We start from the raw sequence: 57,671 nt of genomic DNA, 5'->3' as shown, positions 1-57,671 counted from the left end.
GGTGAAGGTGCGTTCCTTGCCGAGGATCACGTCGGTCAGCCAGCGACTGTCGGAATGCTGCAGCTCGCGAGCCTTTTGCGCGAGCATGGCTTCGTTGGGATGGCCAATGGAGGCCTTGCGCACAGCGTCGTCCTGAAACAGGCCTTCGATAACCTGCATACCCATTTCCCGGTCCAGGCTGTAGACGGCCTGGGTCGAGGGGTCGCGGAACATGTCGAGGATGCGTTGGGCATCGCTGGCCACGGCCTGGCGTGTTTTATAGGCATCGAAAACGATCTGCGCGCAGCTCAAGACCACGCCGACGATCAATGCCGACAGGAGCACGACCCGAAGCAACTTCACCGACAAGCTGTTCTTGAGTTCCAGCTTCAAAGAGTCATTCCTTGTTCCGTGCGGGTAGCGTCAAGTTGCCATGAGTATTGGCAATCCGGTGATGGCAGTCAAAGGGACAATCAATCACATGGGGTTTTGCCTGTAGCTTGGCTGAAATGCTGGTCGTTTGGAGTATTTGCGCTATTTGTACTGTGTCGGTTGTTGGGGCCTTCAACTTGAGGGGGATTTGGACATATTTTCCGTTTGGTTGATGTTAGACGGCTGTGGCGTTGGGGCAAGGGGCTGAAGGCTGGTTTCATCGTGGGAAATCGCCCCTGGTTTCTGCGGATGCATCCTGTGTACATATCCGTTTCTGCGGTAACGGCCGCTATTGGTTTCGCCCTTACGGCGAGTCACTTGGAAAAGCCCCAAGTAACCAAGGGCTCTTGCCCCTTTCGTTCGGTGCCTCGCCCAGGCTCGGCATGCCCTCGCTCCGGTCCTGCTCCGTGGGCCCGCCGCCATCGGCCATCCATGGCCGGGGGCGGCTAACCCGGCATCCATGCCGGGTTGCCCACTGCGCAGAACCTCCACTCGGCCTCTCGAGGCGGCGGTGCATCAAGATCAAAAGCGGCAGGCGAGCTAACGCTCGGCCTGTTGAGTGGTGAGAAGCCTCGCGTGTACACCGTCCCACTGTGGGAGCGAGCTTGCTCGCGATGACGGCAGCACATTCAACATCTTTGTGACAGACAAACCGCTATCGCGAGCAAGCTCGCTCCCACAGGTACAGTGGTGTCCTTGTCGGAGCGAGCCGGCTCGAGGCAGCGATCCGACGAAGGCGGTCCAACTGCCGCCCCAAGACTTTCCCTAGTGCATAAAAAAACCCGGCAAAAGCCGGGTTTTTTTGACTGGCGTCGATCTTAAGCGGTGAAGGTTTTGCCTTCGAACTGCTCAGCCACGAATTTCCAGTTGACCAGGTTCCAGAACGCTTCGACGTATTTTGGACGAAGGTTGCGGTAGTCGATGTAGTAAGCGTGTTCCCAGACGTCGCAGGTCAGCAGCGGGGTGTCGCCGTTGGTCAGCGGGTTGCCGGCGCCGATGGTGCTGGCCAGGCCCAGGGAACCGTCAGCCTTTTTCACCAGCCAGCCCCAACCGGAACCGAAGGTGCCGATGGAAGTCTTGCTGAATTCTTCCTTGAACTTGTCGAACGAACCGAAGGCTGCGTTGATCGCCTCAGCCAGTGCGCCGGTTGGTTGACCGCCGGCGTTTGGCGCCAGGCAGTTCCAGTAGAAAGTGTGGTTCCAGACCTGAGCGGCGTTGTTGAAGATACCGCCGGAGGAAGATTTGACGATTTCTTCCAGAGTCTTGCCTTCGAACTCGGTGCCTGGCACCAGGTTGTTCAGGTTCACGACATAGGTGTTGTGGTGCTTGTCGTGGTGGTATTCCAGAGTTTCCTTGGAAATGTGCGGCTGCAGGGCATCGTGTGCGTAAGGCAGCGGCGGCAATTCGAAAGCCATGATGATTCTCCTAATCAGGTCAGTTGCGGTGAGCGCAAGGCCGATCACGGGCGGCCAGACAAGCGCCGGGGAGTTTGTACTCTTTGCGGCGCATCGGATCGGATCATAGCACCGGGGGTGCGGCATAACCACGCAACAACTGTGTGGAATAGAGGTTCCAGAGCCTTTTGGAATAATCAGCCTGCGGCGATTAATTGAAAGGCCACGGTAAACATCATCGCCGCCACCAGCATATCGAGAATTCTCCAGGTGCTCGGCCGGGCCAGCCACGGCGCTAACCATGCGGCGCCCAACGCCAGGGTGAAAAACCACAGCAACGACGCACTGGCCGCGCCCACGACATAAGCGCCGGGCTCTGTTTGTTGGGCACCGAGGGAGCCAATCAGCAACACGGTATCCAGATAAACGTGCGGGTTAAGCAGCGTGACGGCCAAAGCACTGAGCATTACCGCGCGCAGCGAGCGCACGGTCTGGTTTTCACCTTGTTGCAGGCTCTGTTTCGAGCAGGCTCGACGCAACGCCAGGCTGCCATACCAAATCAGAAACACCGCGCCACCCCAGCGGGCGACTGCCAGCAACGTCGGGTTTTGCGCCAGCACCGTCGCCAGGCCGAATACGCCGGCGGCCACCAGCAAGGCATCGCAGGTCACGCAAAGTGCCGCCACGGGGAGGTGATGTTCACGCCGAAGGCTCTGGGCCAACACAAACGCATTCTGAGTACCGATCGCCATGATCAGCCCCGCGGCCACCAACAGGCCGTTCACATAGCTTTGCCACATAAGATGTTTACTCCGCGTTGGCCGCCAGATCCCGCAGCACGTGCAGGGCGCGTTCGGCATCGGCCTGGCCGACGAATAAATGGTCGTGGTAATAGCCGGCGATCACGTTGCAGCTGATGCCCGCCTGGCCTAATGCCGTGGCGAACGCGGCGGTCAGGCCGACGGCTTCGAGGGCCGAGTGCACGTTCAAGGTGATCCAGGCCGCGACGTAATCGAAACTGAAACCCGCCTTCTCGGCGTGGGAACGTTCCAGAATCACCGTCAGACCTTCCTGCTCGCGAAAGCTGCCGACAATTTCAAGGCCTGCCGGCAACTTGCCGTCGCGCAGGGTGCAGAACACGTATTCGCCGACGTTGAGTTGCGGGCTCATGCTGCGCAGCAGGGTTGCCAATGAAGTTTCGCCAGCCATGTCGATGATCCTTGTTGAAGAGTTCTTGCTGGCCATTCTCCGGTGTCAGGCTGTATAAGAAAAACCAATCATGCTGATCGCTCATTAGGAAAACTGATGTTCGACTATAAATTGCTTTCTGCCTTGGCCGCGGTGGTCGAGCAGGCCGGGTTCGAACGTGCGGCTCAGGTGCTTGGCTTGTCGCAATCGGCAATCTCCCAGCGCATCAAATTGCTGGAGGCGCGCGTCGGCCAACCGGTGCTGGTGCGGGTGACACCGCCGGCCCCGACCGAAATCGGCCGACGGCTGCTCAACCATGTGCAGCAGGTGCGTCTGCTTGAACGGGACTTGCAAACACTGGTGCCGGCACTCGACGAAGAAGGCCTGCCGGAACGTCTGCGCATCGCCTTGAATGCCGACAGCCTCGCCACGTGGTGGGCCGTGGCGGTCGGGGATTTTTGCGCGGAACAACATTTGCTGCTCGATCTGGTGGTCGAAGACCAGACCGTCGGCCTCAAACGCATGCGCGCCGGTGAAGTCGCGGCGTGCGTCTGCGCCAGTGAGCGCCCGGTGGCCGGCGCGCGCAGCGTTTTGCTGGGGGCCATGCGCTACCGTGCGCTGGCCAGCCCGGCATTTATTGCCCGGCATTTTCCTGAAGGTGTGCGCGCCGATCTGTTGTCGAAAACCCCCGCGTTGGTGTTTGGACCGGACGATTTCCTACAGCATCGCTACCTCGCGTCCCTCGGCGTCGATGGCGGATTCGAACACCATTTATGCCCCTCGTCCGAAGGCTTCATCCGCCTCACGGAAGCGGGACTCGGTTGGGGGCTGGTGCCTGAACTGCAGGTGCGCGAGCAACTGGAGCGCGGTGTATTGGTGGAACTTTTGCCCGATAAGCCGATTGATGTGCCGCTGTACTGGCATCATTGGCGCAATGGCGGTCAGTTGCTGGGGTTACTCACCGATCAGTTGGTGCGTTCGTCGAAGCAATGGCTGGTGCCGTTGGACTGACGGGCAGCGTCAAGACCTCACGCAATACGCAAAACGAAATATTCGGAGCAATTCATGAAGATTCTGGTTACCGGCGCAAGCGGCTTCATCGGCGGGCGCTTTGCGCGTTTCGCCCTGGAGCAGGGCCTGGACGTGCGGGTCAACGGTCGCCGGGCCGAAAGTGTGGAGCATCTGGTGCGCCGTGGCGCCGAGTTTATCCAGGGTGATTTGAGCGACCCGGAACTGGCACGCGACCTGTGCTCAGACGTTGAAGCCGTGGTGCATTGCGCCGGTGCGGTTGGTTTGTGGGGGCGTTATCAGGACTTCCATCAAGGCAACGTGCAGGTCACCGAAAACGTGGTCGAGGCCTGTCTGAAACAGCGGGTTCGGCGACTGGTGCACTTGTCGTCGCCGTCGATCTACTTCGATGGCCGCGATCACTTGGGACTGACCGAAGAACAGGTGCCCAAGCGCTTCAAGCATCCCTACGCCGCGACCAAATACCTGGCGGAGCAAAAGGTTTTCGGCGCTCAGGAGTTCGGCCTCGAAACCCTGGCCCTGCGCCCGCGTTTCGTGACGGGGGCTGGCGACATGAGCATCTTCCCGCGGCTGCTGAACATGCAGCGTAAAGGACGGCTCGCGATCATCGGCAACGGCCTGAACAAGGTTGATTTCACCAGCGTGCAAAACCTCAATGAAGCGTTGCTCAGCAGTCTGCTGGCCAGCGGTTCGGCGTTGGGCAAGGCCTACAACATCAGCAACGGCGCGCCGGTTCCGCTGTGGGACGTGGTCAATTACGTGATGCGCAAGATGGAAGTCCCACAGGTCACGCGCTACCGTTCCTACGGCTTGGCCTACACCGTAGCGGCGCTCAACGAGGGGGTGTGCAAGTTGTGGCCGGGTCGTCCCGAACCGACCCTGTCGCGCCTGGGCATGCAGGTGATGAACAAAAACTTCACCCTGGACATCAGTCGCGCCCGGCATTATCTGGACTACGATCCAAAAGTCAGTCTCTGGACCGCCCTCGATGAATTCTGCGGCTGGTGGAAGGCCCAGGACATTCGCTGACGCATGGGTTAGTGCCGCATCACTGAACCGAGTTCGGGGTTGAGGGTCAATCGATGCGGCAGGGGGGGTTATACTGCGCCGCATCAAGCCATCACCGCGTTCCACAAAGGTTGACTCAATGTCCATGCGTAACGATGCCAACGACGACTTCGATGTACCGAGCCTGCGTGCCGACAGCCTCGACGACGATGATTTTCCGACCACCGCTCGCACCTCCGTGCATTCGCGGCCCGCGCCAGTCGTCAAAGTCAAAAGCCCGAGCACCGGCCCACTGTGGGCGCTGGTCGGCGCCTTGTTCTTTGCGTTTGCAGGCCTTGCCTGGTGGAGCTTCCAGCAGCTTTCGCTGATGGAACAGCAATTGGTGGCGACCCAGGAAAGTTTCGCGCGTATCAGTGAAGAAGCGGCGGGGCGTTTGCAGGACATTTCCGGCAAGGTTGTCGCCAGTCAGACCAACGTCAGTAGCGACAGCGAAGCCTTGAAGCTGCAAATCAAACAGCTGGAAAGCAAGCTCCAGGATCAAAGCAAACAACAGCAAGGCGTTCTCGGCCAGACCACCGATCTGGACAAGCGTCTGGCGCAGATGACCGCCCAGACCACTGATCTGGACAAGCGTCTGGCGCAAATGACCGCTCAGACCACTGAGCAACAGACCGCCACCATTCAATTACAGGCTCAAGTCAAAGTCTTGAACAGCGATGTAGCCGTGCTGAAAAGCACCCCGGCGGACACAGAAAAATTCGACGCACAGCTAAAAAGCCTTGGCTCCGACATCGTTGCACTGAAGAAACAAGGCAACCCGAGCGCCGCCATCGAGCGTCTGGAGCAGGAAGTCATCATCCTCAAAAGCCAACAGGACAATCGCCCGGCCGCGACGGCAGGCGGGACCAATACCGCCGAGTTCGACGCCTTCCGTAGCCAGGTCACCCGCAACATCAACACCCTTCAGGCGCAGATCCAGAATTTGCAGCAGCAGCTGCGCGCCCGGGGACAATAGTCCGGATGCTGAACTCCTGTGGCGAGGTGTGCTCTTTGTGGCGAGGGAGCTTGCTCCCGCTGGGTGGCGAAGCCGCCCCAAATCCCTTCGCTGCGGTCCTTCAGATAATCCGCGGTGCCCGATTTGCGACTGCTTCGCAGCCGAGCGGGAGCAAGCTCCCTCGCCACAAAAGCTCCCTCGCCACAAAAGCTCGCCACCACAAAAGCCCTCCGCCACTGTTTCCTGAATATTCGTACATAACCCCAAGCCGTCTACGCTCTTGAAACACCAACAAGAACGAGGGATGCGCAATGGGGTTTTTGCATAGGTTGGCCTTGCTGGGCGTGATGCTTTTGCTGTGTCTTGGCCAGGTTCAAGCTGCCGGCACGGAAAAGGACGACAGCCAGGCTGCCAAAGCCTTGCTGGAAAAAGCCTTGGCGTACTACCACGACCATGGCGACAAGGCCTTCGCTGCTTTCAGTCGGCAGGGCGAGTTTGTCGACAAGGATCGTTACGTGTTCGTGGTCGACACCAAGGGCGTGATGCTCGCCAGCGGCGGGCCGTCTTCGGCGTTGATTGGTCGTGATGTGTCCGATGTGCTCGGGCCGGATGTGCAGAAAGCCTTCAAAGACGCCTTGAAAGTGCCGGAGGGCAATGGCATTCAGCAGGCCGAATACCGCTGGCAGAACTGGTCCGACGGCAAGGTCGAACGCAAGCATGTGTTCTACCAGCGCATCGGCCAACGGATCCTGGCGGTCGGTTACTACTTGCCACGGGCTTCAGCGGAACAGGCGATGGCGTTGCTGAACAAAGCGGCGGCCGATCTGGCCAAGGACGAAAAGGGCACGCTTACGGCCATCAACGCCCTCAAGGGCGGGTACTTGCAGGATGACCTGTACGTCTTCGTCGTCGACCTGAATAACCAGCGTTATGTCGCCCACGGCACCAACCTGCGGTTGATCAATACCGATTTCAGCAAGATCAAGGACCCGGAAGGCAAGCCGGTTGGGGAGCCGATCCTGGCGCTGATGGCCAAGCAGGACTACGGCGAATACGAATACCGTTGGAAAAACCCTGTGACCGGCAAGGTCGAGGACAAGCATGCCTACCTGAAAAAGGTCGGGCATTTTCTGGTGGCTGTCGGGTATTACAGCCCTTGAAGATCAAAAGATCGCAGCCTGCGGCAGCTCCTACAGTGGAATGTGTACACCCTTGTAGGAGCTGCCGCAGGCTGCGATCTTTTGCTTTTAGCGGACCTTATCCTCGCGCCCCCGCAACACCATATTCGGCATGGCTATCGCCGCCGCCAGCCCCAACAGCGACACCGCCGCGCTGACCATCAGCAAGTGCCGGAAAGTCAGCAGCAGTTCGGCGCGCAAGGCGTTTTGCGCGTCTCCCGGTGCGGCGCTCAAACCATCGAGCAAGACGTTCCCTGAACTGCCCTCGGCAATCACCGAAGAGCCGGCCAGGTGGGCAAAACTTGAGTCCTGCAACAATGCCAACAGCAGGGCTGACATCAACGCCACACCCACCGCGCCGCCCAGGGCGCGGAACAGGTTGGTGGTGCTGGTGGCGACGCCGATGTCCCGTTGTGCCACCGCGTTCTGCGTTCCGACCAGGGACGTCGGGAACTGCATGCCGCTAGCGATCCCGCTGAACAACATGAACAGACTACTGAGCACAAATGCCTGGGGAGGACTGAGCGCCATGCCGAGAATCGAGATCGGCATGAGCGCGGCGCCCATCAGGATCATGGGTTTGTAGCGCCCGGTCACCGAGGTCCGGCGCCCGGCGAAATACGCACCGATCGGCAAGCCCATCGCCAGCGGCAACAGGTGCAGTGCGGCGCTATCAGCCCCGGCGCCGGTAACGCTCTGGAAGCGCAGTGGCATCAACACAATCAGCGATATCGCCTGGAAACTGGTGAAGAAGATCGTGCACCAGCACAGGATCGCATTGCGATTGGCGAACAAATGCATCGGCAGCAGCGGCTCCCGCGCCCGGCGTTCATGCCAGACGAACAGCGCCAGAACCAACACCGCACAACCGAGCAGGCCCAGCACTTCGGCGCTGCGCCACGAATGGCCCTGACCGAACTGGGTGATGCCCAGCAACAAGGCGGTCAAGCCGATGATCATCAGCAACGTGCCGAGGTAATCGATGATCGGTTTGCGTTGTGGCACTGGCAAACCCACCAGCGTTCGATTGGCCACCAGCCAGGCTCCCAGGCCCAACGGAAGATTGATCAAGAACACCCAGCGCCACGACAGGTACTCGGTCATGTAACCGCCGAGTACCGGGCCGGCCACGCTGGCCACTGCGTACATGCTGCTGAAATAGCCTTGATAGCGGCCGCGCTCCCGGGGCGGCACGATGTCGCCAATGATCGCCTGGCTGACCGAAATCATCCCGCCGGCGCCGATGCCTTGAAGAATCCGCGCCAGCACCAACTGCTCCATGCTCTGGGCCATGCCGCAGAAAAACGAAGCGACCGTGAACAGCCCCATGCCAAACAGCATCAACTTGCGGCGACCGTACAGATCGCCCAGTTTGCCGTAGATCGGCACGGCCACCGTCATCGCCACCATGTAGCCGGAAATCACCCAGGCCAGCAGGCTGACGTCCTTGAATTGTGCGGAAATGGCCGGCATCGAAACGGCAACGATGGTCTGGTCCAGCGCGCCAAGAAAAATCGCCAGCATCAGGGCGATCAACACGCTGCGAATGGCCGGTTTTGGCGTTTCAGGCTGGTTGAGATTGGTCACGGGTTAGAACCTGCGGACAGTGATTGACCCGCAAGGGGCAAGGCGAGCGGGGATGCTCGCCAGTGTAAGTCGATAGCAGGCTATTCGATAGCCTCGTATGGGAGTCCGACGTAATTTTCAGCAATGGTTTTTCGACCGGCCTCGGAGTCGACGAAGTACTCCAGTTCCGACTCGGCAATCCGCTGGCTGAAGGCATCGTTATCGTCAAAGCGGTGCAGCATCGAGGTCATCCACCAGGAAAACCGTTCGGCTTTCCACACCCGGCGCAGACAGACTTCGGAGTACTTCTCCAGCAAATCCACACGGCCTTCCCGGTAAACCTTCAGCAGAATGTTGAACAGCGTACTGACGTCGCTGGCCGCCAGGTTCAGGCCCTTGGCGCCGGTGGGCGGGACGATGTGGGCGGCATCACCGACCAAAAACATCCGCCCGTACTGCATTGGTTCGACGACAAAACTGCGTAACGGCGCGATGCTTTTTTCGATGGAAGGCCCAGTGACCAACGACGCTGCCAACGCGCCAGGCAGACGGGATTTGAGTTCATCCCAGAAGCGCTGATCAGACCAGTTCTCGACGTGCTCGTCGGCGGGTACCTGAAGGTAATAGCGAGTGCGGGTGGCCGAACGCATGCTGCACAGGGCAAATCCGCGCTCATGCCGGGCGTAGACCAGTTCTTCGTGAACAGGCGGCGTGTCAGCGAGGATGCCGAGCCAGCCAAACGGATAGACCCGCTCGAACACGTTCAGGCACTCGGCAGGAATCGACTGCCGGGCCACACCATGGAAACCGTCGCACCCGGCGATGTAGTCGCAATCGAGTCGATACAGCTCGCCGTCCTTCTCAAAAGTCACGAACGGCTCTTCGGTTTTCATCCCGTGAGGAACGACGTTGCTTGCCTCGTAAATCGTCTGCGCACCGGCCTCCCGACGAGCGGCCATCAGGTCGCGGGTGACCTCGGTCTGACCGTAGATCATCACCGTTTTTCCACCGGTCAGGGCTTGCAGGTCGATGTGTACGCGGCGTGCGTCGAGGGCCAGTTCGAAGCCTGTGTGGACCAGCCCTTCGGCGTCCATGCGCTGACCTACCCCGGCCTGGCGCAACAGCTCTACCATGCCTTGTTCGAGGACGCCGGCCCGGATTCGTCCGAGCACATAGTCCGGGGTCTGGCGTTCGAGAATGAGGGTGTCGATGCCGGCGTTGTGCAGCAATTGGCCGAGCAATAAACCGGACGGACCGGCGCCGATGATGGCGATTTGGGTTTTCAGTATTTTCATTGTTTTTATGACTCGCAAGCTTCACGCGACCTGGGCCGGTGAATAATTTTTATGGATCGAGTGCTTGCATTTTTCTCTCGCGAGTCTGTCAATTGAAGGGGAAAACTGAGCCGATAGCTGTACATTCTGCCAATCGGTGCGATTATCGCCCGTCTACCCCCGAGGCCTGGATTGAAGTGATGAACAAGCCTGACCTACCTTCGATTCCAGTGTTCAAGCTCTACGGTGAAAGCCTGGATTGGCCGACCCCGGACTTGCTGCACTGTGAAACCATTTCCAAACGCAGCCGCGAACACCAGTGGGAAATCAAACCCCACCGCCACGCCGATTTGTGCCAGTTGCTCTTCGTATTCAAAGGTCAGGCAGAGCTTGAAATCGAAGGCAAACGTACGCAACTGACCGAGCCGGCGATCCAGATCCTGCCACCGCTGTCCGTTCACGGTTTCCGCTTTTCCGAGGACGTCGAAGGGTTTGTGGTGACGCTTGCCGCGCCGCTGGTCGCGCATCTTCAGGCGCAACTGGGCAACTCGGTGAACGCCCTGGCCCAGGCCGAAAGTTACCCGGCGGGCAAGGAAGGCGAATACCTCAACAGCCTGTTTTCAGCGCTGCAAGACGAATACACCGGCCACCAGCCTGCTCGCGAAATGCTCATGCATTCGCTGGTCAGCGTGATCATGGTGTGGGTCAGCCGCCAGGTGATTTCCCGTCGCAACGCCAGCCAGCGTCCGCAGCGTGCCCGGGAATATCTGAACGGTTTTATCCAACTGGTGGAAGAGACCTATCGCCAACACGTCAAGGTCGAAGACCTGGCCCATCGGCTGGGGATTTCCGTGTCCCACCTCAATGGCACTTGCCGTGAACTGGCGGGGCAACCGGCGTTGCAGATCATGCACGAGCGTCAATTGCTGGAGGCCAAGCGCTTGCTGACCTACACCAGCATGACCATTTATGAAATGTCCGACGTGTTGGGGTTCTCTGATCCGACCAACTTCACGCGCCTGTTCCGGCGTCGGGTGGGGATCTCGCCCAAGGCATTTCGCGACCGCTTGAAGGCCGATCAGGACAACGAGGCCTGATCCCCTTCGTTACTTGAGGGCGTTGAGGGTCGCGTTGTGGGGAATGCAGCGTTCGAAGTTGCAGCTCGCGTATTCACGGGGCAGTTGTCGCAACTGCTCGACGCGCCAGGCCGCGGTGCCATACAGCGCGAGCGTGGCCGCGCAGGTGATGAAAATCGCGAGGTATCTTCTTGTTTTGATGTTCATGGCGTTGACCTCTGAACGAATACCCTTCGGTATTACTTTGAGCATAGGTCAGTGCCGGTGAGTTGCCAGCAACGGTGCCGCTGCATCTACCCCGACATTCAGAACACTGATGAACCTCTGTGTGAGCGGGCTTGCTCGCGAAAGCGGTGGGTCAGTCGCCATCATTGTTGAATGATCGACCGCTTTCGCGAGCAAGCCCGCTCCCACATTGGTCCGCTTAAAGACCCACATCCCATTCCGGTTCTTCCGGAAATCTGAGCACCAGAAAATCCAGCATGCTGCGCAGTGTCGCCGGCATGTGTTTACGTGAGGTATACACCGCGTAAACGTTCATCTGCCGGGGCTCGGCGTGGGGCAGCAGGCGAATCAGTTCGCCGCTGTGGATATGCACGCCGGCCTGATAACTGGGGAGCATCGCCACCCCGGCGCCGGCCATCGCCGCGCGCAACAGCGTGCTGGCTTCGTTGGCGCTGATGTTGCCCTGCACTGGCACTGACACCTGCTCACCGTCTTCCTCGAAATGCCAGAGGCTTTTGCCGAAGTAGGAGTGGGTCAGGCAATTGTGCTGGCTCAGATCCTCGACCCGCAGCGGTGTCGGGTGTTCGAGCAGATAAGCTGGGGAGGCGCAGATCACCGAGCGGCAGACCGTCAGCCGTCGCGCGATCAGGTTCGGGTCCAGGTCGTTGCTGGTGCGGATCGCCAGATCGATGCGCTCATCCACCAGGTTCACCGTGCGGTCGAGCATCTGCATGTCGATGCTCACGCCAGGGTAACGTTTGACGTAAGCGGCCATGGCATCCGCCAGTTGTGCCTGGCCGAACGAAGTGCTGACGCTGATCCGCAGCAGGCCGCGCGGCGCGTCGTCCGGCTCGCTGACGGCGGCCTGCATGTCCGTGGACAGGTCGAGCATCTGCCGGCAGCGGGGCAGGATTTCACTGCCGGCGGCGGTCAGGCTCAGCTTGCGCGTGGTGCGGTGCATCAGGCGTGCGCCGACCCAATCCTCCAGCTCCGCCAGATAGCGTGAAACCACGGGCCGTGACAGGTCCAGGTGATCGGCGGCGGCCGACTGGCTGCCGAGGTCAACCACCGTGACGAACACCCGCATTGCTTGTAGACGATCCATCATTTGCTCACTTTCAGAAACAAACTATGTCCCAGCATCGCATTTTTTGTACTGAGTCATGCAACTAAGCTCTGTTCCCTGTAGCAGCTGTCGAGTGAAACGAGGCTGCGAGCTTGTAAAGGCAAGATCAAAAGATCGCAGCCTCGTTTCACTCGACAGCTGCTACAGAGCCATTGGCCAACCCTGGCCGTCGACAACGGAGCAACAGATGATCGGCTTCACCTCGCTTAAACGTATTTTGCTGGCCACCGCCACCCTCGGTTTCGCCGCCCATGCAGCGGCTGCATCGAGCCTGACCCTGGACGTCTACAACCCGGGCGAGAAGGCGATTTTCCCGGTGACCTCGGTGTTGGTCAGCGGCGAGAAAGACGCGATTTTGGTGGATGCCCAATTTGGCAAATCCCAGGCCGAGCAAGTGGTCGAGAAGATCCGCGCCAGCGGCAAGCAACTGACCACCATCTACATCAGCCACGGTGACCCGGATTACTACTTCGGCCTCGATACCCTGACCGCTGCATTCCCCAACGCCAAAGTGCTCGCCTCGCAGCCGACCGTGGATCACATCCAGAAAACCGTCGACGGCAAACTGGCGTTCTGGGGGCCGAAAATGGGCGCCGACGTGCCAGCCAAAACCATCGTGCCGGGTGTACTCAAAGGCGACAGCCTGATGCTAGAAGGGCAGAAGTTGCAGGTGGTGGGGTTGGACGGCAAGCAACCGGATCGCACCTTTGTCTGGATTCCGTCGATCAAGGCTGTGGTCGGTGGCGTTGTCGTCGCGCAAAACATCCACGTGTGGATGGCCGACACCCAGACGCCGCAGTCCCACGCCGATTGGCTGACCACATTGCACGCCATCGAAACCCTGAAACCGAAAACCATCGTGCCGGGTCACTACCTCGGTGAGAGCGCCCGTTCGCTGGCCGCTGTGCAGTTCACCGCCGATTACATCAAGGCGTTCGACGAAGAAACCGCCAAGGCAAAAGATGCTGCCGCGCTGATCGCCGCGATGAAAAAACGCTACCCGAAGCTGGGTGAAGAAAGCTCGCTTGAACTGAGCGCCAAAGTCGCCAAGGGTGAGATGAAGTGGTAACCCGCCGCACCTGAAGCTGAACCGCTTTTGTGGCGAGGGAGCTTGCTCCCGCTCGAGTGCGTAGCACTCGCAGGATTTTGGGGCCGCTACGCAGCCCAGCGTCGGAACGCCGCCCGGAGCAAGCTCGCTCGCCACAGGTAACACATAAAGCCACTCAAACAGCTGGAGAACGTCATGAGCAAAATCGCAATCATTGGTGCCACCGGTCGTGCCGGTAGCCAACTGCTGGAAGAAGCCCTGCGTCGTGGTCACAGCGTTACCGCGATCGCCCGCGACACCTCGAAGATCGGCCAGCGCGCCGGTGTGGTCGCCAAGAATGTCGATGCCCTCGATCCCGAAGCGTTGCAGGCGGCTGTTGCTGGCCATGACGTGGTGATCAGTGCTGCGCACTTCTCGACCCTTCCTGCTGATGCTGTGATCGGACCGGTGAAACAGGCCGGCGTAAAACGTCTGCTGGTGGTGGGCGGTGCCGGTTCGCTGTTGCTGCCGGACGGAACCCGCGTCATCGACAGCGAGGGTTTTCCGCAGGCGTACAAGGCTGAGGCCAGTGCCGGTGCGCTGTTTCTGGAAAACCTGCGGCAGGAAAAAGAGCTGGACTGGACGTTTGTGTCGCCGTCGGCAGAGTTTGTCGAAGGTGAGCGCACGGGGACGTTTCGGATCGGCAAGGATGATTTGCTGGTGAGCAGTGCAGGGCGTAGCTGGATTACGTTTGCCGATTATGCGATTGCGATGCTGGATGAAGTGGAAGCGCCGAAGCACTTCCGCCAGCGGTTCACCGTCGGTTATTGAGCTGAAAACCAGCCCTCACCCTAACCCTCTCCCGGAGGGAGAGGGGACTGACCGAGGTGTTCTTTTGAGTGTAGTGGTCTAATTTCCCCGGACACCTCGATAGGTGGAGAATGCATCTATCGAGGAGTTTTTCATGACTGGCAAACGCAGGGCATTCGACGACAGCTTCAAGCTGCAAGTCGTAAAGATGATCAAGGACCAAGGACTGGCCGTTCCACAGGTCTGTCGCGACCTGAATATTGGTGAGACCGCCGTCCGGCGCTGGGTGCAGCAGTACGAGGCTGAACAGCTGGGAGAGGCCGGAATCGGCAAACCGTTGACGGCTGAGCAACAGCGCATCCGGCAGCTGGAGCAGGAAAACCGCCAGCTCAAGATGGATAACGATGTATTAAAAAAAGCCACCGCCTTCTTTGCCCGCGAGCTGAAGTAACGTATCGCTTGGTTCGGCAGCTGCAACAGAAGGCTTATTCAGTGGCGTATGTCTGTCGGCTGCTGGGTATTAGCCGCTCCGGTTTCTACGAGGCCAACAAACGTGCTGGATCGCCAGCCTCGATTTGTCCCGTGACTGTGCAACTCAAGGCGTCGTTTGCTGCGAGTGGCGGCTGCTATGGCAGTCGTCCGTTGCGTAAAGCGTTGCGCGCCAAAGGCATGGAAATAGGCGTTTATAAAATTCGTCGCTTGATGCGCGCCAACGGTCTGCGTTCGGCCTGGAAGCGCAAGTTTGTGCACACCACCGATAGCAACCACGATCTGCCGATTGCTGAAAATGTGTTGAATCGCCAATTCGAACCCGAAGCGGTGAACAAGGCCTGGGTAGCGGACATTACCTATATCCGGACCCGTAGCGGCTGGCTGTACCTGGCCGTGGTACTGGACTTGTTCTCACGCAAGATCGTGGGTTGGTCCATGGCCCCGAACATGCCTGCCGAGCTGGTGTGTAGTGCAATGCAACTGGCAGTTGCTCAGCGTCAACCGCCACCTGGTCTGATCGCTCATTCGGATCGCGGTAGCCAGTACGCCAGCGCGAGCTACAGGGCGCTGCTGACAAGAAATAACATGCAGCAAAGCATGAGCCGTAAAGGTAACTGCTGGGACAACTCAGTGATGGAGCGCTTCTTCCTGAGTTTGAAAATGGAGCGGGTATGGCGGCGCGATTACGCCAATCACGCCGAAGCGATACGTGACATCACTGAATACATCGTTGGGTTTTACAACAACGAGCGTCTGCACTCAAAACTGGGATATCTGCCACCGACCGTTTACGAACGGGCAATGGCGTCTAAACCACCTATCGAGGTGTCCGGAATTAGTTGACCACTACAGAGTGACATCGACCTGAAATTCCGAGTCGAACTCAGATTTTGAAAAGCCCCGATCTGCTCCCTTTCCCCCTCTCCCCTCTGGGGCGGTCCGACGTTTCGGGAGGGTTAGGGTGAGGGGTGGATCTAACTGACACACCACACCACGCAAATCACCGCGCCTGAGCCTGCTCCACCAACCACCCCATCAACTCACGTAACTTCGGCGAAGGCCCGGGTTTCTCGGGGAAAACAAGGTAATACGCCAACCCGGTTTTCACCTTCAATCCAAACGGCATGACCAGCCGCCCGGCACTCAAATCATCGCCAATCAGCGACCAATCCCCGATCGCCACGCCTGTCCCTTGGGACGCCATCGACATCGCCAGGTCCAGCGTTTCGAAATGCTGACCCTTGCCGACATTGCTCAAACGAACATCCGCGGTGGCCAGCCAGGCCTTCCAGTCACGTTCATCCCGTGTCGGGTGCAGCAACATGTGCTGCTCCAGATCCTCCGGCGTCATCAGTGGCACTGGACCTTCCAGTAGAGGTTTGGAGCAGACCGGTGTCAGTTGCTCATCGAACAAATGAAAAGAGGCCAGCGCGCTGTCCGGCGGTGCGCCGTACATCACCGCTGCATCGAACTGCTCGCGATGAAAATCCACGCCGTGCTTGACCGTGGTGGTCAATTCCACCGGCACATCCGGGCGCTCCCGTTGCCACTGCAACAGCCGCGGCAACAGCCAGCGCATGACACACGTTGGGGCCTTGAGTTGCAGGGTTTCGCGCTTCTCGCCGATCTGCTCCACCGCCTCGTCGATCAAGCCGAAAATCTGCTGGACCCGTGGCAGCCATTCCCGTCCTTCGGCCGTCAGGTCAAGGCCTCGGGCCTGGCGAATGAACAGTTCATAACCCAGATGTTCTTCCAGCCCGGCGATCTGCCGACTCACCGCACCTTGGGTGATGTACAGCTGTTCGGCAGCACGGGTGAAGTTGCAGCACTGCGCGGTAATCAGAAAAGTGTGCAGCGCCGGCAGGGGAGGCAATCGTTTCATTGGGATCCAAGGTATGACGTGAGGACATGGCTAGTATGACTTTTTATCCATTGTTGCGGCTACGTGTCGCCCGTTCCAATGAGGCCATCCCTGGACCTGCCCACTCATCATAAACACTGCGCAGGTCCGGCGTCTCAAACGAACAAAAAGGGCAAAGACATGGCGACGTGCGGCGAAGTATTGGTCAAGTTACTCGAAGATTACGGAGTTGAGCAGGTGTTCGGCATTCCCGGGGTTCACACCGTGGAGCTGTATCGCGGGCTGGCCCGTTCGAGCATCAACCACGTCACTCCGCGTCACGAACAGGGCGCCGGTTTCATGGCCGACGGTTACGCTCGCACCAGCGGCAAACCGGGGGTGTGCTTCATCATCACCGGCCCTGGCATGACCAACATCACCACCGCCATGGGCCAGGCCTACGCCGACTCGATCCCGATGCTGGTGATCTCCAGCGTGCAATCGCGCAGCCAGTTGGGCGGCGGTCGCGGCAAGCTGCACGAGCTGCCGAACCAGAGCGCATTGGTCGGTGGCGTTGCGGCGTTCTCCCACACCTTGATGTCGGCGGCTGAATTGCCGGGCGTCCTGGCTCGCGCTTTTGCGCTGTTCCAGGCCGGCCGTCCGCGTCCGGTTCACATCGAAATTCCGTTGGACGTATTGGTCGAAGAGGCAGATGACTTGCTCGCCAGCGTACCGGTGAACATCGACCGCGCCGGGGCCTCGCCGAGCGCAATCAGCCGCATGACCGCGCTGCTGGCCGGTGCCAAGCGCCCACTGATTCTGGCCGGTGGCGGTGCCATCGATGCCGCCGCCGAGTTGACTGAACTGGCCGAACTGCTGGACGCCCCGGTGGCCCTGACCATCAATGCCAAAGGCATGCTCGAATCCAACCATCCGTTGCTGATCGGCTCGACCCAAAGCCTGGTCGCGACTCGCGCTTTGGTGGCTGAAGCAGACGTGGTGTTGGCGATCGGCACCGAACTGGCCGAGACCGATTACGACGTCACCTTCGCCGGCGGTTTCGAGATTCCTGGCGTGTTGCTGCGTGTGGACATCGACCCCGACCAGACCGTGCGTAACTACCCGCCGAAAGTCGCGTTGGTAGCCGACTCGCGCAACGCCGCCCAAGCCTTGCTGAGCGAACTGTCCCACCACTCGCTGGCCGAGCGCCGTAACGATTGGGGCCAGGTCCGTGCCGCACGCTTGCGCGACGAACTGGCTGCCACCTGGGACGCGCCGACCCTGGCCCAGACCCGTTTCCTGGAAACGGTTTTGCACGAATTGCCAGAGGCCGTTTTCGTCGGCGATTCGACCCAACCGGTGTACACCGGCAACCTGACGTTCAACCCGGAGCGCCCGCGTCGCTGGTTCAACTCGTCCACCGGTTACGGCACCCTCGGTTACGCCTTGCCGGCAGCCATCGGCGCCTGGCTCGGCGGCAGCGTTGAAAACGGCGCGCGTCCTCCGGTGGTGTGCCTGATCGGCGACGGCGGCCTGCAATTTACCCTGCCGGAACTGGCCAGCGCCGTTGAAGCGCGTACACCGGTGATCGTCCTGCTGTGGAATAACCAGGGCTACGAAGAGATCAAGAAATACATGGTCAACCGCGCCATCGAGCCGGTTGGCGTAGACATCTACACCCCAGACTTCATTGGTGTGGCCAAGGCGCTGGGCTGTGCAGCCGAAGCCGTCTGCGGTGTCGAGCAACTGCGCAGCGCACTGCGCGCCGCCGCCGATCGCCAGGGCCCGACCCTGATTGAAATCGATCAGACTGTGTGGATGAAGGCGGTGTCGAAATGAGTTTCCCAACTACTCTCGATGGCCTCTACATCAATGGCCAATGGTCTGCTGGCAACGAACACCTGCGCGTGATCAACCCAGCCACCGAAGCCTTGTTGACCACCGTGAACGGCGGCGATGAGCGCTCTGTCGAACAAGCTGTCACCGCTGCGACCACAGCCTTCGCCGACTGGTCGAAAACCACCGGCGCCGAGCGCGGTGCGATCCTGCGCAAAATTGCCGCGGGCGTGCAGGCCGGTCGTGAACAGTTGATGCATTTGCAGTCGAGCAACAACGGCAAGCCGCTGTTTGAAGCCGCCATCGATGTCGACGACGTGATCGCCACCTTCGAGTACTACGCCGGTCTGGCCGAAGGCCTCGATGCCAAGCAAGACAGCAATGTCGAGCTGCCAACCGACGACTTCAGCGCTCGTGTGCGCCGCGAGCCGTGTGGTGTGGTTGGCCTGATCGTGCCGTGGAATTTCCCGATGGTCACCACCGCCTGGAAACTCGCCCCGGCCCTGGCCGCCGGTTGCTGCGTGGTGCTCAAGCCGTCCGAAGTAACACCGCTGCCGGAGCTGGAACTGGCGAAGATCATCGCTCAGGCCGGTCTGCCCAAGGGCGTGTTCAACCTGGTCTGCGGCACGGGCCTGGCGGTCGGCGCGCCGTTGTCGGCCGACCCGCGCATCGCCAAGATTTCCTTCACCGGCAGCAACGCCGTCGGTGTGCAGGTCATGCAGCGCGCAGCAGAAACCGTCAAAGGCGTGAGCCTGGAACTGGGCGGCAAATCCTCGCTGCTGGTGCTCAAAGACGCAGACATCGACCTGGCCGTGGAAGTGGCCTGTGGCGGCGGTTTCTTCAACGCCGGGCAGATGTGTTCGGCCACCAGCCGCGTGCTGATCGCCGATGAACTGGCGGACGAATTCCTCATCCGTTTGAAGGCCCGTGCCGAAGCCATTCGTGTAGCCGACCCGTTCGACCCGAACGTGGAAATGGGCGCACTGGTTAACCAAGCACAATACCAACGCGTGCTCGGTCACATCGACCGTGGTTTGAGTGCTGGCGCCAAGCTGGTTTGCGGCGGCAATCGTCCGGCGGACCTGTCGCGCGGCTATTTTTTGCAGCCGACGATTTTCACCGAAGTGCCCCTCGACAGTGCGCTGTGGTGTGAAGAGATTTTCGGCCCGGTGATCTGCGTACGCAGTTTTGCCACCGAAGCCGAGGCGATTGCCTTGGCCAATGACAGCCAGTTCGGTCTGGTGGCCAGCGTGGTCACCCGTGACGCCGACGCGGCAGATCGGGTCGCCAACGCTTTGCAGGCGGGGCTTGTGTGGATTAACGCGCCGCAAGTGATCTTCCCGCAGACCGCTTGGGGTGGCTACAAGCAGAGCAGCATCGGTCGCGAATTGGGGCCGTGGGGTTTGCAGGCTTTCCAGGAAATCAAACACGTGATTCGAGCGGTCTGACGGCTCGAAAAGGGTCAGCGCATGCCTCGTGATGAGGCATGCGCTGGCGTCATGGCTTCAATGAGTTTTTATCGATAGTCAGGTGTTTTACACGACCTCAGGATGAACCCGTCGGCTCAGCGCAAACCCCGTGAATACGGGGGCTTGAAGCAGATCTGGCGGCGCAGATGCAACGGTTGCGACCAGCCTCATACCTACAAAAACAAAGGGAGTCCGTAATGGGCGAGCATGATCTGAACAGACGTCAATTCATCAAAACCGTAGGCGTAGCCTCGGTGGCAGCGGCCGCCATGAGCATGCCGTTCATCAAGGCTAACGCCAGCGACACACGCTTTGCGGGCAAGACCCTGCGTTTGCTGACCTGGTCCGATGACACCGGCTTGGCAGCCCTGCGCAACATCGCGGCAACCTTCGAAGACAAGTACGGCTGCAAGGTCATCGCTGACCGTACCGGCAGTACCTCGGAAATGGTCGCCAAACTCAAGGCCGGCGGTGATCGTCCGCAGTACGACATCATCACCCTGGCCGGCGTCGGCGCCGAAGGTCTGGCCGCCGCCAACCTGCTGGAAAAACCCGACCTCAACCGCATTCCGAACCTGGTCGACGTACCGGAAAAATACCGCACCGGCGCCAATGGCCACGGTATCGGTTACCTGCTCTGGTGCAACAGCCTGGTTTACAGCACCCGTACCCAGAAAGAAGCCCCAACCAGCTACGCCGCCCTCTGGGACCCGGAGCTGGCGCCGAACATCTTCCTGCCGCCGCCAAACTGGACCGAGGCCATGGACCTGATCATCATCGCCGCCAAACTGGCCGGTGGTGACGAACACAACATCGAGCCTGGCTTCAAGAAGCTCGCCGAGCTGAAGGACCGTGTGGTGACCCTGGGTGAAAACCCGAACCAGATCGCCGAGCTGTTCCGTACCGGCTCCCTGGACATGGGCGGCCTGTACGCACCGGCATTCTTCCCGAAACAGATCCGCGATCCGGCCTACGGCCTGGGCGCCACGTTCGGCATGAAGGAAGGCTTCTACACCGACCTGATGCTCTCGGTCATGCCGAAGAACCGTCCGGGCGACACCGACATGGCGTACGCCTTCATCAACCACTCTCTGGACCCGCTGGTGCAGGGCAAGATGGCTGAAGACATCTACAACGGTCCGGTCAACGCCAAGGCGATCATCTCCGCCGAAGCACGCAAGAGCCCGTACATCCTCACGCCTGAGCAGATTGCCGAGAAGGCGATCATGCACGACAACGCCTTCCTGGCCACCGTGCATGACCAATGGATTCGTCGTTACACGGAAATCTTTTCTTCCTGATCGAGTGACGAACACAGGATCTTCAACCACTGAAGATCCCTGTAGGAGTGAGCCTGCTCGCGATTGCGTCGGCACATCCAGCATAGATGTGACTGACACACCGCTTTCGCGAGCAGGCTCACTCCTACAAGGGACCGGGGTGTCCTGAGGACCTGTGTTTGTCAGCTGCTTTCCATTGACGAGACCCTTGCTATGGAACACCAACCTCTGACTCATCCGGTCGCCGTCGCTCCTGTGCGCGTCAATCGGGGTGTTTCGCCGACGACGCGTGCCTGGTTTTTCCTTTCGCCGTCGATGCTGTTTCTGGGCGTATTGATCGCTGCCAGCCTGCTGGTACTGCGCATGAGCGTGGGCACCAAAGGCGCGGAATGGACCGGGTTCAGCCTGGCCAGTTACGCCCAGCTGCTGGAACCGTATTACCTCAAATCCTTGCTGCTGACCCTGCGTCTGGCTTTGATCAGCGCAGTGATTGCAGTCGTGCTGGCGATCCCGGTGGCCTACACCATGTCGCGGCTGACCTCACCGTTTGTGCGACGGATCTTCCTCGCTGCGGTGCTGCTGCCATTGCTGGTCAACCTGCTGCTGCAAAGCTACGGCTGGCTGGTGATTCTCGGCCCGGGCGGGATGCTCAACCAGGCGCTAATGGGCCTGGGCTTGATCAAGCGCCCGATCATGTTGCTCTACAACCAGAACGGCGTACTGATGGGCCTGGTGCAAACCGCATTCCCGTTGGCCGTGCTGCCGATTGCCAGCGCCATGCGCGGCGTCGCTCGTACTTATGAAGAAGCTGCCGCAACGCTGGGTGCCAGCCGTTTGCAGGTGTTCCGTCAGGTGGTGCTGCCGATGAGCATGCCGGGGATCATCACGGGCGCGACGTTGGTGTTCGCCTACAACGCCAGCAGTTTCGTGGTGCCTTTGCTGCTCGGTGGCCGACGCGTGCCGATGCTGGCCGTGATGGTCCATGACCAGATCGCCCCGCTGATGAACTGGCCTGCCGCCTCCGCTGCCGGTGTGGTGTTGATTGTCACCACGCTCGCGATCATGACTTTGTCCGAATACATCACTGGCCGTCGTCGGCGCATGCTGGAGGCTTCCCAATGAGCACCCTGATCAAGAAACGTTATGGGCTGCTGCCTGGCGAGACCGGCAAGTTTGCCGGCATCCTGTCGGGCTTCATTCTGCTGTTGGCGGTGTTGCCGATCCTGACCATGATCGTGATGTCGTTCAGCGGTGCGTCGAACCTCGACTTCCCGCCGAGCAGCTACAGCCTGCAATGGTACAAGGCCGCCTGGCACACCTTCGTGTCGCCGGATGCCAGCGATGTGCTGAGCCTCGGCAAAGCCATGACCACCAGCCTGATGGTGGCGTGCCTGACCATGGTGTTCGCAACGATTGTCGCGGTGCCGGCCGCCTATGCCCTGACCCGTTGCGAGTTCCGCGGCAAAGCCGTGGCGCTGCAACTGATGTCGCTGCCGCTGGTGTTTCCGATGGTGGTATTAGGGCTGGCGTTATTGCTGGTGTTTGACAGCCTGCCCTTTCAAATCACTACGTCGCGGCTGGTGATTGCCCACGTGATCCTGGCGCTGCCGTTCGTGGTGAAAAACTGCACCGCGGCGATGCTCTCCATCGGCAGCGAAGTCGAAGAGGCCGCGCAGATGCTCGGTGCTTCGCCGACCCGAGCGATTATCGATGTGGTGGTGCCGTTGATGAAGTCGGGGATTCTGGCGGGGATGCTGCTGGCGTTCATCGTCTCGTTCAACGAATTCACCGTGACCTACTTCCTCTACACCATCGACGTCATGACCGTGCCGATCTGGATGTACAGCCGCACCGTGTCTTCGCTCGACCCAACCGTTTTCTCGTTTGCCGTGCTGATCGTGCTGATCGACTTCGTCCTGATCTGGGCGTTGGAGAAGCTGGTTGGTGAAGGTGGCGTTTCGTTCTGATTCTTGAGGTGCAACATGACTGGTCTGATTCTGGAAAACGTCGAGAAACATTACGGCTCGGCCTGCGCGGTAAAGGATGTAAACCTGCATTTGCCTGAGGGCAAACTGGTGTGTTTTCTCGGCCCGTCGGGCTGCGGTAAAACCACGTTGCTGCGAATGATTGCAGGTCTCGAAACCCTGAGCGGCGGTGAGATTCGCCTGGACGGTGAAGACATCGGCCACACGCCGGCGCATCAACGCAATTTCGGCATGGTGTTTCAATCGCTGGCGCTGTTCCCGCACATGACGGTGGGGGAGAACATCGCCTATCCGCTGAAACTGCGTGGCGTCAGCAAGGCTGATCAGCAGGCGCGGGTGGTGGAGTTGCTGGAACTGATCCAGCTGAGCGAGATGATTGATCGTCCCGTGGCGAAGCTGTCTGGTGGCCAACGTCAGCGCGTGGCGATTGCCCGTGCGATTGCTTCGCGACCAAAAATCCTGCTGCTGGATGAGCCGTTGTCGGCGCTGGACGCCAAGCTGCGTGAGTCGATGCAGGTGGAAATCCGTCAGCTGCAACAACGCTTGAACATCACCACCATCATGGTGACCCACGACCAGCGTGAAGCCATGACCATGGCGGATATCGTCGTGGTATTGGGTGAGCATCGGGTGCAGCAAGTGGGCACGCCGATTGAGATTTATCGTCACCCGGCCAATGAATTTGTCGCGGACTTTATCGGCTCGGGGAATATTTTCCCTGCCACCGCACTGGGCAACGGGAAGGTTGGTTTGCCGGGTGGCGATGCACTGGAAGTGCCGATCTGCAGCAGCATTGTGGTGGGTGAGAAGGTGAAGATGCTGATTCGCCCGGAAGACTTGCAACTGTCGCATCCACAGGCGACGGCGGGTAATCGGTTGCTCGGTAAGGTGACGTTCGTGCGTGACATTGGCGCGACGATTGAGACGACCGTGGAGTGTTCCGGGGTTTCGTTTACTGCGTTGAGCACGCCGTGTCAGGGGTTTGGGTTGAGCATTGGCAATCCGGTGTCGGTGACGTTGCCGGCTGAGGCTTGTCGCGTACTCGGCGCCTGAGTTCCTGCCGTTAGATCCACCCCTCACCCCAACCCTCTCCCCAAAGGGGCGAGGGGGAAAGGGAGCCGATCTCCACGCTTTTCAAAGCCTGAGTTCGACTCGATATTTCAGGTCGATGTCACTCGACAGAACAACGCCGTCGGCCCCCTCTCCCCTCTGGGGAGAGGGCTGGGGTGAGGGGTGGATTTTGACGGCAATACACAACCTCAAACCGTCAACCGCAACCGCGCCAAATCCCGCAACGGCGGAGCCCCAAACAATCGGCTGTATTCCCGGCTGAATTGCGAGGGGCTTTCATACCCCACCCGATACCCCGCTGCCGAAGCCTCCAAGCCTTCCGCCAGCATCAACCGCCGCGCTTCTTGCAGGCGCAGTTGCTTCTGATACTGCAACGGACTCATCGCCGTCATCGCCTTGAAGCGGTGATGCAACGTCGACACACTCAGGTTCACTTCCTTCGCCAGATCATCGATGCGCAGCGGCTGTTCATAGTTGCCGTTGAGCCATTTGATCGCCTGGCTGATGCGATGGCTCTGGCTGTTGGCGATTGCGATTTCGTACAGCCGATAACCCTGCTGGCTGCGCAACAACCGATAAAGAATCTCCCGGCGAATCAGCGGTGCGAGCATGGCGATGTCTTTCGGCGCATCCAGCAAACGCGCCAGGCGCAACACTGCGTCGAGCATCGCGGTGTCGATCCGTTCGACATACAAGCCGCGTCCCGTTGGCCGGGTCGGCACACCGAGAGGACCGGCATCGGCAATCAGCGCGGTGATTTCCGCCGGATCAATGTCCAGCCGCACCGCGAGGATCGGTTCTTCAGACGTGACATTCACCACACGTCCGCTCAATGGCATCGAGACCGACACCACCAGGTAATTCAGCGGATCGTAATTGAAGTATTCATCGGCCAGCCTGACCTCTTTACGGCCCTGCGCCATGATGCACAGCGCCGGTTGCGCCAGCACCGGGGCAAAGTCATGGGACTTGCTGTGTTTGGACATGAACAGGGAGCCGATGGCAGTCGCATAATTGCCATCCTCCGTGGTGTTACGACGGATGATGGCGGCCAGTTCCGCCCGCTGTTTCTCCATGTCGGCGTCCAGCGGGGCTTGAAAATGATCGAGCGACGACATGCTAGGCATCCTCGGCAAGGCGTTGGTAATGAGCTGAGCTTAAATTTGTGCAAGGCAAAGCGGTAGACACATCCTGCCTCAAGCTTGCCTGATTCTGCATAGCGTGAATTAACGGTGCCTCTATGACAGGCCAACCCAAGGAAAACTTGCTTGAAAGCCCTGTTTCATTGGCACGAAAGCTTTAACAGGTTGTTACAGGTTTTTCGAGAAGCTGCGCAGGATTGTGCAATAAGCCGGCAGGAATCGACTAACCGCGCTTCTACCGGCGCGCTTAACCTTGGATCCTGTCGCAGCCCGTCCCACGGCTGCCACTCGAGTACCTGGGAGGGTTGAACATGTCTACGCAGATCCCCGTCAGTCATATGGCCTTTGTCCGCGCCCGCGCCGGGCGTTCGGCGGAGCTCGGTGCACGCCTGAGCGCCTTGATCGAGCCGTCCCGCAACGCACCGGGTTGCCTGAATTTTGCCCTGCAACATTCGCAGTGCGATCCGGAGTTGTGGCTGGTGTCCGGTTTCTGGATGAACCAGCAGGCCATGACTGCTTATTTCAGCATCCCGGCCATGCAGATTTTTGCCGGGTTAGTGCAGGACCAGGTGGTCAACAGCCTGGATTTTCATACCTTCAAGGACGTATCGGCCGCCCAAGCGCAGGGGCAGTCCCAGTCGTGGGTACACAAAATGGCGGGTTGAGGGTTTAATGGCTCAATTCTCCATTCAGCCAGGATCCACGACATGGCACGCAAAGCCTTTGAAACCTTCGAAGCCGTATCTGCCGTAGTACCCCGCGAGGGCGGTTATAACGCCGCAATCGCCACCAAAGCCATCGGTGGTTCGGGTGCACCGCGCTTTCACAAGTTGCTCGAAGAACAGACCTTCAAAACAGCCCGCGAGGCCGATGAAGCCGCCGCGCTGCAGTTGACACACCTCAAAGACGTCAGCGAAGACGGCGACCTGATCTGGTAATTACTTGACCGCCCCCGGGCGATACATCTTGAACAATGCCTCAGGCCCCAGCTGGAAATAATCCGCTGGCCCGCCGCCGCGCAGAATCGGTTCTGCCGCGGCGGTGTCGTACACCCCATCCTTCAATAGCCACTTGGCGATATGCACGGCGACCACTTCGCCGAGAATCAGCCAGCTCGGCACCACGTTGCCGTCGGCTCGCTGCAACTGAATGATCTGCGTGACCTTGCACTCGAAGGACACCGGGCTTTCGGCGACGCGCGGTACCTGAATGACTTTCGACGCTGCCGGCGTCAGCCCGGACAGTTCGAACTCGTTGACCTCAGGCGGGACCATGGCAGAGCACTGGTTCATCTGCTCGGCCAGCGGACGGGTCGCCAGGTTCCAGGCGAATTCGCCGGTTCGCTCGATATTATTCAGGCTGTCTTTGCGCCCGACACTGGAAAAACCAATGATCGGCGGAATGTAGTTGAACGCATTGAAGAAGCTGTAGGGCGCGAGATTCAGGCGGCCATCGGCATCCTGAGAGGAAATCCAGCCAATGGGACGCGGGCCGACGATGGCATTGAACGGGTCATGCGGCAGGCCGTGGCCGTTGGCGGGTTCGTAGAAATGGATGTCGTCGGGCATGGAGGGGATTCCTGAGCGCTGGGGAGTCGGTCATGGTGCTAGGACCCGCGGCATATTTCCAGCCCAACCTCCCACAGTTTTTTTATAAAACAAAAGGGGCAGACCTTGGCCAGGTCTGCCCCTTTATTGTGTCGCAGGCGACTACTCAGTCCGTCTCGATCCGCGAATGTTTGCGGGTGTCTTTCATGGTCACGTAGACCAGCAACGACACGGCAATACACGCGGTGACATACCAGTAGTAACCGGTTTCCATACCAATGCTCTTGAACCACAGTGCGATGTATTCAGCGGTGCCGCCGAAGATCGACACAGTCAGCGCGTACGGCAGGCCGACGCCCAGCGCGCGGATTTCGGTCGGGAACAGTTCGGCTTTGACCACCGCGTTGATCGAGGTGTAGCCGCTGACGATGATCAGCGCCGCCATGATCAGGAAGAACGCGCCCCACCAGGTCTGCACGGTGTGCAGGGTGGTCAGGATCGGCACGGTGAACAGCGTCCCGAGAATACCGAAGGCAATCAGGATTGGCCGGCGACCGACTTTATCCGAGAGCCCGCCAATGATCGGTTGCAGGCACATGAACAGAAACAGCGTGGCGGCCGAAATAGTGGTGGAGTCGGAGATGCTCATGCCGACGGTGTTCACCAGGTATTTCTGCATGTACGTGGTGTAGGTGTAGAACGCCAGGGTGCCGCCCATGGTCAGGCCGACCACGGTCATCAGTTCTTTCGGATGGCGCATCAAGGTGCGCATCGCGCTTTCCTTGGCCTTCTCTTTCTTGGTGAACGACTCGGTTTCTTCCATGCCACGACGCAAGTACAGCGCGACCACGGCACACAGCGCGCCGATGGCGAACGGGATGCGCCAGCCCCAGGCGTACAGCTGCTCGGTGGTCAGGGTCTGTTGCAGCACGATCAGCACGGCCAACGCGATGAGCTGACCGGAGATCAGGGTCACGTACTGGAAGCTGGAGTAGAAACCGCGACGATCCTTGGTCGCCATCTCGCTGAGGTACGTTGCCGAGGTGCCGTACTCGCCACCGACCGACAAACCTTGCAGCAGGCGGGCGAAAATCAGCAGGATCGGTGCGCCGATGCCGATGGTTTCATAACCCGGGCTCAGGGCAATCAGCAGCGAGCCGAAACACATCAGATACACCGAAGCCATCAGTGCTTTCTTGCGACCGGCCTTGTCGGCGTAGAGGCCCATCAACCAGCCACCGATCGGGCGCATCAGGAAGCCCACGGCGAAAATCGCGGCGGTGTTCAGTAGTTGTGCGGTGGTGTCGCCTTTCGGGAAAAAGGCCTTGGCGAAGTACAGGGAGAAGGCGGCGTAGACGTACCAGTCGTACCACTCGACCATGTTGCCGACAGAGCCGCTGAAGATCGATTTGATGCGACTGGCAGTGGTTCTTTCTTTGGCAGGCGAAGCTGCCGACCCAAGAGGCAGGGTTTGTGAGTTATCCATGACGGATCCTTCATTTAATTGTTTTTGTGGAGCGCGTTGAAACGCAGCCTGCTTGGGCTATAGCAGGAGATGTGCCAAGGGGAGGAGGGCCGGTTTAGAGGGGTTGCGGGGAATTGGTGAGCGGAATTCCGCTTATGCTGGATGGTGTGTAAGCGGTTTTTCGCTTAGCTGACATGGAATTGCTTTGCGTGGGCCGGCCTCATCGCGAGCAGGCTCACTCCTACAGGGGGGCGGTGTACACGGTTCAAATGTCGGAGTGAGCCTGCTCGCGATGGGGCCGTCGATGCCCACAAAAATCAGTTGTCAGTAAGGAACATCTCCCGACTCAACCCATGCCGCTGCATCTTTTCATTGAACGTACGACGCGGCAGTTGCAGCTCTTCAAGCACCGCTTTCACATCGCCCTTATGCCGGGTCAACGCCGCGCGCAGACAATGCGCTTCAAACGCTTCCTGCTGCGCTGCCAGCGATTGCCCAGGATCAATCCCCACGGGTTCCGGCTCGCCCAGTCCCAACACTTGTCGCTCAGCAACGTTCGCCAATTCGCGCACATTGCCCGGCCAGTCGTGGCTCAGCAGGTGGCTCAACTGCGGGCCGCTCAGCGGTGGAAAAGTGCGCCCCAAACGCTCGGCGGCATTGTGCGCAAACGACTCGAACAACAGTGGAATGTCTTCACGCCGCTCGCGCAACGGTGGCAGCCGCAACTCGGCCACGTTCAATCGATAGGCCAGGTCCTCGCGAAAGCGTCCGGCCCGGGCCTCGTCGAGCAAATCGGGTTTGGTCGCGGCGATGATCCGCAAATCCACGCGGATGCTCTGATTGGAGCCTAGCCGCTCCAGCTTCTGCTCCTGCAACACCCGCAGCAATTTCACCTGCTGGGCCAATGGCATGCTTTCGATTTCATCGAGAAACAGCGTGCCGCCATCGGCGTATTCGAGCTTGCCGATGCGTTTGCCCGAGGCGCCGGTGAACGCGCCGCTCTCGTGACCAAACAGCTCGGCCTCGAACAACTGCTCGGGGATCGCCGCACAGTTCAATGCGACAAAGGGTTTGTCGGCACGTGGACCGAAGTCGTGCAGGCAACGGGCAACCAACTCCTTGCCGCTGCCGGTTTCACCGCGAATCAACACATTGACCGGCAACGTCGCCAGGTCCAGCACTTGCCGACGTAGCGTCTGCAAACCACGGGACACGCCCAGCAACGTCGCATCGAGTTTGGCGCGGTTGTCTGCCTGCTCGTGCAGGGCGCGGTTTTCCAGCACCAGCCGCCGCTTGTCCAGCGCACGGCGCAGACTGCCGAGCAGGGTTTCGGGGCTGAAGGGTTTTTCAAGGAAGTCGTAGGCGCCATCGCGCATCGCTTCGACCGCCATCGGCACATCGCCATGGCCGGTCAGCAGAATCACCGGTAAGTCGGCGTCGCGCCGCTGAACCTCGGCCAGCAGTTCCAGGCCGGTCATGCCAGGCATGCGCACGTCGCTGAGGATCACCCCGGGGAAATGCTTCGGTAGCTGCGCCAGGCACTCATCGGCGCGGCTGAACAATTGCACCTCGAACCCCGACAGGCTCAGCCATTGTTCAACGGCACTGCGAATACTGCTTTCGTCGTCGACCACCATCACTGAATTCAGCATGAGCCAGGGGCCTCCAGGTCGATGGGCAAGGTCACGGTGAACACCGCGCCGTTTGCATGATTGTCGGCGCTCAGGCGTCCGCCCGATTCGTGAACGATGGCAAAGGATACGGCCAGCCCGAGGCCCAAGCCATCACCCACCGGTTTAGTGGTGAAGAACGGATCAAACACGTTGGCCAAGTGCTCTTCGGCAATGCCGCCACCATTGTCAGCCACCGTCACACGCCAGAGTTGTTCGTCGGCTTCGATACGGATTTCCAGGCGTTTGCAGGGTTTGTCCTGCATGGCGTCCAGGGCATTGCGCAGCAAATTGATCAGCACCTGTTCCAGGCGAATCGCATCGCCACGCACCCACGCCGGGCGCGTCAGGTGCAGCACCGTGCTGACCTGTTCATCGCGCAACCGAGTGTCGAGCAGCTGCAACGATTGGTCGACCACCGCTGCCAGGTCCAGGCGTTCGCGTAAACCGCTGGGGCTTTTGCGGGCGAAGGTTTTCAGGTGACCGGTGAGGGCGGCCATGCGTGTCAGCATGTCATCCACCGGTTTGAGCGCCTTGTAAGCATCGTCGACCCGACCGTGATCGAGCAGCAGCCTCAGCGTCGCAAGCTGCATGCGCTGGGCGGTCAGGGGCTGGTTGATTTCATGGGCCAACGCGGCAGACATCTGGCCGAGCGCGGCGAGTTTGGCCGATTGCACCAGACCGTCCTGAGCGGTGCGCAGGTCGCGAGTGCGCTCTTCCACCAGTTGTTCGAGCTCTTCGCGACTGCGCTGGCGCAGCTTGGCCAGACGCCAGCGCTGATTGAGGAACAGCAACAGAAACACCACGGCCAGCCACAACCCGGCGGCGGCGAGCCCGGCGTTGCGGCTGTCTTCGAATGCGATTTGCGGGCGGCGCAGCAGGTGCAACGTCCAGCCTTCAGTGCTCAGCGGCAGCGATTCCCACAGGTAATTCGCCGTGCCGTCCGGACCCACGACCCGCGTCAGATCACTGTTGTCGTCGAAGCGCCGCACCGATTGATACTCGAGCGGTGTCAGCGGTTGTTTATCGTATTGGCGGGTGACCTTGAGTTCGGCGTGATCGCTGTCACTCAGCGGTTTCAACAGGCGATAGCGCCAGCCCGGCTGGTTGGCGATGAAGATAATCCCTCGTGCATCGCTGACCAGCAGCGTGTCGCTGCCCTGACGCCACTCGCGCTCCAGCTCCGGAAATTCGAGTTTCACCACCATGGCGCCGAGGAACTGGCCGTCGTCACCGGTGACCGCGCTGGACAGGAAGTAACCGGGAATCCCGCTGGTCACGCCCACTGCGTAAAAACGCCCGGTGCCCTGGGTGCGTGTCTCGCTGAAGTAGGGGCGAAAGCCATAGTTGTGACCGACGTAACTGCTGGGCAAACGCCAATTGCTGGCGGCTACGGCCAGACCGGTGTGATCCAGTAATTCGAGGGTCGAGGATTGCGCCGCGCCGTTGATCTTTTCCAGTTTGCGGTTCAGGGCGTCCTGTTGTTCAGTCGATACCGAACCCTTGAGGGCTGCGCGTAACTCCGGGTCCAGCGCGAGCACGGCGGGCAGGGCGCGGTAGCGATCGATCAGGGTGTGCAGGGAATTGGCATAAAGCGCCAATTGCTGATTGGCACGGGCGGCGTCTTCGACCAGCGCCTGGCGCTCGGTGTGACGCATGGCGAGCCCTGCTGCTAGCGCGGCACCGGCGACGATCAGCAAGGTATAAAGCGTCAAACGCAACGTACGGGAAGTCGGCAGCATGCTTGTCGCAAACGCATAAAAGGTCGGGGCCGGCACCATAACATGGAGTGACGGCGGCCAATCGGTTTTTGCCGGGCACGTCAGGCGGCGTGCTTTTCAATGAGGTGCTGCGAGACTCTGCCCGCCAGGTTTCTGGCCTGTTTGATGCCGCTTCTTGCAACTTTCATTCACCGTGAGCGAGGGCGTACGCCAATAGACAGAACTATCCATTATTCCACCAGTTGACCAACCTGGAGCGACTTGCGGGGGCCGGATGAGCTTGCCGTCTTAAAAACTGATTATCCGTGGTACCCATCTCTTTGTAGGCGGCGATCACTCCTCGAGCGTGTTTTATGTCGGCAAGGACGGCGCTGGTTTGCTGGCGCAAGGCTGACCGGTTAATCGGTGCCGAGTTTTCTCCGGATGCCATGTTGTTGGCATTGGGAAGGAAGACAACGTCGGTTCCCAATGCATCGAAGGCCGCTTCGCTCCAGGCCGAACGCTGCTCAATAGCCGTTTTCCAATCGCTGAGCATTGTTTCGATTTTGCCGATCTTGACCGGATCGAGCCGGTTCTTGATGTCTTCGGCTTCTATGGCGCGAGCAAACATATTGAGAGCGCCCGGGATTATCGATATCCATGAGGCCATCACCCTGTTCATCATAAATTCAGGGTTGAGGACTGCGTTGAGCGCCGGGTTGATCAGCTCACTCTTTACGTCTTTCCAGCTGTTGATTTCGTTAACGGCATCAGGGATGCCTAACTGGCGATCAATCGCAGCAACGGACATATTCGAGGTTTGCGGAATAAGTGGGCCAAACCAACTATTGCTGGTCGTTATCGGGGCTGCCATCGCGCCGCCCACATCCCCACCTGCGTTACCGCCGATCAGCGAGTTCGGATCCGTGAACTGGATGGTATGAGGGGCATTTGGCAGAACAGCGCCCGCTATCCCACTACCTTTAAGGCCACCCTCATAGCCAGCGATTCCCCCTGCTACCTCGCCCGCCATATTCGCTGCCAGACTTCGTATGGGGCTCTTCTGCTGGATGATGTTGTGGAGTTGCCCCAGTGTCTGCTCGGCATGTCCACCGACGGCAGAAATAAACCCCGAATAAAGCATGATCACGCTTTCGGCTTTGGTTTTCCCGTCAGGATCCACATAGCGCATCGGGTTGTTCTGCACGTATGCATACCTGTTCAGTCCGTCAGCCTGCGACGGATCGGCACTGACCCAACGCTGCAACCACGGTGCGAAATAACGCGCACCGTAGTAATACAACCCACTGTCATCCATTTCCTTGCCCGAATAGCGGATGGTTTTGTAGTCGACGTCCACCTCACTTCCCCGCGCATACCAGGCGGTGGCGCCGAACGGGTAATAACCTTCCTCACTGATCACTTGCGCCTGTTGGTCGAGTTCCAGCGTGCTGGAACCCAAATGGTCATTGAGGCTGTAGCGCAATTGATCGGCGGAAATTTTTGCGGGTTTGCCGCTGACCCAGTGCAGGCAACGCACGCTGCCGTGTCCGCTGGGCAGAGTGATGACGTGCAGTTCCTCGCCGTTGTCGCGGGTGCGGATTTCCAGCCCCGGCAGGTAGATCACCTCCTGAAAGTGGGTCAGTGACGGCGTGTGGGTTTCATGCCGTTTGTACACGCGCATGCCCTGGCTGTAGCGGTAGAACTCTTCGTCGTTGGGGCCGTTGGCGCGTTTGACCAGCGTCACCGATTCCAGTTGATCCAGGTTGTTCCACCGCAAGGCTTTTCCCGGTTGCAAGTCCAGGAGGTTGCCGTGGCGGTCAAACAACTCAGGAAAATCGGGTACAGGATCCCCCTCTTTCCAGCGCACACCGCGATTGCTGGTGAGGTCGATGCGCATCTCGCGGGTATGTGAGGCACCCGCCCGCACATGACGCAGCTTGATCAGGTTGCCGCCGCGATCGTATTCATAGTCTTGTTGGTAGTTGAGCCGATTGCCGGGGTCGCCGGGCAGGGGCCGGCCCGGAATATCCGAGGGCGGGGCATCGTCGTATCCACTGGCGCTGGTCAGCCGGTACAGCGAGTCATAGGTGAAGTCGCGGTGGCCGTCGATGAGCTGGTTGGCGAAGTAAATCGGTTTGAACGCGAGGTCTTCGATGCGGGTGATGTTGCCGACGCGGTCGTAGAGATATTCGAAATTTTGCAGCGTCGGCTCGGCGTTTTTTTGCGCGTGCTGCGTGGACAGGCGGCCATCGGCCGGGTCGTAGGTCCAGCTGCTGACTACGTCATTGCCGGCGCGTTGTTCGATGATCTGACTGGCAGCGTTGTACTGCGCGTCTTTCAAAACCGGCTGCCAGTTCGAGCTGCCTTTTATCCGCAGCTGAACCTGCTTGAGCTGCCCGGCGACGTCGTAACGCGACTGTTGCTGGTGATCGCCGGCATCGGTCTGGCTCAACAGCTTGCCGAGCGGGCTGTAACTTTGGCTGCTGCGGTGTGGCTTGTTCTCGACCTGGGTTCGGGTTTCGCGCAGTGGCTGTCCCAGCAGGCTGTAGCTGTCGAGACTCAAGGTGCCGGAGCGGTCGAGGTGTTCGGTCAACTGACCGCGCCGGTTGCGGGCGGGGTCGGCGGAGGCATCGGCATAGGTAAAGGTTTCGACGTTTGGCTCAGCGTTTTCCTCGATGGCGAGCGGGCGCAACAGAGGGTCGTAGGTGGTGCGCCAATGACTGCCACGCTGGTCCCAACGCTCCAACACTTCCCCGGCCAAGCCTGGCAGGCTCAAGCGCCAGCCGGCGTCGACGGAATCTACCTTCAACGGCTCGCCGGACAGGCGGTAGACGGTGGCCAGGTTGGGGACGACACCGAACAGTCGCGGGTCCCATTGTTCGAGCAGTCGCCCGGCGGCGTCATGTCGCTGGCGGGAGATCAGGGTTTCCAGCGACCCGCCATCGACCTTGCGCAAGTAGGAAACCTGGCGAATCGGCAAGCCCCGACTATCAATGACCGTCAGGTTCGGGGTGCGCCAATGGACCCCGGTCGTCATGGCTTGCCTGCCTTCAACTCACTTTCAGGCGGCGCGACGTAGGTGTCATTAAAGTCCAGGCTGGTGGTGTACCAGGGGTGGATGATCTCGAGCGCGACATCTCCTTTGGCGTTGATGACTTTTTTCTGGCGACCCAGGACGTCGTAAAAGTTCTGATCGTGATGGCCAGACTCACGGAAGGAATGGTCATTGATATAGCGGTGCCCATTGGCGAAGTAAGGGCGAAATACCCGAACAGCCAGGCCTTTGTTGTTGTATTCCACGCGTTCGCTGACGCGCCAGCGCGGGTCGGCGTGCGCGACCTTTGGCTTGCCGTCTTCAATCACCAGCTCACCGTTTTCCACCACAAACGCCAGGCCGGGTTCGACCAGTTGCTTGATCTGCAGTGGCCGGCCGAAGCCATCCACGAAAGCTTTAACGATCTGGATTTGCTGCAGCTCATCATCCCAATAGCGGTCAGCGGTGAGGACAACGCTGTGCACCGGTTCGCGATGAGCGGCGTGGATCAGGTCGAGTAGCGTTTGCTCCGGCTCGCTCAGGGAGGTGAGTCGGGCCAGGCGACGTCGGGCGCTGGCGCGAATGTGCAGGCTGGGTAACACGTCACCTTGCGCAATCCAGGTGGCCAGCCAGTCAGGTGTCTGCCTGACGGAATGGGGGAGTTCGCCCATCCAGCTGAACAGGTCCTTGCGCAATACACTGGCCGCTTTTTGCAGGGCGCCTTTGGGATTTTCGATGGCAGGGTCCGGACGATGGTCCGCAGGACGTTCGTGTTCGTCGAGGGGGCGAAACCCCATTTCTTCGCCGTCTTCAGTGCCATGAAAACTGATGGCAAGGGGTTGTCCGGACGGCTCGTAAAGGGCCTCCTCGACATTGTCATTGGCATCGATGCTGCGCTTGAGTTGCAGCGCGTGATAGTCATATTCGAAACGGGCTTCGCACCCGTCCGGCTGCGTGATGCTTTTCGGCAGCAGACAGTAGGCGTCGTAGCAGGCTGTCGTGATGCCGTAACTGGGCGTTTCGTTGTACTCCATCACTTTGTAAAAACTATCGAGCTTGCCGTACTTGGCAAAACCATACCGGGACGACCATAGGTTTCTTTCCTGGTCCTCTTTTTTGTCTGCCTCCTCGTCTACCCCCAGCACCAGAGGCATGGCCGAATAGCCGATTTTTGCCAGTTCGTCCCGAATAACGAGCGACGGCACCGTGTCGTAGGCTTGCAGTGCTGTCTTGTCCAGTTGGGCAATTTCCAGCGGTGCCCGCAGTGCCTCGAAATCGGCCTTGCCGTCGGCAAGCACTGTCCGGTCGTCAGTCTTGAAGTAGCGATTTACCGACTGCGTGGTCAGCAGCCGCTTAGCGGCCCATTCGGGCGAGGCGTACAGCTTGTTCAACCCTTCATAGGAAATGTCTGCGGGGGCGAGCCCCCCGGAAGCTGGCTTCTTGGGCAGTACCAATGCATTGCCACGTTGCAGATAAGGCAGGCCCAGTCGCCAGCCTTGCAGACTCTCTTTCAGGTGAATGAATGTGGCGCGGGATTCACTCAAGTAGTAGGACTGTTGGGCCGGGTCGTGGGCATCCGACCACCATGTTCTTTCGTCGGGATCTTCGAAGGGGTTTTCTATCTCGGTGTTGGTCCTTCGCCGTGCGTAACTGACGGTGATGGAATGGTTGGGCAGACCGCACTCGTCATGGCTCAACGAGATTTCATGACGGCACAGCGGGTCATTCTCGAAGCGTTCGTACTGATAGCTGATCTTCTCCAGTTGCAAGGGCAGCATGATCGGGTGTTCGTCGTGGTCTCCCTTTTTGCGCAGTTCGCGGACCTTGTAACGACTTTCCTCCACGGCGAAAGGCACCGCTGTGCCCAAGTCATCGTCGGCGGCGTAGGTTTCTACGCGCAACACCGAACCTGCGAGGGCGCGGGCGATTTCATGGGTGGTGGCTTCGTCGGCGGGTGGGACGGGATCATCAAAATGGTCGTTGCGGTGATACTGGCAAAACAACGTGGGCTTCAAGGCAAGGGCGTCGGGATCACGATCAAAATAGCCATCGCGTGGCAGGTCGATCAGCCGTCCGGTATGGAACCAGGTGCAGACCAGCGCCGGGGCGGTAAAGCCGATGTCATCTCCACTGGCGCCGGTTTCGCTGTCGGTCTGGCGCAGCAGCCCGAAGCCGCGAAACTCGCGGTTCCGGCCATCGTAGTAACCCTGCGAATACTGGAAAAACTGGTTCAGGTGGTTGCCAGTGATTTCGTCGAGCTGACGTTGTTGCTTGACCACGGGCACCGGGAACGGCAAGTAGCAAATCGGCAAACGCTTGAACTTGAGAATCCGATCCTTTTCATCCAGCCATTCCTGCGCGGAACTGCGATACACCACCTGCGTACTGCAGCCCATGTTGTTGTTACTGGCGACCAGCATGTAAGGCTTGGCGCTGACGAAATCGTAGCGCCAGTGCCGCGGCTTCATGTGCGGCACGGTCAGGATCAGGCTCGCGCAACCCAGGCCTTGCAGGTCGGCGAGGGTGACCTGGCACAGGTTGTCGTAGCGAATGCCGTCGGGCCAGGGGACCGTGACGGGGATCTGCTCCAGACCATTGCCGCCACGATTGAAATAGATCTCGAAACAGTCGGACTTCAGGTAAATCAGTGCCGGTGCACCGGAGCCGTCGAGGTCGGCAATCCGCACCCGCGCCGCGTCGAATGTCGCGTAGTCGAAGGGCAGGGCACTCATGACAAAACCCTCGCCGAAACGACCGTGGCCGAGGTTCGGCCAGCATTTGATTTCGTCGTGCCGGATGCGGCACAGCTCGCTCATGTCGCTGCCCAGCAAGTTGCCCAGCATCACCAGTTCGCTGCGTGAGTTGCTGAACAGCGGCAGGCGATCGGTGTCCGGTTTGTGCTCGACCTCCTGGCCCGGCGCGAAACCTTCCTCACGCCGATTGGCGTACAGGCGCACGCTTCGCGGGCCGATCAGCGCCATCGAGCTGAGCCCGTCGCCCATCAAATCGCCAGACTGTGAAAGCGTGTGGAAGAACTCCACCGGGAACGCCGTAAAGGGAATGAACCCCGACCAGCTGCGATCGGGGTTGAGGGTGTGGAAACCGCTCATGCCGGGTGAGGCGAGGATCCAGTCGAGCCGACCGTCGCCAGTCAGATCGGTCAACGCCTGATAAGTCGGTTGATTGCGATCGGCCACAGGAATTCGGGACAGTTCTGTCCATGGACCGTAGTGGATGTCATCGGCCCCCGTCAGCGCGCGCAAGGGTTCGCGGTAGTACCAGCTCTGGTCGTAACGACAGATAAATCCGGGCACACCTTCACCGAACAGATCGACGCATTGGTGGTGCGCGCCGTCCTCGATGCCGGGCATGTTTTCGAAGGGGAAAAACGGGCTCGACTGCTTATTGAGTTCGAAGCGTGAATAGTCGAATTCCACCGGTGGCATGTTTTCCACGGCACCGCTGGCGTCGTACGCCTGATAGTGCGCTGCTGTGAGTTGGGTGTAGGACAGTGAAGTTGTTTGGTATTGCAGCAGCAATCGACGAACCAGCGCTGGTTTTGGGCCCAACTGCTTGGGGAAATGGTGAAACATCAGAACCTGATGGCACAGGCGTCGGGTGCCCAGTTCGAAGCCATAGTTGTAGCTGTGGAAGGGGTCGCTGCGCAGTTGCCACTCACCATAACCCTCGCCGGGTGCATCGAACGGCGGTCCGTAGAGCGGTTTCTTTTCCAGGTCGAGGGTGCGTTCGCCGTAGTCGAACACCAGGTGGAAATGCCACGAAGGCGGTGCCAGCTTCAGTACGTTCCAGCCATACAAGTGGCTGCTTGCCTCAAAATTGCCATAAAGCACACGCTGCAAGTAACGCTGCGTGCTGTAGTCATGTGCATCGTCTGGATCATGAGATTCTTCTGCCTTGTATTCGAAGCAAATGTGCTCGCCATGGGCGTTCATGCTTTCCTGCAGAAGCCAAGCGCCCACCCGGTCTTCAGCCTGAGGGGCTGCCCGACGGGATGCTTCGGTTTTGCCATAAAGATGCAGGCTGCCGTCCGCACCATGCACCAGCCAGAATCCTTGAGGGGTGACGTCAGAACGCCACAGCTCGATCAGATCGAACGAACTCTCGACCCGTGGCCAGTAGCGCACAACGCGGTGCTCACCAATGGGGAGCTTGCGGTATTGAGTCTCGATTCTGGACTTTGGCTTGCCTTCGTCATCCAGCTCGGGCATCAACTCCTCGCCACCGGGGCCGACCATGATGTCCGTGGCAAGGTAATCGGGCACGCCGTTGCGGGTCCGGCGAGTGATGGCACTGATGCCCAAACCCCAGCCAAAGCCAAACGTACCGTTACCGCCCTGGCTGTCATAGCTCAGCGCCATGGCGGGGTCGAAACCGCGCCCTGCTGAAAGGGGTAGCGGCAACTCGAACGAGGCACTGCCCGTTACGCCGACCGAACCCCAGCTTTTGCCAATCGTGGCAATCGAAGCACTCTTGGCGATGGAGGGTTCAGTAATGCTCAGGGAGGCTTGGTCTTCCATGGGGCTGATCCTGGAGTTGCGTGATGAAGCAACGCTAACAAGATCAAGGTGCTGCGTGACCTGTCAGATGTGACAGGTAAGGCCGATATTTTTAGAACGAATAAGGTGGACGGCACGGCGCTTTATCGCGAATGGTAAAACCGTTGCCAAAAAAAACGGCCGGGTCATCTATAAGACGACCCGGCCGTAGTGGCAGGCTGAAGCGCTTACTGCACTTCCACCGCCAGGCTGTCACTGATCTTTTTCTGCCAGATGGCAGGACCGGTGATGTGTACCGACTCACCCTTGCTGTCGACTGCAACAGTCACAGGCATGTCTTTCACGTCGAACTCGTAGATCGCTTCCATGCCCAGTTCGGCGAAAGCCACCACGCGGGATTTCTTGATGGCTTGTGCCACCAGGTAAGCCGCGCCGCCGACTGCCATCAGGTAAACGGCTTTGTGGTCCTTGATCGCTTCGATTGCGGTCGGGCCGCGCTCGGATTTGCCGATCATGCCCAACAGGCCGGTTTGCTCGAGGATCTGACGGGTGAACTTGTCCATCCGCGTTGCGGTAGTCGGGCCAGCAGGGCCCACCACTTCTTCGCGCACCGGATCAACCGGGCCGACGTAGTAGATGAAGCGACCTTTGAGGTCCACTGGCAGGGTTTCACCCTTGTTCAGCATCTCGACCATGCGCTTGTGCGCGGCGTCGCGACCGGTGAGCATCTTGCCGTTGAGCAGGACGGTTTCGCCCGGCTTCCAGCTCTGCACTTCTTCCGGGGTCAAGGTGTCGAGGTTGACGCGACGAGCCGACGGGCCAGCTTCCCAGACGATTTCCGGGTAGGCGTCCAACGGTGGCGCTTCCAGCGAGGCCGGGCCGGAACCGTCGAGCACGAAGTGCGCGTGACGGGTGGCGGCGCAGTTCGGGATCATGCACACCGGCAACGAAGCGGCGTGGGTCGGGTAATCCATGATCTTCACGTCGAGCACGGTGGTCAGGCCACCCAGGCCCTGAGCGCCGATGCCCAGTTGGTTGACCTTCTCGAACAGCTCCAGACGCATCTCTTCGATACGATTCTGCGGGCCGCGTGCTTTCAGCTCGTGAATGTCGATGGATTCCATCAACACTTCCTTGGCCATCACGGCGGCTTTCTCGGCGGTGCCGCCGATGCCGATGCCGAGCATGCCCGGTGGGCACCAGCCGGCGCCCATGGTCGGAACGGTTTTCAAAACCCAGTCGACGATCGAGTCAGACGGGTTGAGCATGGCCATTTTCGACTTGTTCTCGGAACCGCCGCCCTTGGCCGCCACGTCCACTTCCACGGTGTTACCCGGAACGATGGAGTAGTGGATAACGGCCGGTGTGTTGTCCTTGGTGTTTTTACGAGCGCCCGCCGGGTCGGCGAGGATCGAGGCACGCAGGACGTTTTCCGGCAGGTTGTAAGCCCGGCGCACGCCTTCGTTGATCATGTCGTCCAGGCCCATGGTGGCGCCATCCCAACGTACGTCCATGCCCACGCGAACGAAGACGGTAACGATGCCGGTGTCCTGGCAGATCGGGCGGTGGCCGGTGGCGCACATCCGCGAGTTGATCAGGATTTGCGCGATGGAGTCACGGGCCGCTGGCGATTCTTCGCGCAGGTAGGCTTCGTGCATCGCCTGGATGAAGTCAACGGGGTGGTAATAGGAAATGAACTGCAGGGCGTCGGCAACGCTCTGAATCAGGTCGTCTTGCTTGATCACGGTCATGAGTCGCGCTCCTCTAAAAGACGGGAACATTCAATAAGGTGCTTGCAGCTTGGGTGCATCGGTCGGTTGCAAGCACCTTTACAAGGCACGCCGGGGCTGCTGGCGCGACGCTAAAAAGGCGCGGCAGTATAACGCGCCTCGGTTCCGGGCACACCCGCCGGTAGTCAATCGTTGGTCGTATAGGGTTGGGGGTGGTTGGGGGGGAATTGGATTTCCATTGTGAGATCCACCCCTCACCCCAGCCCTCTCCCCACGGGGGAGAGGGGGAAAGGGAGCAGATTGGGGGCCTTTCAGAACCTGAGTTCGACTCGGACTTTCAGGTCGATGTAACTCGAACGTACACCTCGGTCAGTCCCCTCGCCCTCTGGGGAGAGGGTTAGGGTGAGGGGAAATGGTGTACACGCGCAGTCATGGCATTGACGCCAGTTTTCCGCACTAAAAATTGAATGGTCATTTATCAGGCACGCTACTAAAGTGGCAGTCGGTCTGTAGAGTAGGACACTCAAGCAGCCTCCCTTCGCACGGTGAGTCAACGATTGACCCATAACGCCATCCAGCGCTTGTTGCTCAAACGCTTTGCCCTCGCAGCCGGCACCTACGCCCTGGCTTTGCTGCTGTTGTGGCTGGCGTTTTTCACCGGCCATTACGATGAATCCCTGCCCAACGTGGCCATCGGCAGTGCGCTGGTGGTCATCAGTCAGGCGGCGTTGTTCGCGGTGTTTTACAGTGGCTGCAACCTGCGTTTTTCCGACCCCAGCCTGACGGAAGCGCAGGTGTTGCTGGGGCTGGGTTGGCAAACCTGGCTGATCGCCCATCTGGACGAGGCACGCGGCACGTTCCTGGTGTTCTACGTGCTGATTCTGCTGTTCGGGTTGTTCCATCTTTCGCGCATGGCCTTTTTGCGGTGCGCGCTGTTGGTGTTTTTCAGTTTCAGCGCGATCACGCTGTGGGAGGGCTATCACTTCCAGTTACCCGACCCGGCGCTGGCCGCGTTGCAGGTGTGCGTGCTGCTCATCGTGTTGGTCTGGCTGGAGCTTTATGCCCGTCATGTTCAGGCCTCCCGTCAACGCATGCGTCAGCGCCGATTTGCCTTGCAGGCGCATCAGGACACCTTGCGCGGGATGATGCGCCAGCTCGAAGACCTGGTGGCCACCGACGAACTGACCGGGTTGTTTAATCGCCGGCATTTCCTGCGCCTGGCCTCCCGTGAGCTGAAGGCCATGGACGCCGATGTCATGCATGGCCTGGCGCTGATCGACCTCGACCATTTCAAGCGGATCAACGATGTGCACGGCCATGCTGCCGGTGATCAGGTGCTGCAAGCCTTTGCCGCCGTGGCCACCGCCTGCCTGCGCGATGGCGATGTTCTGGCCCGTTACGGTGGCGAAGAGTTCGTCGTGCTGTTGCCCGATTGCAACGCCGAGCGCTTGACCTCCTGTTGCGAGCGGCTGCGCATTGCGTTCACCGATGTAGAACTGATCGGACTCAACGTCGCCCATCTCAGTTTGTCGGCGGGCATGACGTTGCTCGAACTGGGCGACGATCTCGATGAAGCCTTGCAGCGCGCCGATCAGGCGCTTTATCGCGCCAAGCGTGACGGCCGCAATCGTTGCGCGGCGGCGTGGGAGAACGTCGATGCCTGAGTTACGGGTCGGCGAACGCCAATGGTCGGTGGCGGTGGGCAGCAATCTGCTCGATGCGTTGAATCAGAACGGCGTATCGGTGCCCTATAGCTGTCGCGCCGGCAGCTGCCATGCCTGTCTGGTGCAATGTGTCCAAGGGCTGCCGAGTGACAGCCGCCCCGACGCCCTGAGCGCAGACCAGCGCCAGCAAGGCTGGCGCCTGGCGTGTCAGTGTCAGGTGGTCGAGGACTTGCAGGTGCACACCTTCGATCCTCAGCAGGATGGCCGCCCGGCCGAGGTGGCGGCTGTCGATTGGTTAAGCGCCAGCGTGTTGCGTTTGCGCCTGACCCCTCAAAGCCCTTTGCGCTACAGCGCCGGGCAGCATCTGGTGTTGTGGGCGGGCAACGTGGCGCGCCCGTATTCATTGGCCAGCCTGCCCGAAGAAGACCGCTTTCTGGAGTTTCATCTCGATTGTCGCCATCCGGGGGAATTCAGCGACGCGGCCCGCCAGCTGAAAATCGGCGATTCGATCCGCCTCGGCGAGTTGCGCGGCGGGGCGTTGCATTACGACGCGGACTGGAACACCCGACCGCTTTGGCTGTTGGCCGCCGGCACGGGGTTGGGGCCGTTGTTCGGTATCTTGCGTGAAGCGCTACGGCAAGATCACCAAGGTGCCATTCGCGTCATTCACCTGGCCCATGATGCCGAGGCGCATTACCTGGCCAAGCCCCTGCAGGCCATGGCCGCCAGCCGCTCGAACCTGAGCATTGAACTGTGGACCGCGGCCGAGTTGCCAGAGGCTTTGGCGCAACTGCGGCTTGTTTCACGGCAAACCCTGGCCTTACTCTGCGGGGCCCCTGACAGCGTCGACGCCTTTGCCCGGCGCTTGTACCTGGCGGGATTGCCGCGTAATCAACTGCTGGCGGATGTCTTTGTTCTCCGCGGTTGAGCGCTGATTTTCAGACGCGAGACCGACCATGAGCGATGCCATCCGATTTGAACGTGAGCGCGGCCTGCTGACCCTGCGCCTCAACCGTCCCGACAAGAAAAACGCCCTGACCCGCGCCATGTACAGCCACTTGGCCGAAGCGCTGCAACTGGCGGATTCCGACCCTGAAATCAACGCCGTGCTGATCACCGGTTCTGCCGAGTGCTTCACCGCTGGCAACGACATCGCCGACTTCATCCAGCAACCGCCGAGCAACCTCGACAGCCCGGTGTTTCAGTTCATGCTCACCCTGCTCGAATGCCGCAAACCGGTGATCGCCGCCGTGGCCGGTGCAGCCGTGGGCATTGGCACGACGATGTTGCTGCATTGCGATCTGGTGTATGTCAGCCGCGATGCGCGCCTTCGGATGCCGTTCGTAAATCTCGGGTTATGCCCGGAGTTTGGTTCCAGCCTGCTTCTGCCGCGATTGCTCGGGCATGCCAAAGCCGCTGAATTGTTGCTGCTGGGCGAAGGTTTCAGTGGTGAGCAGGCCGCGCAGTGGGGGATTGCGACCGAAGCTTTGGGCAGTGGCGAAGAGGCGCTGGCCAAGGCGCGGGAGATGGCGTTGCGTTTCGAGTCGCTGCCTTCGCAAGCGGTGCGTATCAGCAAGCAATTGATGAAAGCCCCGGACCGCGAACAACTGCGCAAGGTAATAGAAGAAGAGAGCGCACAGTTCACCCAACGGCTGCGCTCGCCGGAAGCGATTGCGGCGTTGACCGGGTTCATCAAACGCCACTAAATTCGCGTTGCCTGGGCAGGCCTCATCGCGAGCAAGCTCGCTCCCACATTGACCGGTGTTGTTTACAAATCATGTGACCACCACAAAACCCTGTGGGAGCGAGCTTGCTCGCGATGAGGCCCGCCCAGGCAACACATCTTCCGGATCCAGAAACCAAAAAGCCCCGCCATTCACATGGCGGGGCTTTTGTTTTTCAGCAACCGGTCACTCAGACCATCGGGTCGCCAACGTGCAGGATTTTCATCCCGTTGGTGCCGCCGATGGTGTGGTAGCTGTCGCCCTTGGTCAGGATGACCCAGTCGCCTTTCTCGACTACGCCGCGTTTGAGCAACTCGTCGATCGCGGCCTGGCTGACTTGCTCAGGCGGCAGCGATGCCGGGTCGAACGGTACGGTGTAGACGCCACGGAACATGGCCGCGCGGGCCTGGGTTTCGCGGTGCGGGGAGAACGCGTAGATCGGCACCGAGGAACGGATGCGCGACATGATCAACGGCGTGTAGCCACTTTCGGTCAAGGAAATGATCGCCTTTACGCCCGGGAAGTGGTTGGCGGTGTACATGGCCGCCAACGCGATGCTCTGGTCGCAGCTTTCGAAAACCTTGCCGATGCGGTGGCTGGAGGTCTTGCTGGTCGGGTGCTTTTCAGCGCCGATGCAGATGCGCGCCATGGCTTGCACCGCTTCCAGCGGGTACAGGCCAGCAGCACTTTCAGCCGAGAGCATCACGGCGTCGGTGTAGTCGAGTACGGCGTTGGCTACGTCGGACACTTCGGCGCGGGTCGGCATCGGGTTCTGGATCATCGACTCCATCATCTGGGTCGCCACGATCACAGCTTTGTTGTGGCGGCGCGCGTGCAGAATGATTTTCTTCTGAATGCCCACCAGCTCGGCGTCGCCGATTTCCACACCCAGGTCACCACGAGCCACCATGACGGCGTCGGATGCATTGATCAGCGCGTCGAGGGTTTCGTCGTCGGCCACGGCTTCGGCGCGTTCGATCTTCGCCACCAGCCAGGCAGTACCGCCGGCTTCGTCGCGCAGTTGACGGGCGTATTCCATGTCGGCGGCGTCACGCGGGAAAGACACGGCGAGGTAGTCGACTTGCATCTCGGCAGCGAGCTTGATGTCGGCCTTGTCTTTTTCAGTCAGGGCCGGTGCGGTCAGGCCGCCACCGCGACGGTTGATGCCTTTATGGTCGGACAGCGGTCCGCCGATCAGCACGGTGCAATTGAGCTCGGTGGCATTGGCGGTATCAACGCGCATGACCACGCGACCGTCGTCGAGCAGCAGCTCGTCGCCTACGCCGCAGTCTTTGACCAGATCCGGGTAGTCGATGCCGACGATGGTCTGGGTGCCTTCGGTCAGAGGATGGCTGGTGGAGAAGGTGAATTGATCACCGATCTTCAGCTCGATCTTCTTGTTGGCGAATTTGGCAATACGGATTTTCGGGCCTTGCAGGTCACCCAGCAGGGCGACGAAGCGGCCGTGCTTGGCAGCGAGGTCACGCACCAGCTTCGCGCGAGCCTTGTGCTCGTCGGGGGTGCCGTGGGAGAAGTTCAGGCGGGCGACGTCCAGGCCAGCCAGAATCAGCTGTTCGAGAACTTCCGGCGAGTTACTGGCCGGGCCAAGGGTAGCGACGATTTTGGTGCGACGGACGGACATGCATAGACTCCTGAGTTCAAGCGCTGAGTGAGGCTACTATGGTCCTCGGGTGTAGTCATTGTTCATGTGCACTACTTTTTCGTTTGTTTCTTTAAACGAACATTCCTGAAGATTTCGCGCCACGGGTCGATACAGAGCTCAAGACAGGAGAACCCCCATGCGATTCGTGCTCATTGCCGCCCTTGCCATCAGTGCCCTCAGTATCACGGGCTGCACCCGTTGGTCGATGAACCATCATTTGAATAACGCCTACAGCGCCTATGACCGTGGCAATTGCGAGCAGGTGATGCTCGAACTGTCCAAAGTCGAACGCGCCAGCCGAGCTCGGCCTTACGTGTGGCCGGAAGCATCGATGATGCGCGGGTTGTGCCTGGAACGTCAGAAAATGTTTGTCGATGCGGCGCAAACCTATCAGTTCATCATCGCCTCGTACCCGCAAAGTGAATACGCCTACCGCGCTCGCGCCCGCCTGGAAACCTTGCAGTCGCTGGGCCACTATCCGCTGCGCAGTGCAACTGCGGTCGTGCGCCCGACGCAGTTCTGATTGTCCTGGTTGTTCAAAGGCTGGCCCACCGGCGGGGGTGAGCTATAGTCGAATAGATCGGTTTAGAGCCTTGCCTCTAATCGACGCAACACCTGTGATCGGCAGGAGTAAGCGGCAGCGGCTTTATGGACTGTCGCACCGGGATCAGGGAGAGCGAGCCCATGCCTCTGTATTAAAAGAAGCAGGCCCGTTCCGAAGCATTAGTGCGGCTCTGCTTAAGAGCCTTGCTGGGCCATTTGCTCATGTTTACTGACCGCCGGATCGAGCGGCATCAACTGCCGTATTTTCTAAGAGTGTTCAACAGCGTCACTGACAAACCCATCGGCTTTCTGGGCAACGTGTCCGATGAAGGGCTGATGCTGATCAGTCAGTTGCCGATGATGATCGGCGCTGAATTCGATTTGCGCCTGAAAATCCCCGCCAGCGATGGCTGCATTCAGGTCATTGATCTTCAGGCGTGTTGCCTGTGGTGCCATGAAGACACGACTCCTCACCACTATGACGCAGGGTTCAGCCTGCAACGGGCGCCGCCGGAATATGGGCAACTGGTGGAGGCCTTGAAGCAATACTTCAGTTTTCAGCCGTTGCCTGCTTCTGCCTGAAAGTCCGTAACCTGTGGCAGCTGGCGCAGGCTGCGCCAGCTGCTACCTGTCTATTTGCTACGTCGTCTTGATCGCCATCTCGTCTACAGCGACCTCTCCACCAGCAACAACCCCAATTCACTCAACTGATAAATCGCCATCGCCAGGTGACGCGGTTTGTCGTCCAGGTTTTCGGCCAGGTCGAGCAGCAGAATGAAGGCTGCGGCGCAAGGGGATGTAGCCGCGGACTGAGGGCTTGGAAACACGGGGGAAAGGGGCGGGGAGACGGTTACCGTTCGTCTGAACTGTCAGTTTTTACAGGTGTTTGGTGCACTGTGTTCAGGCTTTAAATAGCTTCAATGAAGTGGCTGTATGCCTCACATCGGAGCGCCATCATGTTGGATCAACCAGATCAACCAGATCAACCAGATCAACCAGATCAACCAGATCAACCAGATCAACCAGATCAACCAGATCAGACCTTTGCTCCTCAGTACCGACCGTTGGGGAGCCCTGAGGTGAACGCAATGGTATCGCGCCAGGAGGTCTTGATCAGAGGGCCTTCAGGTCAAGACCTGAAAGACGCAGAGGTCAAGCTACATTTTTACCGCTACGGCAGGTTTGTAAAAGAAGATCTGTTAACTAATATATCTTTACCTTTTACTCATCGGGCAATAGATAATTTAGACAGCGGTGAATACGAAGTTCATTACCAGTATTTCAATACGAGCAGTAACCGATGGTCTGACTGGTACGCTTCGGCAAAATTTTACGTCAGTGACCCGGTGACAGTCAGCTCACCCACGCCAGAACAGGCGCTGTGGGGGCCTTTTGGGACGGTTTCAGGAACCGCAACGATTGGCGGTCATGTACAAATTCTTCGGGCAGACAATCTGCAACCGCTCAGCGGTGTAGGGACCTTGCAAAGAAACTCTAATTGGTTACTCGGACTTAATGAGTCATTAGTGTCCGATACTTACACGGCAATCGTTAAACATTGGATAACTAACTACACTGCGTTGTACTCCGATAGCTTCACCTTCCACTTGCGCCCACCACCGAGCATTACTACTCCAGTTAAAGATGAAGTGATCTGGGTGAGCAAGCCGGTTGTTTCAGGAAGGGGTGAGCCAGGCGCAACGGTCGTTATCCACAAGTTTGATGATGCAATACCGTATGGCGCCGTAGAGGTACGATCAGACAGTAGCTGGTCGACGACGCTCACACGGCCTTTGCCGCAAGGCGCCAACTCCCTGCATGCATGGCAGACCAAGGATGGTGGTTTGAGTAGGTGGTCGACCGCGGTTCCAGTGATTGTCCCGGGTGTACCTTCGATCACTGGCCCTGGCGCGGGGACGGAGCAGGAACCGGCGTTTACGCTGATCGGTAACAGTGGATTGGGTAACAATGGGTTGGGTAATACGGGTGTCCAGATCGAGGTCTTTACCGATCTTACAGACACGTCTTGGGGCCGCCATAGTCTCCAGGACAATGGAAACTGGAGCGTGGCACTCAGTGGCTTGCCCCCGGGGCCTCTTTCCCTTGTGGCGGAGCGGATCCATGGCAGCGGTGAGCGTTCCGGTCGCAGTCAGGCGCGCGGCTTCAAAATCCGACCGCCCCAATTGGCGGCCATCAAAACGGAATTTCTGACCACACCTGTAGCAAGCGTGAAGTTTTCAGGTGTTGGCCATACTGGCGCCACGGTCGAGATCACCGTTGTCAGCGGCCCCGGGGGAACGGCACCGCCCGCCGTACAGGTGAGAAACGGCCAGTGGGAAACCACGGCGGCGAACTGGACCTTTGGTACATACAAGCTGAGTGCGGTTCAGAAAGTGCCCGACAATGCCAATGGCTGGATACCTTCGCAGCCGAACACATTCGATGTGGTCAGGGCCGTACCGCCGCCCACCAACGTTAAGTACACCGTGGACGACCGCACGCCGATTTTCACTGGCAATGGCGAGAATGGGGCAACAGTTATCATCACGGACACTGCAGGCGGCTCCGTGGATGTACCGGATGCTTCCGTCAACGCCGGAACCTGGTTGACCCGTGCCAGGGCACCTTGGGCGCCGGTGAACTCGCGATCCATCAAGGTGGTGCAGAAAATCGAAACGGCGACTTCTGCTTTCGTCGAGATCAAGGTCACCATCGAAAATCTTGCGCCACCGAGCGAGGTGGCCTACAGCGTCACGGACTACACGCCAACCTTTACCGGCAAGGGCATTGTCGGGGCGACGATTCACGTTCTGGATGCGGGCAATAACGATGTCACTCGCCCTGTTCTGCTCACCCGTCCAGGCTGGTCAATCGCAGCGTCGGCCACTTGGGGGCCGACAAAGTCGCGAAAAGTCTTTGTGGTCCATAAAAAAGATGGATTGACCTCTACGCCTGTTGAACTGAATGTCGCCATCGGGCTGCTGGCACCTGAGATCACCCGTGTCACCGTTGACGAGTTACATGCGGAAGTGGCGGGCACGTGCTGGGCCGGGGCGGTGGTCACTCTGAAGTTCAACGACAGCGCTGATGTGCATAAGCCTGATGTCAGCAACGGCACCTGGGTTTTTAAACGCCCGACTCCGTTCACCCCGACAGAAGAATATACGGTCACTGCGACACAGACTTTTGCTGATCTGGAGCCGTCCCCCCCGGCGTCCCGACAATTTGCAGTCAAATTGCCAACACCGCAGATTACCGGCCCTGATGATAAGGCAGACGTGTGGCGCGACTTCACCGTAAAGGGCGACAAGGGCTACAACGGGGCGACGATGCAGCTGCGCGACGCTCAATTCGACAGAGCTCTGGGCGAGCCCAAGGTATTGACCGAGGACGGTGAATGGTCAATGGATCTCACCGGGCTGGAATTTCGTCGCTACACCATTGACGCGCAGCAGAAGCTCAATCAAGGGGCGTCCGAGCGCAGTGAACCCCGTGTGTTTGAGGTGGTGCTGGCGCCGCCGGTCATTTCGGTGCCGATGGAAAACGGCGATCTGCCGCGAACCTCGACTCTTTCGGGATGGGCCATGCCGGGCGGGCGGGTAGAGGTTTGGTTGAAGGATGCTGCCGTGCCTTTGCTGACGGATATTGCGGTGGGTAATGACGGCTTCTGGCAAGCCGAGGTAACGAAGTTGCCGGTCGGCGCCAAAACCATCTGGGCCAGGCAAACGTTTGATAGATGGACATCCAAGGACAGCCAGCCTCTTAACTACAACGTCGTGCCGGCGGCCCCGTTTATCGAAACCCCGGCCACGGACGAGCACATCGGTCGGCGGGTGGTGGTGTCAGGCTTCGGTGTGCCGGGGGACAGTGTGACTGTGAAGCTGGCCGATGCCACACATTCTGTGCTGGGACTCAGTCCGGTGCTGGAGGATCGCACCTGGTCGGTGACGGTGGCGTTCGATCAGCCCGGCGGCCTCTACGCACTGGTGGCTGTAGCGTCGTGCGACGGGTTCGATTCGGGCGATTCTATTGCGCGTGCGGTGGTGTTGGGTACGTATCAGCCTCCCGTCGATGCGCCAGCGCAGGGGCAGAGGGTCAGTCATCCGGTCGGGTTCAAAGGCCGGGGCAGGCCTGGCGTTGGGCAAGTGGTGAGCTGGTTCAGTCCGGATCAAGTATGGGCGCCCGATCTTCCCGTCACGGGTGGGGCCTGGCAGGGGGAGGCGCAGCAATCGCTGCCCCTGGGTGGCCAATGGTGCCGGTTCAGGCAAAGCATCACTGATGTTGCCGATGGCGCGACGGTTTCCGACTGGGTCGAGAGCAAACGCTTCGAAAGCGTGCCCCCGGTAGCGGAGCCCTGACATCCGTTTACCGACGAGCGGTCATCAAAACTGTCAGTTATGACAGTGGATTGTGACCGCGCCAAGGCGCCAAATCTCTTCAATCGAACGCACGGCCTGAGCGGTTTTCCAGGCCGTTCAGGGACGTTATCGACCCAAGGAACCTGACCATGACTGACTCTCGCCCTGCCTTGCAGCTGCTGAATCAAGTATTCAGTGAACAACAACTCACACAGTACGCCGGCCTCGGGACTTACCTGAGGGAAGGCGGGTCGATCTTTTCGCTGGTGGAAAAGGGCGTTCAAGGGCTGGTGATGGACTACGGCATTAGCCCCGATGACGCGCGCCGGTTTTTGCGCCGGGCCAACAGCATGGCCATCTACGTGCGGCGCCAGTTTATCGAGCACAGCCTGCACGGTGATAAAGCAGAGGGTGCCGGGCCGCGCAGCGGTTTGTTGTCGATGGTTGACGGACCCAGTTTTGAGCGTCTGTTCAGCCCCAGGTTCGACAGCCTGTGCCCCCCGGATGCTCTGGAGTCTCTCGCCTCGCCAGTGGCGTATCTGATCGAGCTGTTGCGGTGGATCCAGCGCCGCATCGAGTCCCTGCAAAACACCGATGGCAAGCTGCTGCTGCATGACCGCCGCAAAGACCTGAAGCCGCTGGCCGTCGACTTCAACGCGGTACATCGAACAGTGTCTTCGGTCGACATCATCGTTCCAGTGCTTGAAACGTTCATCAATCAATACGGGGAAGAAAGCGGAAGCAGGGATGACGCGAATCTTGAGCAGGCGATGATCAATGCGCGATATCCCAACGGGCTCCCGTACTACCAGCACTGGGTCACCCTGGATGCGGTCGCCCGTCACCATGGCCTGTCGGTGGGCAATTTTGCGCACATGGTGGATATATCCTTTCCCTATTTTTTGCAGGATCAGGCCTGGGACAGTGATGCGGCTCGGGCCCTGGCCCACGCGTCGCGGCTGGGACCTTATCAACGAACGTTGCTGACGGAAGGTCCTCCGGCATTTGCAGATCGGGAGGGATTCTATGCACGGAATTTCGGTGCCGATGGGGTGACTTGGCAGAACCTCATTCAAGTTCCATTCTTCGGCGAGCGAACCAAGCTCGACACTCCGGGGCTCGAGGCGCTGCTGTCGGTTCGCAGCTTCGCCCCTAAGCGCTCGGCCAATGTGCCATACCAGGGATCGGCGCCTGAGGGGCCGGAAAGCGCGTACTCCGGTTCGGTTTACCTCAATGCCAATACCCACCCTGGCGTCAATATTGAGGGCCGCGGAGTAGGGCCTTCGTTTCTCCATCGGTTATCAGCGGATCCCGCCGTCGCCATTGGTCTTGACCGATATGACCGGATGAACCGCAAACTGCGCCTGGATCAGTGGCTGGAGCTGCCCAGCGAGCAGGTGGATGCACTATTGGTGGCCGCCATCAGGGCTGAAGCGCGCGGTGGTGCGCAGGCCGCTGCATGGCAGATCACGGAAAGAGTCGTGCACGCATTGGGCCTGTTTCAGTCATTGCGCGAGCGCTATGGGTGTACGGCGCAAGACTTTGCCGTGTTTATCGACGAGTTGTCGATTTACGGTCGTGGTGAAGCGCTCTCGCAATTCGATCAAGTCTTCAATGGGCAGGGCGATTATCGTCAAGCCTTGGTGCTCGATAACGACACGTTCCCGGTGCTGCCGGCACAGGGCGTGCCCGATTTGACGGTCATCCAGATATGCAGCGCGTTGGCGATCGATCTGCAGACCTACAGTTATCTGGCCCTGGCGATTGCCGAAGCACAGAGTGTCGCGGGCAACAATCTGACGCGTAACGCGGCGACCCTGTCCAGTTTTTACCGCCTGGTGAAGCTGCCGCGCCTGTTGGGCATTACGCCGGTCGAAGGCGTCCTGATGCTCACATTGTTGGGTGGGGAGTCTTGGCTCGATGGCCTGGCGGGGGCTCCCCTGATCAGTCGGTTCCCATTAAATACGGCCATCGTCAGTACGCCGGATGCGTTGAACCTCATCTATGCGATGCATTCCTGCGCGGGATGGTGTGCAGATCGCAACATTCCGGTGCTCTGGATGCTGCAGCAGGTCTCGGCGCCACAGGCTCTGGCCGCCGTCTCTGACAATGAACGCCAGTTGTTTGAACAGGTGCGCAATCTGTTGCCCGGTGCACTGTTCACCAACGCAGCGTTGTTGGCGGCCGGTGTGCCAGCGCTGGCGGGTGCCAGTTGGCTGGGCCTGCTGACGGCGCTGGTCGATCCCGACGGATTGATCCAGGCTCCAACGGGAACGGAGGCCGAGTATCTGGTCTTTGCACGCGTAGCGCTTGATCAAGCGGTGAAGGATGGCCTGGGTGAAAGCAATGCAAGCGTGCGCGCTGTCATCGTCGAAAAAATGCTCACCGTGCTCCTGCAGGCCAGAGAGACTCAGGTGTCGGTGGTCAAGGAGTGCCTGGCGGTGTATGCGGGCGTCAACGCCGAGCAGGCATTGTTGGTTCTGGCCTGGGCCAATGCCACGGTGTACTGGCTGTTGCGCCAGGTGCTCGAGCGTACGGGGCTGGATCTTGACGAGTCTGTGAGGGGGCGTAACGAACAATCTGATCCATTGCTCACGCTGTTGGCCGACGTACGCCGCCGCAGTGCGGTGGTGACGAAACTGGAGCTCGGGGCCGAGCTGTTGCAGGATTATCTGGACTATGGCCATAGGGCTTGGTTGAACCAGGACGACAAACACGCGTTCACGGTCAGTACGCTTTATTACTTGACGTCACTCACCCGGGCGTTCGAGCTGAGCGAGCAACCCGCACAGAAACTGCTCGCTTATTTGCGCGAGGTCAACGCACTGCCTTCCGCGCTGACCGGACACGCACTGCTTCTGGCCCAACAAGCGGCATCGATCCGGCTGGCCGAGTTTTTCGACTGGAGCGTGCAGGAGGTGCGCGAGTGCGTCGGCCGCATTGATCCGCAACTCAAAGTCCTGAAAAACCTGACCCAGCTGGATCTGCTGATGCGCGTTCGGGTGCTGGCCAGGCACACCGGCATGGATGCCTTGACGATCTTCCTGATCGGCACATTGCCGGAGACCGTCGACAAGACGAAGTACAAGGATGCTGCAGAGCATGCTTTGCTGAGCCTGTCCGAAACCCCTGCGCCTGAGCTTGCCTTCTCCGAGGATCTGAAACAGCTCGTCACCATGACCTGTACTGTCAAGGACAACAAGAACGAGGTGATTGCCAACAAACCGGGGGCAACCATCACCTTCATCGTGACTCTCAGGGGCATCGACGGACAACCGCTGAGCGGTGTCAACGTTTACTGGAGCGCCACCCTGGGCAGCATTGCCAGCGCAGCAACGCAGCCTGATGGCACGGTCGAGGCGCAGTTCATACCCGGCAATGTCATGGGGACGGACACCCCGCTGTACTGGCTGGATCTGTTTGAACCGAAGTACGCCCCCCCCATCAACGTCATCGCCGACAACGCCAGCTTGCAATTTCCGCCACCGCTCATGGCGCGGGTGCCGTTGGGGCCTGTGGCGTTCGGCGAGGAAATCGAACTTTACGCCACGCTGATGGATGACTACCGAAACCTTGGGAAAAACAGCCTCGTGAGATGGTCTTCCGAGTCAGAGGCGTCCGGTATTGCGCCACCTTTGCTGGTCATTCGCCCGGCGCAGGGCTACACGAACCAGGAGGGCCTGACGCGCGTGTTCGTCTCCAGTTCCACCGGTGGAAAGTTCAAGATCAGTGTCATGAGCGAGGCCGGTGAGTCGGTCGAGCATTTTGAAACCATCACTTTTGATGGCCAAGAGGCTGGCCTGTGAACGGCGTCGCTCGCTGGTTGTGTGTCCCCGATTTACACCTTCTGGAGGAAGGATCATGGCACTGAACAATATGGCTGGATTGCTCGAAAAACGCCGTAACGCGTTGGTCGAGTACTGCATCGGGCAAGTTGGCAAAGGAGACAAGCCGACGTTGGGCTTCCTGAGAACGCCGGCGGATTTGTTCGAACTGCTGCGCATGGATCCGCTGGACAGCTACCCGGTTCAGAGCTCCTGGGTCGCCGAAGCGACGAGCTGCGCCCAGCAGTTCATTCATGCCGCATACCGCAAGCTCGAACCGGGCTATGGGTCGATCGAATTCGACAAGCAGGATCTGGCCACCTGGGAGCTTTACAGCAATTACCCGGATTGGGCAGCGCTACAGCTGATTGCGCTTTACCCGGAAAACTTCATCAACCCCTTTGTGCGGCAGCGCAAAACCAGCCTGTTCAAAACGCTTGAAAACAACCTGAACCAGACCCGTTTGAACAGCGACTCCGTTCAAGCCGCCCTGCGGGACTATCTGCAAACGTTCGAGCAGACCTGCAATCTGGACGTGATCAGCAGCTACATGGACGGTGGATCACCCACGCGCGCCGATTATTACTTTGTCGGTCGCCAGCGCGTGCCGCCCTTCCAGTACTTCTGGCGCAAGGCCGAGGTGGAGCTCTCGACAGCCGATGTTGCCATCAATCCGGCGGCGTGGAGTGAGTGGCAGCCGGTGGATATTCCCACCGGTGCGAGGGTGCTGGACATGCGACCGGTGTTCTGGAACGGGCGGCTGTGCCTGGTGTGGGCTGAGTGGCGCGAAAGGGTGGAGGGGCAACAGCCTGGCGAGTTTTTGCCGCACAGGCTGGACATCAGCGTGGCCTTCATGACGCAGAATGGCCAATGGTCGGCACCGTTGAGCCTGCACAGTTCCGAGCCACCCAAGGACCTTTCTGAGGGAGCACGGCTGATTGCGACCGTGTGGGCCGATGATCACAACCCCAAAGGCAAGCTGGGGGTCTTGTTGACTAACGGCAAGTCTGACGCCAATTCCCTCAATGTCTATGCAGTGCGTGATGTGCTGTTCCGTCCGTTGACCGACGATGATGGCGGTTGGCTGGATTACGCGGCGAAGCATCGCTTTATCACTGCCGAGACGGTGCAGCATCCGCTGATGGATCAGCCGACAATCGTTGTCAGTCAGGAGACTGCGGGCCCCCTGTTGCCCTACCTGGACCTGCAGGCTGTCGCGTATCGCGACGGTGTTGACGATGTGCTTGTTGTTCGGGGCTTCTTGCGGCCCACACTCGTTGCCGGCAACGCTGAATTTGAATTGACGTTTACGGGCAAAACTTCCCCGGACCCGGAGCCGATCAAGATAACCAAGCCGAATGCCGGTGGCTGGGGAACCGAATGGCAGGTTTTCAGACGAGCAAAAGGGACATGGAGCAATCCGACCTTTACCTTTGGTTCCGCTACGGGGGGACGTAAAAGATTTGTATTGACGATCGTCAACGTTACCGACTTCATCCCGCCTGTGCTGCTGAAAAACACCCTCGATGCGGCACAATTTCTCGATCTGAAAAAGTCAGACCTGGCGCTCAAGTTCGTCCGTCTGAACTCACTGTTCGGCCCGGAACTGGTACAGCGTTCGAACATTTCCGTCGATGCCGTACTCGATTGGGACACACAATTTCTGCCGGAGCCGCCCCCGGCATCAGGCCCGATCAACGAGCCGAACGGTGCGTTCAACGGCGCCAACGGATTGTTTTTCTGGGAGCTGTTTTTCCATTTGCCTCATCTGGTCGCGACGCGTCTACGGGCGGAGGATCGTTACCTGGAGGCGCAAAAATGGCTGCATTACCTGTTTGATCCACAGGCACCGGCCGATTCTGAGCAACCACTACCTCCGAATCCAAAACCCCTGTATTGGCGCTGTCGTCCACTGAACGTCGAAGGCAATGTGGGCTGTGAAACCCGAGCCCCGACCGATCCGGACGCCATTGGCTATTCCGCGCCTTATCACTTCAAGGTTCTGGTGTTCACGGACTACGTCAAGAATCTGGTGGCCTGGGGGGACTGGTACTACCGTCAACTCACCCGTGACAGTCTGGTCGCGGCAAAGCTGTGCTATGTCCAGGCTGAGTTCCTGATGGGCCAACCACCGTTGGTGCGAACGGCGAACCGTTGGCAAACAGAGACGGTGGACAGTCTGTTAAACCGGAGCGCTTCGCGACCAGCGCTTGAGCAGTTTGAACAAAACCTCGCGTACAGTCTGACGGACTTTCCCGCCGCCGAGGCGCCTCCCGAGCTCGGGCTACTGGCAAACGAACCCTTTACCTGCCCGATCAATGAACAGTTGCTCGCGCTGTACGACTTGCCGGGCCAGCGCCTGCATAACCTGCGCAACAATCTGACACTCGATGGCAAACCGCTGGATATACCGCTCTTCAGCCCGCCCACGGATCCCAATCAATTGTTGCGTGATCTCGCGTCTGGAGGTGTTGGCGGGCCAAGACCGATGGGCGGGCGGCTGGTGGTCGGTGCCTTCCGTTGGCGAGTGACGTTCGAGGTTGCGTTGCGTGCAGTGCAGGTCCTGCAGGAGTACGGCAATCAAGTACTGCGCTTGCTTGAGCAACGGGATCGCGCCGAACAGGAAGAAATGCAGCAAAACCATCTGGTGGAGCTTGGAACCTATGCCAAGACCGTACAGGAGCAAACCATCGCCCAACTGCAAGCGAACGTGACCGCCCTGGCGCAAAGCCGGGCAGTCGCGCAGGAACGGGCTGATGCCTATGCACAACGCTATGACGAGAATGTGTCGGCGGTTGAGTACGAGGT

The 57,671-nt window shown here is 59.5% G+C and carries 43 protein-coding genes and 1 pseudogene (2 of these 44 cut by a window edge); 25 read left to right on the top strand and 19 right to left on the bottom strand.

Annotation, left to right across the window (positions count from 1 at the left end; genetic code table 11):
• The 4 genes from QF010_RS24165 to QF010_RS24150 all read right to left on the bottom strand — a co-directional run.
• On the bottom strand, positions 1-372 hold the start of the coding sequence (locus QF010_RS24165) for a putative bifunctional diguanylate cyclase/phosphodiesterase (protein WP_033057510.1). Its footprint begins 1,680 nt before the window's first position; only the first 372 of its 2,052 coding nucleotides appear in the window; its start codon is at positions 370-372; the stop codon falls past the left edge of the window.
• 857 nt (positions 373-1,229) lie between these two features.
• Positions 1,230-1,826 (bottom strand): superoxide dismutase, encoded by a 597-nt coding sequence (locus QF010_RS24160; RefSeq protein WP_111451964.1) that lies wholly within the window; start codon positions 1,824-1,826, stop codon positions 1,230-1,232.
• A 176-nt stretch (positions 1,827-2,002) separates the two neighbouring features.
• A complete protein-coding gene (locus QF010_RS24155) occupies positions 2,003-2,605 on the bottom strand; it encodes a LysE/ArgO family amino acid transporter (RefSeq protein WP_429510946.1) in 603 nt (200 codons plus the stop codon).
• Positions 2,606-2,612: 7 nt separating this feature from the next.
• On the bottom strand, positions 2,613-3,014 hold the full coding sequence (locus tag QF010_RS24150; protein ID WP_033057513.1) for an ACT domain-containing protein: 402 nt from the start codon (positions 3,012-3,014) through the stop codon (positions 2,613-2,615).
• A gap of 96 nt (positions 3,015-3,110) precedes the next feature.
• On the opposite strand from QF010_RS24150, the gene QF010_RS24145 reads away from it, so the two are divergent.
• The 4 genes from QF010_RS24145 (at position 3,111) to QF010_RS24130 (ending at position 7,184) form a co-directional block, all read left to right on the top strand.
• Positions 3,111-4,004, top strand: coding sequence for a LysR family transcriptional regulator ArgP (locus QF010_RS24145; protein ID WP_008156078.1), 894 nt, complete (start codon positions 3,111-3,113; stop codon positions 4,002-4,004).
• Positions 4,005-4,058: 54 nt separating this feature from the next.
• Positions 4,059-5,051, top strand: a complete 993-nt coding sequence (locus QF010_RS24140; RefSeq protein WP_033057516.1) for an NAD-dependent epimerase/dehydratase family protein — start codon at positions 4,059-4,061, stop codon at positions 5,049-5,051.
• Between the two features lie 118 nt (positions 5,052-5,169).
• Positions 5,170-6,045 (top strand): hypothetical protein, encoded by an 876-nt coding sequence (locus QF010_RS24135; protein WP_033057517.1) that lies wholly within the window; start codon positions 5,170-5,172, stop codon positions 6,043-6,045.
• 290 nt (positions 6,046-6,335) lie between these two features.
• The gene (locus QF010_RS24130; protein ID WP_429534092.1) at positions 6,336-7,184 is read left to right on the top strand and encodes a cache domain-containing protein; all 849 of its coding nucleotides are present in this window, start codon (positions 6,336-6,338) and stop codon (positions 7,182-7,184) included.
• Positions 7,185-7,271: 87 nt separating this feature from the next.
• On the opposite strand, the gene QF010_RS24125 is transcribed toward QF010_RS24130, so the two are convergent.
• Both QF010_RS24125 and pobA read right to left on the bottom strand, forming a co-directional pair.
• Positions 7,272-8,789 (bottom strand): MDR family MFS transporter, encoded by a 1,518-nt coding sequence (locus QF010_RS24125; RefSeq protein WP_429510943.1) that lies wholly within the window; start codon positions 8,787-8,789, stop codon positions 7,272-7,274.
• 80 nt (positions 8,790-8,869) lie between these two features.
• Positions 8,870-10,054 (bottom strand): 4-hydroxybenzoate 3-monooxygenase, encoded by a 1,185-nt coding sequence (pobA, locus tag QF010_RS24120; protein WP_429534099.1) that lies wholly within the window; start codon positions 10,052-10,054, stop codon positions 8,870-8,872.
• A 188-nt stretch (positions 10,055-10,242) separates the two neighbouring features.
• Here pobA and QF010_RS24115 point away from each other — a divergent pair, with 188 nt between their 5' ends.
• Positions 10,243-11,139 (top strand): helix-turn-helix domain-containing protein, encoded by an 897-nt coding sequence (locus QF010_RS24115; RefSeq protein ID WP_008156068.1) that lies wholly within the window; start codon positions 10,243-10,245, stop codon positions 11,137-11,139.
• 9 nt (positions 11,140-11,148) lie between these two features.
• On the opposite strand, the gene QF010_RS24110 is transcribed toward QF010_RS24115, so the two are convergent.
• Positions 11,149-11,325 (bottom strand): hypothetical protein, encoded by a 177-nt coding sequence (locus QF010_RS24110; protein ID WP_170206612.1) that lies wholly within the window; start codon positions 11,323-11,325, stop codon positions 11,149-11,151.
• A 217-nt stretch (positions 11,326-11,542) separates the two neighbouring features.
• Positions 11,543-12,448 (bottom strand): LysR family transcriptional regulator, encoded by a 906-nt coding sequence (locus QF010_RS24105; RefSeq protein ID WP_429534091.1) that lies wholly within the window; start codon positions 12,446-12,448, stop codon positions 11,543-11,545.
• Between the two features lie 208 nt (positions 12,449-12,656).
• On the opposite strand from QF010_RS24105, the gene QF010_RS24100 reads away from it, so the two are divergent.
• From QF010_RS24100 to QF010_RS24090, 3 genes are all read left to right on the top strand, one after another.
• Positions 12,657-13,538 (top strand): MBL fold metallo-hydrolase, encoded by an 882-nt coding sequence (locus QF010_RS24100; protein ID WP_429534090.1) that lies wholly within the window; start codon positions 12,657-12,659, stop codon positions 13,536-13,538.
• Between the two features lie 174 nt (positions 13,539-13,712).
• The gene (locus tag QF010_RS24095; RefSeq protein WP_429534089.1) at positions 13,713-14,327 is read left to right on the top strand and encodes an NAD(P)-dependent oxidoreductase; all 615 of its coding nucleotides are present in this window, start codon (positions 13,713-13,715) and stop codon (positions 14,325-14,327) included.
• A 133-nt stretch (positions 14,328-14,460) separates the two neighbouring features.
• Positions 14,461-15,641, top strand: a protein-coding gene (locus QF010_RS24090) for an IS3 family transposase (RefSeq protein WP_429534088.1) whose coding sequence is annotated in 2 segments (ribosomal slippage) — positions 14,461-14,728 and positions 14,728-15,641 — 1,182 coding nt in all. Because the reading frame shifts where the segments join, the coding sequence is not laid out codon by codon here.
• 157 nt (positions 15,642-15,798) lie between these two features.
• On the opposite strand, the gene QF010_RS24085 is transcribed toward QF010_RS24090, so the two are convergent.
• Positions 15,799-16,680 (bottom strand): LysR substrate-binding domain-containing protein, encoded by an 882-nt coding sequence (locus tag QF010_RS24085; protein WP_429510939.1) that lies wholly within the window; start codon positions 16,678-16,680, stop codon positions 15,799-15,801.
• A 159-nt stretch (positions 16,681-16,839) separates the two neighbouring features.
• On the opposite strand from QF010_RS24085, the gene QF010_RS24080 reads away from it, so the two are divergent.
• The 6 genes from QF010_RS24080 to QF010_RS24055 all read left to right on the top strand — a co-directional run bounded on the left by QF010_RS24080 (position 16,840) and on the right by QF010_RS24055 (position 24,261).
• Positions 16,840-18,477, top strand: a complete 1,638-nt coding sequence (locus tag QF010_RS24080; protein WP_429534087.1) for a 5-guanidino-2-oxopentanoate decarboxylase — start codon at positions 16,840-16,842, stop codon at positions 18,475-18,477.
• A complete protein-coding gene (locus QF010_RS24075) occupies positions 18,474-19,922 on the top strand; it encodes an aldehyde dehydrogenase family protein (RefSeq protein ID WP_429534086.1) in 1,449 nt (482 codons plus the stop codon). The genes QF010_RS24080 and QF010_RS24075 overlap by 4 nt, the downstream gene beginning before the upstream one ends.
• A 218-nt stretch (positions 19,923-20,140) precedes the next feature.
• The gene (locus tag QF010_RS24070) at positions 20,141-21,244 is read left to right on the top strand and encodes an ABC transporter substrate-binding protein (RefSeq protein WP_033057532.1); all 1,104 of its coding nucleotides are present in this window, start codon (positions 20,141-20,143) and stop codon (positions 21,242-21,244) included.
• Positions 21,245-21,436: 192 nt separating this feature from the next.
• Positions 21,437-22,345 carry an ABC transporter permease gene (locus QF010_RS24065; RefSeq protein WP_033057536.1) on the top strand — a complete coding sequence of 303 codons (909 nt, stop codon included), beginning with the start codon at positions 21,437-21,439 and terminating at the stop codon, positions 22,343-22,345.
• Entirely contained in the window at positions 22,342-23,190 is an 849-nt protein-coding gene (locus tag QF010_RS24060) for an ABC transporter permease (protein ID WP_033057537.1), read from the top strand. Before QF010_RS24065 ends, QF010_RS24060 begins: the two co-directional genes overlap by 4 nt.
• Before the next feature lie 15 nt (positions 23,191-23,205).
• Complete coding sequence (locus QF010_RS24055; protein ID WP_008156048.1) at positions 23,206-24,261, top strand: ABC transporter ATP-binding protein; 1,056 nt, start codon at positions 23,206-23,208, stop codon at positions 24,259-24,261.
• Positions 24,262-24,467: 206 nt separating this feature from the next.
• Here QF010_RS24055 and QF010_RS24050 read toward each other — a convergent pair whose 3' ends face one another.
• Entirely contained in the window at positions 24,468-25,397 is a 930-nt protein-coding gene (locus tag QF010_RS24050; protein ID WP_033057540.1) for an AraC family transcriptional regulator, read from the bottom strand.
• A gap of 335 nt (positions 25,398-25,732) precedes the next feature.
• On the opposite strand from QF010_RS24050, the gene QF010_RS24045 reads away from it, so the two are divergent.
• Both QF010_RS24045 and QF010_RS24040 read left to right on the top strand, forming a co-directional pair.
• Positions 25,733-26,086, top strand: coding sequence for an antibiotic biosynthesis monooxygenase family protein (locus tag QF010_RS24045; protein WP_429534085.1), 354 nt, complete (start codon positions 25,733-25,735; stop codon positions 26,084-26,086).
• A gap of 42 nt (positions 26,087-26,128) precedes the next feature.
• Positions 26,129-26,359: a hypothetical protein gene (locus QF010_RS24040; RefSeq protein ID WP_033057544.1), complete on the top strand. Its 231-nt coding sequence runs from the start codon at positions 26,129-26,131 to the stop codon at positions 26,357-26,359.
• On the opposite strand, the gene QF010_RS24035 is transcribed toward QF010_RS24040, so the two are convergent.
• The 7 genes from QF010_RS24035 to QF010_RS24005 all read right to left on the bottom strand — a co-directional run bounded on the left by QF010_RS24035 (position 26,360) and on the right by QF010_RS24005 (position 41,108).
• Entirely contained in the window at positions 26,360-26,989 is a 630-nt protein-coding gene (locus QF010_RS24035) for a flavin reductase family protein (RefSeq protein WP_033057547.1), read from the bottom strand.
• A gap of 145 nt (positions 26,990-27,134) precedes the next feature.
• Positions 27,135-28,454, bottom strand: a complete 1,320-nt coding sequence (locus QF010_RS24030; protein ID WP_033057548.1) for an MFS transporter — start codon at positions 28,452-28,454, stop codon at positions 27,135-27,137.
• 296 nt (positions 28,455-28,750) lie between these two features.
• A complete protein-coding gene (locus QF010_RS24025; protein WP_429510934.1) occupies positions 28,751-30,085 on the bottom strand; it encodes a sigma-54-dependent transcriptional regulator in 1,335 nt (444 codons plus the stop codon).
• Entirely contained in the window at positions 30,079-31,845 is a 1,767-nt protein-coding gene (locus QF010_RS24020; RefSeq protein WP_429534084.1) for a sensor histidine kinase, read from the bottom strand. Before QF010_RS24020 ends, QF010_RS24025 begins: the two co-directional genes overlap by 7 nt.
• Positions 31,846-32,047: 202 nt before the next feature.
• Positions 32,048-34,843 carry an RHS repeat domain-containing protein gene (locus QF010_RS24015; RefSeq protein WP_429534083.1) on the bottom strand — a complete coding sequence of 932 codons (2,796 nt, stop codon included), beginning with the start codon at positions 34,841-34,843 and terminating at the stop codon, positions 32,048-32,050.
• Positions 34,840-39,378: a SpvB/TcaC N-terminal domain-containing protein gene (locus QF010_RS24010; protein WP_429534082.1), complete on the bottom strand. Its 4,539-nt coding sequence runs from the start codon at positions 39,376-39,378 to the stop codon at positions 34,840-34,842. The genes QF010_RS24015 and QF010_RS24010 overlap by 4 nt, the downstream gene beginning before the upstream one ends.
• Positions 39,379-39,584: 206 nt before the next feature.
• Positions 39,585-41,108: a fumarate hydratase gene (locus tag QF010_RS24005; protein WP_007945624.1), complete on the bottom strand. Its 1,524-nt coding sequence runs from the start codon at positions 41,106-41,108 to the stop codon at positions 39,585-39,587.
• Positions 41,109-41,644: 536 nt separating this feature from the next.
• Here QF010_RS24005 and QF010_RS24000 point away from each other — a divergent pair.
• From QF010_RS24000 to QF010_RS23990, 3 genes are read left to right on the top strand one after another with little or no spacing between them, the layout of a single operon-like run.
• Positions 41,645-42,751, top strand: a complete 1,107-nt coding sequence (locus tag QF010_RS24000; RefSeq protein WP_429510931.1) for a GGDEF domain-containing protein — start codon at positions 41,645-41,647, stop codon at positions 42,749-42,751.
• Positions 42,744-43,679 carry an iron-sulfur-binding ferredoxin reductase gene (locus QF010_RS23995; protein WP_429510930.1) on the top strand — a complete coding sequence of 312 codons (936 nt, stop codon included), beginning with the start codon at positions 42,744-42,746 and terminating at the stop codon, positions 43,677-43,679. Before QF010_RS24000 ends, QF010_RS23995 begins: the two co-directional genes overlap by 8 nt.
• Positions 43,680-43,707: 28 nt before the next feature.
• Entirely contained in the window at positions 43,708-44,457 is a 750-nt protein-coding gene (locus QF010_RS23990) for an enoyl-CoA hydratase-related protein (RefSeq protein ID WP_033057557.1), read from the top strand.
• 208 nt (positions 44,458-44,665) lie between these two features.
• Here the strand turns inward: QF010_RS23990 and pyk are convergent, their stop codons facing one another.
• On the bottom strand, positions 44,666-46,117 hold the full coding sequence (gene pyk / locus QF010_RS23985; RefSeq protein ID WP_033057558.1) for a pyruvate kinase: 1,452 nt from the start codon (positions 46,115-46,117) through the stop codon (positions 44,666-44,668).
• A 157-nt stretch (positions 46,118-46,274) separates the two neighbouring features.
• On the opposite strand from pyk, the gene QF010_RS23980 reads away from it, so the two are divergent.
• Together QF010_RS23980 and QF010_RS23975 are read left to right on the top strand one after the other, a co-directional pair.
• The gene (locus tag QF010_RS23980) at positions 46,275-46,661 is read left to right on the top strand and encodes a tetratricopeptide repeat protein (RefSeq protein ID WP_429510929.1); all 387 of its coding nucleotides are present in this window, start codon (positions 46,275-46,277) and stop codon (positions 46,659-46,661) included.
• Between the two features lie 242 nt (positions 46,662-46,903).
• Positions 46,904-47,263, top strand: a complete 360-nt coding sequence (locus QF010_RS23975; protein ID WP_033057560.1) for a PilZ domain-containing protein — start codon at positions 46,904-46,906, stop codon at positions 47,261-47,263.
• A 57-nt stretch (positions 47,264-47,320) separates the two neighbouring features.
• On the opposite strand, the pseudogene QF010_RS23970 reads toward QF010_RS23975, so the two are convergent.
• Positions 47,321-47,457: pseudogene (locus QF010_RS23970) on the bottom strand (DUF6124 family protein); the annotation flags it as partial.
• A gap of 157 nt (positions 47,458-47,614) precedes the next feature.
• On the opposite strand from QF010_RS23970, the gene QF010_RS23965 reads away from it, so the two are divergent.
• From QF010_RS23965 to QF010_RS23950, 4 genes are all read left to right on the top strand, one after another.
• Entirely contained in the window at positions 47,615-47,764 is a 150-nt protein-coding gene (locus QF010_RS23965; RefSeq protein WP_429534081.1) for a hypothetical protein, read from the top strand.
• Between the two features lie 5 nt (positions 47,765-47,769).
• Positions 47,770-51,039 (top strand): hypothetical protein, encoded by a 3,270-nt coding sequence (locus tag QF010_RS23960; RefSeq protein WP_429534080.1) that lies wholly within the window; start codon positions 47,770-47,772, stop codon positions 51,037-51,039.
• A gap of 149 nt (positions 51,040-51,188) precedes the next feature.
• Positions 51,189-54,845 carry a Tc toxin subunit A gene (locus tag QF010_RS23955; protein ID WP_429534079.1) on the top strand — a complete coding sequence of 1,219 codons (3,657 nt, stop codon included), beginning with the start codon at positions 51,189-51,191 and terminating at the stop codon, positions 54,843-54,845.
• A 55-nt stretch (positions 54,846-54,900) separates the two neighbouring features.
• Positions 54,901-57,671: the 5' portion of a Tc toxin subunit A-related protein gene (locus QF010_RS23950; protein WP_429534078.1), read on the top strand. 1,303 nt of this gene lie beyond the right edge of the window; 2,771 of the gene's 4,074 nt are visible here — the first part of the coding sequence; it begins with the start codon at positions 54,901-54,903; the stop codon falls past the right edge of the window.

The organism is Pseudomonas silensiensis, assembly GCF_050434865.1.
Lineage (GTDB): Bacteria > Pseudomonadota > Gammaproteobacteria > Pseudomonadales > Pseudomonadaceae > Aquipseudomonas > Aquipseudomonas fluorescens_W.
The sequence above is the reverse complement of the archived record's forward strand: the minus strand, read 5'-3'. Positions and strand labels throughout refer to the sequence as shown.

Coding starts and splice junctions, on each gene's coding strand:
- QF010_RS24160 (WP_111451964.1), bottom strand. CDS start 1,826: ATGGCTTTCGAATTGCCGCCGCTGCCTTACGCACACGATGCCCTGCAG.
- QF010_RS24155 (WP_429510946.1), bottom strand. CDS start 2,605: ATGTGGCAAAGCTATGTGAACGGCCTGTTGGTGGCCGCGGGGCTGATC.
- QF010_RS24150 (WP_033057513.1), bottom strand. CDS start 3,014: ATGGCTGGCGAAACTTCATTGGCAACCCTGCTGCGCAGCATGAGCCCG.
- QF010_RS24145 (WP_008156078.1), top strand. CDS start 3,111: ATGTTCGACTATAAATTGCTTTCTGCCTTGGCCGCGGTGGTCGAGCAG.
- QF010_RS24140 (WP_033057516.1), top strand. CDS start 4,059: ATGAAGATTCTGGTTACCGGCGCAAGCGGCTTCATCGGCGGGCGCTTT.
- QF010_RS24135 (WP_033057517.1), top strand. CDS start 5,170: ATGTCCATGCGTAACGATGCCAACGACGACTTCGATGTACCGAGCCTG.
- QF010_RS24130 (WP_429534092.1), top strand. CDS start 6,336: ATGGGGTTTTTGCATAGGTTGGCCTTGCTGGGCGTGATGCTTTTGCTG.
- QF010_RS24115 (WP_008156068.1), top strand. CDS start 10,243: ATGAACAAGCCTGACCTACCTTCGATTCCAGTGTTCAAGCTCTACGGT.
- QF010_RS24110 (WP_170206612.1), bottom strand. CDS start 11,325: ATGAACATCAAAACAAGAAGATACCTCGCGATTTTCATCACCTGCGCG.
- QF010_RS24105 (WP_429534091.1), bottom strand. CDS start 12,448: ATGGATCGTCTACAAGCAATGCGGGTGTTCGTCACGGTGGTTGACCTC.
- QF010_RS24100 (WP_429534090.1), top strand. CDS start 12,657: ATGATCGGCTTCACCTCGCTTAAACGTATTTTGCTGGCCACCGCCACC.
- QF010_RS24095 (WP_429534089.1), top strand. CDS start 13,713: ATGAGCAAAATCGCAATCATTGGTGCCACCGGTCGTGCCGGTAGCCAA.
- QF010_RS24085 (WP_429510939.1), bottom strand. CDS start 16,680: ATGAAACGATTGCCTCCCCTGCCGGCGCTGCACACTTTTCTGATTACC.
- QF010_RS24080 (WP_429534087.1), top strand. CDS start 16,840: ATGGCGACGTGCGGCGAAGTATTGGTCAAGTTACTCGAAGATTACGGA.
- QF010_RS24075 (WP_429534086.1), top strand. CDS start 18,474: ATGAGTTTCCCAACTACTCTCGATGGCCTCTACATCAATGGCCAATGG.
- QF010_RS24070 (WP_033057532.1), top strand. CDS start 20,141: ATGGGCGAGCATGATCTGAACAGACGTCAATTCATCAAAACCGTAGGC.
- QF010_RS24065 (WP_033057536.1), top strand. CDS start 21,437: ATGGAACACCAACCTCTGACTCATCCGGTCGCCGTCGCTCCTGTGCGC.
- QF010_RS24060 (WP_033057537.1), top strand. CDS start 22,342: ATGAGCACCCTGATCAAGAAACGTTATGGGCTGCTGCCTGGCGAGACC.
- QF010_RS24055 (WP_008156048.1), top strand. CDS start 23,206: ATGACTGGTCTGATTCTGGAAAACGTCGAGAAACATTACGGCTCGGCC.
- QF010_RS24050 (WP_033057540.1), bottom strand. CDS start 25,397: ATGTCGTCGCTCGATCATTTTCAAGCCCCGCTGGACGCCGACATGGAG.
- QF010_RS24045 (WP_429534085.1), top strand. CDS start 25,733: ATGTCTACGCAGATCCCCGTCAGTCATATGGCCTTTGTCCGCGCCCGC.
- QF010_RS24040 (WP_033057544.1), top strand. CDS start 26,129: ATGGCACGCAAAGCCTTTGAAACCTTCGAAGCCGTATCTGCCGTAGTA.
- QF010_RS24035 (WP_033057547.1), bottom strand. CDS start 26,989: ATGCCCGACGACATCCATTTCTACGAACCCGCCAACGGCCACGGCCTG.
- QF010_RS24030 (WP_033057548.1), bottom strand. CDS start 28,454: ATGGATAACTCACAAACCCTGCCTCTTGGGTCGGCAGCTTCGCCTGCC.
- QF010_RS24025 (WP_429510934.1), bottom strand. CDS start 30,085: ATGCTGAATTCAGTGATGGTGGTCGACGACGAAAGCAGTATTCGCAGT.
- QF010_RS24020 (WP_429534084.1), bottom strand. CDS start 31,845: ATGCTGCCGACTTCCCGTACGTTGCGTTTGACGCTTTATACCTTGCTG.
- QF010_RS24015 (WP_429534083.1), bottom strand. CDS start 34,843: ATGACGACCGGGGTCCATTGGCGCACCCCGAACCTGACGGTCATTGAT.
- QF010_RS24010 (WP_429534082.1), bottom strand. CDS start 39,378: ATGGAAGACCAAGCCTCCCTGAGCATTACTGAACCCTCCATCGCCAAG.
- QF010_RS24005 (WP_007945624.1), bottom strand. CDS start 41,108: ATGACCGTGATCAAGCAAGACGACCTGATTCAGAGCGTTGCCGACGCC.
- QF010_RS23995 (WP_429510930.1), top strand. CDS start 42,744: ATGCCTGAGTTACGGGTCGGCGAACGCCAATGGTCGGTGGCGGTGGGC.
- QF010_RS23990 (WP_033057557.1), top strand. CDS start 43,708: ATGAGCGATGCCATCCGATTTGAACGTGAGCGCGGCCTGCTGACCCTG.
- pyk (WP_033057558.1), bottom strand. CDS start 46,117: ATGTCCGTCCGTCGCACCAAAATCGTCGCTACCCTTGGCCCGGCCAGT.
- QF010_RS23980 (WP_429510929.1), top strand. CDS start 46,275: ATGCGATTCGTGCTCATTGCCGCCCTTGCCATCAGTGCCCTCAGTATC.
- QF010_RS23975 (WP_033057560.1), top strand. CDS start 46,904: ATGTTTACTGACCGCCGGATCGAGCGGCATCAACTGCCGTATTTTCTA.
- QF010_RS23965 (WP_429534081.1), top strand. CDS start 47,615: ATGCCTCACATCGGAGCGCCATCATGTTGGATCAACCAGATCAACCAG.
- QF010_RS23960 (WP_429534080.1), top strand. CDS start 47,770: ATGGTATCGCGCCAGGAGGTCTTGATCAGAGGGCCTTCAGGTCAAGAC.
- QF010_RS23955 (WP_429534079.1), top strand. CDS start 51,189: ATGACTGACTCTCGCCCTGCCTTGCAGCTGCTGAATCAAGTATTCAGT.